The 57,671-nt window shown below is 36.9% G+C and carries 50 protein-coding genes, 1 tRNA gene and 1 riboswitch (1 of these 52 cut by a window edge); of the genes, 37 read left to right on the top strand and 14 right to left on the bottom strand.

The genetic code is table 11. From position 1 onward, the window contains the following. Together RK02_RS11630 and RK02_RS11625 are read right to left on the bottom strand one after the other, a co-directional pair. A protein-coding gene (locus RK02_RS11630) for a LacI family DNA-binding transcriptional regulator (RefSeq protein ID WP_016184429.1) crosses the window boundary here: on the bottom strand, nt 1-883 show its 5' portion. 131 nt of this gene lie to the left of the window's left edge; the window shows 883 of its 1,014 coding nt (coding positions 1-883); the start codon lies at nt 881-883; the stop codon falls past the left edge of the window. 131 nt (nt 884-1,014) lie between these two features. Then, nucleotides 1,015-3,279, bottom strand: coding sequence for a glycoside hydrolase family 65 protein (locus tag RK02_RS11625; protein ID WP_016184428.1), 2,265 nt, complete (start codon nt 3,277-3,279; stop codon nt 1,015-1,017). Between the two features lie 899 nt (nt 3,280-4,178). Between RK02_RS11625 and RK02_RS11620 the strand changes: the two genes are divergently transcribed. The 14 genes from RK02_RS11620 (at nt 4,179) to RK02_RS11555 (ending at nt 16,409) form a co-directional block, all read left to right on the top strand. Beyond that, the gene (locus RK02_RS11620; protein ID WP_016184427.1) at nt 4,179-4,979 is read left to right on the top strand and encodes an SDR family oxidoreductase; all 801 of its coding nucleotides are present in this window, start codon (nt 4,179-4,181) and stop codon (nt 4,977-4,979) included. 18 nt (nt 4,980-4,997) lie between these two features. Then, a complete protein-coding gene (locus RK02_RS11615) occupies nt 4,998-6,848 on the top strand; it encodes a BglG family transcription antiterminator (RefSeq protein WP_016184426.1) in 1,851 nt (616 codons plus the stop codon). Then, nucleotides 6,848-7,330 (top strand): transcriptional regulator GutM, encoded by a 483-nt coding sequence (locus RK02_RS11610; RefSeq protein WP_016184425.1) that lies wholly within the window; start codon nt 6,848-6,850, stop codon nt 7,328-7,330. The genes RK02_RS11615 and RK02_RS11610 overlap by 1 nt, the downstream gene beginning before the upstream one ends. Nucleotides 7,331-7,333: 3 nt before the next feature. Further along, on the top strand, nt 7,334-7,885 hold the full coding sequence (srlA, locus tag RK02_RS11605) for a PTS glucitol/sorbitol transporter subunit IIC (protein ID WP_016184424.1): 552 nt from the start codon (nt 7,334-7,336) through the stop codon (nt 7,883-7,885). A 15-nt stretch (nt 7,886-7,900) separates the two neighbouring features. Continuing rightward, entirely contained in the window at nt 7,901-8,896 is a 996-nt protein-coding gene (gene srlE / locus RK02_RS11600; protein WP_016184423.1) for a PTS glucitol/sorbitol transporter subunit IIB, read from the top strand. 38 nt (nt 8,897-8,934) lie between these two features. Beyond that, nucleotides 8,935-9,291 carry a PTS glucitol/sorbitol transporter subunit IIA gene (locus RK02_RS11595; protein WP_016184422.1) on the top strand — a complete coding sequence of 119 codons (357 nt, stop codon included), beginning with the start codon at nt 8,935-8,937 and terminating at the stop codon, nt 9,289-9,291. Between the two features lie 97 nt (nt 9,292-9,388). Further along, on the top strand, nt 9,389-10,066 hold the full coding sequence (locus RK02_RS12285; protein ID WP_016184421.1) for a fructose-6-phosphate aldolase: 678 nt from the start codon (nt 9,389-9,391) through the stop codon (nt 10,064-10,066). After that, nucleotides 10,067-10,714 carry an HAD family hydrolase gene (locus RK02_RS12280; protein WP_016184420.1) on the top strand — a complete coding sequence of 216 codons (648 nt, stop codon included), beginning with the start codon at nt 10,067-10,069 and terminating at the stop codon, nt 10,712-10,714. 253 nt (nt 10,715-10,967) lie between these two features. After that, nucleotides 10,968-11,342 carry an ArsR/SmtB family transcription factor gene (locus RK02_RS11580; RefSeq protein ID WP_016184419.1) on the top strand — a complete coding sequence of 125 codons (375 nt, stop codon included), beginning with the start codon at nt 10,968-10,970 and terminating at the stop codon, nt 11,340-11,342. Nucleotides 11,343-11,355: 13 nt separating this feature from the next. Further along, nucleotides 11,356-13,482 (top strand): heavy metal translocating P-type ATPase, encoded by a 2,127-nt coding sequence (locus RK02_RS11575; RefSeq protein WP_016184418.1) that lies wholly within the window; start codon nt 11,356-11,358, stop codon nt 13,480-13,482. Nucleotides 13,483-13,787: 305 nt separating this feature from the next. Beyond that, entirely contained in the window at nt 13,788-14,675 is an 888-nt protein-coding gene (locus tag RK02_RS11570) for an ABC transporter ATP-binding protein (protein WP_016184417.1), read from the top strand. Beyond that, nucleotides 14,659-15,513 (top strand): ABC transporter permease, encoded by an 855-nt coding sequence (locus RK02_RS11565; protein ID WP_016184416.1) that lies wholly within the window; start codon nt 14,659-14,661, stop codon nt 15,511-15,513. Before RK02_RS11570 ends, RK02_RS11565 begins: the two co-directional genes overlap by 17 nt. Before the next feature lie 37 nt (nt 15,514-15,550). After that, on the top strand, nt 15,551-16,003 hold the full coding sequence (locus RK02_RS11560) for a LytTR family DNA-binding domain-containing protein (RefSeq protein ID WP_016184415.1): 453 nt from the start codon (nt 15,551-15,553) through the stop codon (nt 16,001-16,003). Continuing rightward, the gene (locus RK02_RS11555) at nt 15,996-16,409 is read left to right on the top strand and encodes a DUF3021 domain-containing protein (protein WP_016184414.1); all 414 of its coding nucleotides are present in this window, start codon (nt 15,996-15,998) and stop codon (nt 16,407-16,409) included. The genes RK02_RS11560 and RK02_RS11555 overlap by 8 nt, the downstream gene beginning before the upstream one ends. A 168-nt stretch (nt 16,410-16,577) precedes the next feature. On the opposite strand, the gene RK02_RS11550 is transcribed toward RK02_RS11555, so the two are convergent. From RK02_RS11550 to RK02_RS12480, 4 genes are all read right to left on the bottom strand, one after another. Then, a complete protein-coding gene (locus tag RK02_RS11550; RefSeq protein WP_016184413.1) occupies nt 16,578-17,252 on the bottom strand; it encodes a type 1 glutamine amidotransferase in 675 nt (224 codons plus the stop codon). Beyond that, complete coding sequence (locus RK02_RS11545; RefSeq protein WP_016184412.1) at nt 17,245-18,597, bottom strand: Mur ligase family protein; 1,353 nt, start codon at nt 18,595-18,597, stop codon at nt 17,245-17,247. Before RK02_RS11545 ends, RK02_RS11550 begins: the two co-directional genes overlap by 8 nt. Nucleotides 18,598-18,884: 287 nt before the next feature. Then, the gene (locus RK02_RS11540) at nt 18,885-19,067 is read right to left on the bottom strand and encodes a hypothetical protein (RefSeq protein WP_016184411.1); all 183 of its coding nucleotides are present in this window, start codon (nt 19,065-19,067) and stop codon (nt 18,885-18,887) included. 120 nt (nt 19,068-19,187) lie between these two features. Continuing rightward, on the bottom strand, nt 19,188-19,322 hold the full coding sequence (locus tag RK02_RS12480; protein WP_016184410.1) for a putative holin-like toxin: 135 nt from the start codon (nt 19,320-19,322) through the stop codon (nt 19,188-19,190). Between the two features lie 315 nt (nt 19,323-19,637). Between RK02_RS12480 and lepB the strand changes: the two genes are divergently transcribed. The 8 genes from lepB to RK02_RS11500 all read left to right on the top strand — a co-directional run bounded on the left by lepB (nt 19,638) and on the right by RK02_RS11500 (nt 27,013). Then, on the top strand, nt 19,638-20,210 hold the full coding sequence (gene lepB / locus RK02_RS11535; RefSeq protein WP_016184409.1) for a signal peptidase I: 573 nt from the start codon (nt 19,638-19,640) through the stop codon (nt 20,208-20,210). Between the two features lie 202 nt (nt 20,211-20,412). Then, the gene (locus RK02_RS11530) at nt 20,413-20,985 is read left to right on the top strand and encodes a thymidine kinase (RefSeq protein ID WP_016184408.1); all 573 of its coding nucleotides are present in this window, start codon (nt 20,413-20,415) and stop codon (nt 20,983-20,985) included. 42 nt (nt 20,986-21,027) lie between these two features. After that, nucleotides 21,028-22,101 carry a peptide chain release factor 1 gene (prfA, locus tag RK02_RS11525; RefSeq protein ID WP_016184407.1) on the top strand — a complete coding sequence of 358 codons (1,074 nt, stop codon included), beginning with the start codon at nt 21,028-21,030 and terminating at the stop codon, nt 22,099-22,101. Further along, nucleotides 22,094-22,927 carry a peptide chain release factor N(5)-glutamine methyltransferase gene (prmC, locus tag RK02_RS11520; RefSeq protein ID WP_016184406.1) on the top strand — a complete coding sequence of 278 codons (834 nt, stop codon included), beginning with the start codon at nt 22,094-22,096 and terminating at the stop codon, nt 22,925-22,927. Before prfA ends, prmC begins: the two co-directional genes overlap by 8 nt. A gap of 96 nt (nt 22,928-23,023) precedes the next feature. Further along, a complete protein-coding gene (locus tag RK02_RS11515) occupies nt 23,024-24,040 on the top strand; it encodes an L-threonylcarbamoyladenylate synthase (RefSeq protein WP_016184405.1) in 1,017 nt (338 codons plus the stop codon). A gap of 175 nt (nt 24,041-24,215) precedes the next feature. Further along, on the top strand, nt 24,216-24,671 hold the full coding sequence (locus RK02_RS11510; protein WP_016184404.1) for a MarR family winged helix-turn-helix transcriptional regulator: 456 nt from the start codon (nt 24,216-24,218) through the stop codon (nt 24,669-24,671). Between the two features lie 127 nt (nt 24,672-24,798). After that, a complete protein-coding gene (locus tag RK02_RS11505) occupies nt 24,799-25,530 on the top strand; it encodes an ATP-binding cassette domain-containing protein (RefSeq protein WP_016184403.1) in 732 nt (243 codons plus the stop codon). Continuing rightward, the gene (locus RK02_RS11500; RefSeq protein WP_016184402.1) at nt 25,523-27,013 is read left to right on the top strand and encodes an ABC transporter permease/substrate-binding protein; all 1,491 of its coding nucleotides are present in this window, start codon (nt 25,523-25,525) and stop codon (nt 27,011-27,013) included. Before RK02_RS11505 ends, RK02_RS11500 begins: the two co-directional genes overlap by 8 nt. Nucleotides 27,014-27,235: 222 nt before the next feature. On the opposite strand, the gene RK02_RS11495 is transcribed toward RK02_RS11500, so the two are convergent. Next, complete coding sequence (locus RK02_RS11495; RefSeq protein ID WP_016184401.1) at nt 27,236-28,102, bottom strand: hypothetical protein; 867 nt, start codon at nt 28,100-28,102, stop codon at nt 27,236-27,238. Between the two features lie 276 nt (nt 28,103-28,378). Between RK02_RS11495 and glyA the strand changes: the two genes are divergently transcribed. The 3 genes from glyA to RK02_RS11480 all read left to right on the top strand — a co-directional run bounded on the left by glyA (nt 28,379) and on the right by RK02_RS11480 (nt 30,628). Then, complete coding sequence (gene glyA / locus RK02_RS11490) at nt 28,379-29,620, top strand: serine hydroxymethyltransferase (RefSeq protein ID WP_016184400.1); 1,242 nt, start codon at nt 28,379-28,381, stop codon at nt 29,618-29,620. Between the two features lie 179 nt (nt 29,621-29,799). Further along, entirely contained in the window at nt 29,800-30,429 is a 630-nt protein-coding gene (upp, locus tag RK02_RS11485) for a uracil phosphoribosyltransferase (protein WP_016184399.1), read from the top strand. Between the two features lie 126 nt (nt 30,430-30,555). Beyond that, nucleotides 30,556-30,628, top strand: a tRNA-Thr gene (locus RK02_RS11480). A 61-nt stretch (nt 30,629-30,689) separates the two neighbouring features. Here RK02_RS11480 and RK02_RS11475 read toward each other — a convergent pair. Beyond that, complete coding sequence (locus RK02_RS11475) at nt 30,690-30,962, bottom strand: lysozyme inhibitor LprI family protein (RefSeq protein WP_245555722.1); 273 nt, start codon at nt 30,960-30,962, stop codon at nt 30,690-30,692. A gap of 358 nt (nt 30,963-31,320) precedes the next feature. Continuing rightward, entirely contained in the window at nt 31,321-31,803 is a 483-nt protein-coding gene (locus RK02_RS11465) for a GNAT family N-acetyltransferase (RefSeq protein ID WP_016184397.1), read from the bottom strand. A 211-nt stretch (nt 31,804-32,014) separates the two neighbouring features. Between RK02_RS11465 and ruvA the strand changes: the two genes are divergently transcribed. The 5 genes from ruvA to RK02_RS11440 are packed head-to-tail and all read left to right on the top strand — an operon-like array spanning nt 32,015 to nt 35,831. Beyond that, nucleotides 32,015-32,623 carry a Holliday junction branch migration protein RuvA gene (gene ruvA / locus RK02_RS11460; RefSeq protein ID WP_016184396.1) on the top strand — a complete coding sequence of 203 codons (609 nt, stop codon included), beginning with the start codon at nt 32,015-32,017 and terminating at the stop codon, nt 32,621-32,623. A 9-nt stretch (nt 32,624-32,632) separates the two neighbouring features. Further along, nucleotides 32,633-33,640: a Holliday junction branch migration DNA helicase RuvB gene (gene ruvB, locus RK02_RS11455; protein ID WP_016184395.1), complete on the top strand. Its 1,008-nt coding sequence runs from the start codon at nt 32,633-32,635 to the stop codon at nt 33,638-33,640. Nucleotides 33,641-33,655: 15 nt separating this feature from the next. Then, nucleotides 33,656-34,222 carry a TetR/AcrR family transcriptional regulator gene (locus tag RK02_RS11450; protein ID WP_016184394.1) on the top strand — a complete coding sequence of 189 codons (567 nt, stop codon included), beginning with the start codon at nt 33,656-33,658 and terminating at the stop codon, nt 34,220-34,222. Between the two features lie 9 nt (nt 34,223-34,231). After that, nucleotides 34,232-34,699: a low molecular weight protein-tyrosine-phosphatase gene (locus tag RK02_RS11445; protein WP_016184393.1), complete on the top strand. Its 468-nt coding sequence runs from the start codon at nt 34,232-34,234 to the stop codon at nt 34,697-34,699. Further along, on the top strand, nt 34,689-35,831 hold the full coding sequence (locus RK02_RS11440) for a CAP domain-containing protein (RefSeq protein ID WP_016184392.1): 1,143 nt from the start codon (nt 34,689-34,691) through the stop codon (nt 35,829-35,831). The genes RK02_RS11445 and RK02_RS11440 overlap by 11 nt, the downstream gene beginning before the upstream one ends. Nucleotides 35,832-36,707: 876 nt before the next feature. Here RK02_RS11440 and brnQ (RK02_RS11435) read toward each other — a convergent pair. From brnQ (RK02_RS11435) to RK02_RS11425, 3 genes are all read right to left on the bottom strand, one after another. Beyond that, nucleotides 36,708-38,057 carry a branched-chain amino acid transport system II carrier protein gene (gene brnQ, locus RK02_RS11435; protein WP_016184391.1) on the bottom strand — a complete coding sequence of 450 codons (1,350 nt, stop codon included), beginning with the start codon at nt 38,055-38,057 and terminating at the stop codon, nt 36,708-36,710. A 325-nt stretch (nt 38,058-38,382) separates the two neighbouring features. Continuing rightward, complete coding sequence (locus RK02_RS11430; protein WP_016184390.1) at nt 38,383-39,120, bottom strand: amino acid ABC transporter ATP-binding protein; 738 nt, start codon at nt 39,118-39,120, stop codon at nt 38,383-38,385. 12 nt (nt 39,121-39,132) lie between these two features. Beyond that, complete coding sequence (locus tag RK02_RS11425) at nt 39,133-40,716, bottom strand: ABC transporter permease subunit (RefSeq protein ID WP_016184389.1); 1,584 nt, start codon at nt 40,714-40,716, stop codon at nt 39,133-39,135. A 117-nt stretch (nt 40,717-40,833) separates the two neighbouring features. Then, nucleotides 40,834-41,004, bottom strand: a riboswitch (Lysine riboswitch). A 266-nt stretch (nt 41,005-41,270) separates the two neighbouring features. Between RK02_RS11425 and RK02_RS11420 the strand changes: the two genes are divergently transcribed. From RK02_RS11420 to RK02_RS11410, 3 genes are read left to right on the top strand one after another with little or no spacing between them, the layout of a single operon-like run. Continuing rightward, nucleotides 41,271-41,984, top strand: a complete 714-nt coding sequence (locus RK02_RS11420) for an NAD-dependent protein deacylase (protein ID WP_016184388.1) — start codon at nt 41,271-41,273, stop codon at nt 41,982-41,984. Nucleotides 41,985-41,996: 12 nt separating this feature from the next. Next, a complete protein-coding gene (locus tag RK02_RS11415; protein WP_016184387.1) occupies nt 41,997-42,833 on the top strand; it encodes a chorismate mutase in 837 nt (278 codons plus the stop codon). 31 nt (nt 42,834-42,864) lie between these two features. Continuing rightward, nucleotides 42,865-43,380, top strand: a complete 516-nt coding sequence (locus RK02_RS11410; protein WP_016184386.1) for a transcription repressor NadR — start codon at nt 42,865-42,867, stop codon at nt 43,378-43,380. 110 nt (nt 43,381-43,490) lie between these two features. Here RK02_RS11410 and def read toward each other — a convergent pair whose 3' ends face one another. Then, complete coding sequence (gene def / locus RK02_RS11405; protein WP_016184385.1) at nt 43,491-44,054, bottom strand: peptide deformylase; 564 nt, start codon at nt 44,052-44,054, stop codon at nt 43,491-43,493. 970 nt (nt 44,055-45,024) lie between these two features. Between def and RK02_RS11400 the strand changes: the two genes are divergently transcribed. Further along, a complete protein-coding gene (locus RK02_RS11400) occupies nt 45,025-46,440 on the top strand; it encodes an RsmF rRNA methyltransferase first C-terminal domain-containing protein (RefSeq protein WP_211211282.1) in 1,416 nt (471 codons plus the stop codon). A gap of 236 nt (nt 46,441-46,676) precedes the next feature. Further along, entirely contained in the window at nt 46,677-48,008 is a 1,332-nt protein-coding gene (gene brnQ, locus RK02_RS11395; RefSeq protein ID WP_016184383.1) for a branched-chain amino acid transport system II carrier protein, read from the top strand. Nucleotides 48,009-48,088: 80 nt separating this feature from the next. Here the strand turns inward: brnQ (RK02_RS11395) and RK02_RS11390 are convergent, their stop codons facing one another. After that, entirely contained in the window at nt 48,089-48,865 is a 777-nt protein-coding gene (locus RK02_RS11390) for an ABC transporter ATP-binding protein (protein WP_016184382.1), read from the bottom strand. Between the two features lie 123 nt (nt 48,866-48,988). Between RK02_RS11390 and RK02_RS11385 the strand changes: the two genes are divergently transcribed. After that, nucleotides 48,989-49,303 (top strand): hypothetical protein, encoded by a 315-nt coding sequence (locus RK02_RS11385; protein WP_016184381.1) that lies wholly within the window; start codon nt 48,989-48,991, stop codon nt 49,301-49,303. 462 nt (nt 49,304-49,765) lie between these two features. Beyond that, nucleotides 49,766-57,671 (top strand): Cna B-type domain-containing protein (locus RK02_RS11380; protein WP_016184380.1); only part of this gene is annotated, 7,906 nt, incomplete at its 3' end.

Raw genomic sequence — 57,671 nt, 5'->3', positions numbered from 1 at the left:
CATCGACATCGATACTGGTTAAATATGGATGAACCAAGGTAGCGAAGATGGAATTATTAAAGCTGATAACGGATAAATCCTCAGGCACTTGATAGTGGTAAAGATTGAGTAATTGGATAATCCGCATCGCAAATAAATCATCAATCACGACCAAAGCAGTAGGTTTTTTGTCCTTTAGTAGCTGTTCGAAATTGACATAATCTTCAGGTCCTTGAAAGGTTACTGCTGGATGAACAGGTAGATTGGCTAGCATCAAGGCTTTTTGGTAACCAAAATAACGCTCAAAGTAAACATTTTCTTGAGTGGTATTGGTAACAAACAAAATGTTTTGATGTCCGTGTTGCATTAGATATTCGGTTGCTTGCTTGCCTAACAGTTGATTATCATTATCTACATAGGTAATTTTTTCTTCATGAGTATAAGGCTGACCGATTAAAGTAAAGGGCACCTGCTCTTTCATTAGATAGTTAATGATAGGGTCATGATTATCGGAATAGGTCAAGATAAAGCCGTCGACTTGCTTTTGGCGATGCATTTGTTTCACATTGCTTAATAGGGCCTCAAAATCTAAGGCAGTTGCAATCGCGACTGTCATACCAGCTTTCCGTGCTTCTTCGTTAATCGTTTCGATTGTTTCTAAATAAAAAGGGTTGCCTAGTCGTTCTTTAGAATCTAAAGGGGGTAGAATAATGCCAATTGCATTAGAAATCTGTTTACCAAGATTTCGCGCAGTGAGATTAGGAATATAGCCCATTTCCTCCATAATCGCGCGTACTTTTTTCTTCGTTTCTTCTGAAATACTAGGATGATCATTAATGACACGAGAAACGGTTGAAGTAGCCACCCCAGCTTTTTTGGCAACGTCTTTGACAGTTATGCTCATTTATTTTCCTCCTTGGGATAATCGTATTTATCATAGCAAAAAACCGGGTAATTGCCTAGTAGATAGAATAAGAAAAAGATTATAGCTAAAGAAGCGCGACACTTCTTTGGCTATAATCTAAAAGGTGTAAATTAAGCTAAGGCGATTTTGATTTCATCCGTTAATTCATATGGTTGATGATACAACTGAATCGTAATGGCTTCACCGCTTAATTTTTTCACAGTGACAAATTGTTGATCGACCTTGATAGCTAATAGACGACCACGATAATTGATATGGAAAGCATAGTCTTGCCAAGCTTTTGGTACAAATGGCGCAAAGCTTAGGGTTTCGTTTGCTGTCTTCATTTGGGCAAAGCCTTGTACAATCCCTAACCAGCTACCAGTCATTGAAGTGATATGCAAGCCGTCTTCAGTATCATTGTTGTAGTTATCAAGGTCAAGACGGGCGGTGCGTTCATACATTTCAACTGCTTTTTCTTCCATTCCTAGCTCAGCGGCCAAGATTGCATGAATACATGCGGATAGAGAAGATTCATGTACAGTCATTGGTTCATAGAAATCAAAGTTTTTCCGTTTTTCATCCAATGTAAATTGATTGCCGAAGAAGTAAATGCCTTGTAAAACATCCGCTTGTTTAATAAAGCAGGAACGTAAAATCTTATCCCATGACCAGTTTTGGTTTAATGGTAAATCTGATGGCTCTAAGCTAGCGACTGGACGTAAATCTTTGTCTAAGAAAGTATCATGTTGAACAAAGACACCTAATTCTTCATCGTAAGGGAAGTACATTTTTTCAATGATTTCTTCCCATTTTGCTTGTTCTTCAGGTGTAATTTCAATAATCGCTTGATCGGCGAATTTACGATAGCTTTCAAGCGTGTATTGTAAGACCCAACGAGCGATATAGTTGGTATACCAGTTGTTGTTGATATTATTTTCATATTCATTTGGTCCAGTTACCCCATGAATCATGTATTTATCTTTGCGTTTAGAATAATGCACACGATCAGCCCAGAAGCGTGCAATTCCTGTTAATACTTCTAAACCTTCTTTTGCCAGATAAGTCGTGTCACCAGTATAGTTGGTATAATTGTAAATCGCATAAGCAATCGCACCATTCCGATGAATTTCTTCAAAAGTGATTTCCCATTCGTTATGACATTCCACACCGGTAAAGGTTACCATTGGATATAAGGCGCCCGCTAGCCCTTGTTGGCGAGCATTGTGATAAGCTTGTGGTAATTGATTATGACGATATTTCAATAAGCTACGTGTCACGCTTGGATCAGCTAAAGATAAGTATAATGGTACGGCATAAGCTTCTGTATCCCAATAAGTTGCCCCACCATATTTTTCACCAGTAAAGCCTTTTGGACCGATGTTTAAGCGTTCATCTTCACCATAGTAAGTAGAGAATAATTGGAATAGGTTAAAACGAATTCCTTGTTGAGCAGCTTCGTCACCATTAATTACGACATCGGCTAATTCCCAACGTTTTTGCCAAGCTTTAGCATGCTCTTCTTTTAAGGCAGCATAGTCACTTCCATATTCAGCAAATAGCTTTGTGACATAATCTAATTGCTCAGCTGATTCTACATCACGACTGGTAACAATTAATACTTCTTTTTCAAAAGTCACCCCTTCGCCGGCTTTTAGATCAAAGCTAAATTGATTAGCGACCATTAAGGGCATTTCTAATAAAGCATCACTTTCAAAATTGTGTTTCATTGCCGCAGTTACTGTAAACTGAGGAACACCAAACGGATTAGCGATCGTTTGCGCAGTAACATAGCTTAAATCATCACTTTCCCCTTGTGCAACTGCTTGCCAGAAATGTTCGTCATAGTTACTGTCTTCATTCGTCACGTTATTGTCTAACATTGAGTTGATTTGAATGGTTGCCTGACCTTTTAAAACAGTAGCTTTTACTTGAATAAAGGCTAATTCCTTTTTGACAATACTCAAGAAACGTTCAAAACGAAAAGCAACGGTGCAATCAGCTAATTCGACTACAAACGAACGAGTTAACAGACCGTTTTGCATATCTAGCTCTAAAACAAAATCTTTTGGATCAATGGTTGCTAAATCTAAAACAGTTCCATTAATTAAAATTTCCATTGCCAAGAAATTCACCGCATTGATGACTTTTCCAAAATATTCAGGATAGCCATTTTTCCACCAACCCACACGAGTTTTGTCAGGGAACCAAACACCAGCTAAATAAGTTCCTTGATGATGATCAGCGCTATAGGTTTCTTCAAAGTTTCCGCGCATGCCCATGTAGCCATTTCCGATACTAGTTAATGATTCTTGTAAACGACGATGTGTACGATCTAATTGAGTTGTTCTTACTTTCCATGGATCCACATCGAATAAACGCATAATTTGTTTCATATTTTTATCCTCCAATTGAATTAAGTCATCTATATTTTAAACGCAAACGGTTGCGTTAGTCAAGTCAAAACTAGAAAAAAATAAAAAGAATGATTTTGAAATGAAAACTAGCTATAAATTAGCTGTTTGTTGTTGCGTAAACAAGGGAAACGATTGCGTAGAGCTTGTGAGAGATGAATCATTTTTCAGATGGATGGAATTTGTATCCCCTTTTTTTCAGAGTCGGAAAAAAGGCTGACTTAATTTGGTTTAGAAAACGCTTTATTATTTACTTGTAATTAATGATTAGTGCTAATCAAAAATTTCATCGCATTTTTATTTTTAAGAGGAAGAAAGATAAAGCGCAGGTCTGGTAGCCTCTGAATAAATGGCATCAATCGAGCTGCTATTCGGTAAATAAGTAACTATCCCCAAAAAGTGTTAAAAGTTGTGCACTTTTTGTGTCTAGTTAGACTTATTTACTCATAGCAACCCGCTCGCTTGATAGCCTCTGAAGTAAACGGCATGAGCCAAGCTGGTTTTCGGCAATAAGCTTGTAGTCGAAAAAGTGTTAAAACTTACGCACTTTTATCGCCTACTTCGACTTATTGCTCAAACCAGAACGCTTGTCTCATAGCCTCTAAAAACGGCATGTGATTGAGCTGATACTCGGTAAATAAGCCAAGTTGCTGAAAAAATCTTAAAATATGGAGGATTTTTCCATCCACTTGGAACTTATTTACTCGTATCAAAGCGCTCAACACATAGCCTCTGAATAAACGGCATGAGCCAAGCTGGTTTTCGGCAATAAGCTTGCAGTCGAAAAAGTGTTAAAATATATGCACTTTTGTCGCCTGCTGCGACTTATTGCTCAAACCAGAACGCTTGTCTCATAGCCTCTGAATAAGGGAGAGAGTGTAATGACAGATTGGTTAGGTATTGCAGGAAAGACAGTAATTGTAACAGGTGGTTCGTCAGGTATTGGTCAAAGTATTGTTGAGGCATTGTTAGCGCAAGGTGTGCAGGTGGCTAATTTTGATATTAAAAATAATGATTTAACGCATGAAAATCTTTTGTTTGTTTCAGTTGATGTGTCCAATCGTCAAGCTGTAGAAGAGGGTGTTGCTAAGGTAGTTGAGCGTTTTGGTACAGTTGATGGCTTAGTGAATAATGCAGGGATTAATATTCCGCGTTTATTAGTTGATCGTAAAGAAGCACATAGTCAGTATGAATTGTCTGATGAAATTTTCGATAAGATGATTGCAATTAATCAAAAAGGGTTATATTTGATGAGTCAAGCTGTCGGCCGTATTTTAGTAGAAAAACATCAAGGGGTAATTATTAATATGGCATCCGAGGCTGGCTTAGAAGGTTCTGAAGGTCAAAGTTGTTATGCAGCGACAAAGGCAGCCGTTTACAGTTTTACTCGTTCATGGGCAAAAGAATTGGGTAAATCTGGTGTTAGAGTAGTCGGTATAGCACCAGGGATTATGGAAGAAACTGGTTTACGTACACTAGCTTATGAAGAAGCATTGGCTTATACTAGAGATATCACAGTAGAAACTTTACGAGCTGGTTATGCTAAAACTAGCACGATTCCACTAGGTCGTAGCGGAAAGTTAAGCGAAGTAGCAGATTTAGTTTGTTATTATTTATCTGATCGTTCTAGTTACATCACAGGTGTAACCACTAATGTAGCTGGAGGTAAAACAAGAGGATAAGTTTAGGGGGAGTAATTGGTGACATTAGTAAATCGATGGTATGAAATTCTCCAACTATTATACTTTAATCAGCGGTTAAGCATTGATGAATTGAAGGAAAAATTAAAGCTTAGCCCGCAAACAATTAAAAGTAGTATTGATACGTTAAATCAAGAGTTGCTGCCAATTGCGCAAATAACTTTAAATGATAAGATATATAGTCTAATAATTTACCAATATGAAGAATTTCAAGAGATCCTTCATGGTAGATTAAAAAAAGAATCAGATTATAATTCTTCTAGTCGGCGTTTAGCTTATATTGTTAAACGGTTGATAGAGACGGGTGATTATCTATATATCGATGATTTAGCTGAAGAAATTGGTGTGAGTCGAGGAACCTTATCTAAGGATATCAAGCAAGCCAAAGAATTTTTAGCGGACTATCAATTAGTCATTCAAGGGACACCGAATAAAGGGATTCTTCTAAAAGGTGAGGAACTAAGCCAACGCTTATTTTATATGCAGCAAGTAGTCCCGTATTTTCCAATTACGACTTTAAAAGCTTCTGTGCAAGCTAAGGTTCAAAATATAATTGATGAATATCAATTGGATTATTTATCAGAGAATTTATTAAAATTGACGATTCATACTGCGATGATGCGATTGAAACAACGTAAACAGATTGATATGGGTGCGCCTCCTTTTATTCAAAGTGTTCAATTAACTGCTGAATTAGAGGATTTACTTTTTGAAATTGAAGAAAGTTATCAGCTTACTTTAAGTCGAACAGAACAGGAATTTATTTTATTCCCAATTATTATTTCACATCAGAAAACGATAAAAATTGTCGATTATGATTATTTACAGTCAATTTTTATGCAAATGATTAATAAAACACGTAAAGCGATTTATTGGGATGTGGATGAACAGGCTTTATTTGCTGAAATAAAAAATCATTTACTCAATTTATTATTACGTTTGTATTATCATATCGAATTAAATGACTTGTTTAGTGAACAAATTGAAAAGAAATATCCCTTTGCATATGAACTAGCTAAAGTAAGTATTACGGAGATTGCTCAAATTTTGAAACGACCTTATCGGAGTGTAGAAGTGAATTATTTGACCTTTTATTATGAGCTTTTCTTACAAAAAGATCATTCAAAAAAAGTGAAATCAATTGCTATTGTTTGTAGTACAGGTAAAGGGACAGCGGGGATGATTCGTGCGCAGATTGAACAGATTATCGGCTCAGATATTGAAATTACGCAATATTCAGAAAAAGAATATGATCATATTAATTTAAATGATTATTTCGCAGTATTTACGACGATTCCTTTAAAAAATATTGATGCGTCCACACCGGTCATTCGTATTACGCAGCTTTTCAATGATGAATGGTTAAGAAATGCCTGGCAACAAGCGACCAAATTAAGAAGTCAAAGCTATCATTATGTAGATATTCATTATCATTTAATTGATTCAAAAGCTTCTTATGAGCAAATACTTGCAAGCTTGGTCCAACCCTATGTCTTACAAGGAATTTTAGATGCTGACTTTTATGTCCATTTGCTAGAACGTGAAAAGAAAAGCAGTACCATTTATGAACAAAAAATTGCTTTTCCACATACATTAAATAGCAGCAGTCAAAGAGTTCAATTAATCGTTGGGATTCCTAAAGAGGCGATCCAAACAGCACAAGGAGAAATTGACTTGATTACTTTGTTAGCGATTCCTAAAGAGTTAACAAAAGTAGCTGAAGATGAACTGATGAAGGTTTATGGTAAAATTTTTGAATTGGTTAGTGATGCAGAAAAAATGCAACAACTTGAACAGATTCAAGATGAACAGAGTATGTGGCAGTTTATTGATAGAAAGGAGTTATTCTGATGAACTTTTTTATCATTTTAGGTTTATTCATGTTAGGAGCCTATGTATTACAGGTACTCCTTACTTTAAAACAAATTAAACATTTTACTAAGGTCTATCAAAGCATGCGTCAAAAAGGTAAAGTAGCTATTGGCCGTAGATCAGGTAAAGTCAAGGCAGGGACGATTGTGATGTTTGCGGTAGATGATCAAGGTGTCATCCTTGACTGTCAAAAAATGCAAGGGGTTACAATTTTAGCTAGATTTAAAGCTATGGATCAATTTATCGGTGAAGATATTCATTATTTAGATAAGTATCATCCTAAGTTTAGACAGTGTAATCGATTGCTCCAAGAGGCTATTTTAAATGCGCGAGAAATCTATGTTCGAGTGCAAGCGGGGAATTATCAAGAACAACCAGCTGTTAGCCCACTTACAGGTGCAGCTTTACAGCTAAATCTTTGGAAAACGAAATTACAAATGAAATTAAAGAAGGAGTGTTAACAAATGCATTATATTACAAAATTTGCTGAGGGTTTTATGGGCTTGTTTCAAACCGGTGCCCAAACATTTATTAGCTGGATGACTAGCATCGTACCAGTAGTATTGCTTTTGATGGTTGCGATGAATACGTTGATTGCTTTTCTAGGTGAAGAGCGTGTGACTAAAATCGCCAGAGTTTCAGCTAAAAATCCATTTACTCGTTATTTAGTTTTACCATTTTTATCAGCTTTTATGTTGGGAAATCCGATGTCATTTACCATGGCTCGTTTCTTGCCTGAATTTTATAAACCAAGCTATTATGCAGCACAAGCTCAATTTTGTCATACAAGTAATGGGGTATTTCCACATATTAATCCGGGTGAATTATTTGTTTGGTTAGGGATCGCGCAAGGAATTACCAAGCTGGGCCTTAATTCAATGGAGTTAGCGATTCGTTATATGTTAGTAGGGATTTTGATGAATTTCATTGGTGGTTGGGTGACTGACTTTACTACCGCTTATGTATGTAAGCAACAGGGTGTTGAACTAAGTAAAAAGGTAAACGTTCACGCATAATAGGAGGAAATAATCATGACTGAATATAAAAGCATTATTGTACACAAAGGGAATGGTGGGTTTGGTGGACCATTGACCATTACACCAACTCCAGAAAAACACAAATTCATCTATATTACAGGTGGAGGAGAAAAGCCAGCAATTGTTGATAAAATTGTAGAATTAACAGGTATGGAAGCAGTGAATGGGTTTAAAACATCTATTCCTGATGAAGAAATTGCTTTAGCGATTGTTGATTGTGGAGGAACGCTCCGCTGTGGAATTTATCCTAAAAAAGGCATTCCGACAATCAATATCGTGCCGACTGGTAAAAGTGGTCCATTGGCTCAATATATAACTGAGGAAATTTATGTATCAGCGGTTGGCATTGATCAAATTCAACCAACTGATCAAACAGCTACACCAGCGAAGGTCTCAACTGAAGCTGCTAAGGAACAACCTAAGTATGATACCAGTCGCAAATTAACCGAACAAAGAGCACAACAAAGCTTTATTGCTAAAATAGGTATGGGAGCTGGTAAAGTCGTAGCTACCTTCAACCAAGCTGCTCGTGAAGGTGTCCAAACCATGATTAACACGGTTATTCCGTTTATGGCCTTCGTTTCATTGTTAATTGGGATTATTCAAGGATCTGGGGTTGGAGAATTGTTTGCGAAAATTATGTCTCCGTTAGCAGGAAATGTTATCGGTTTAATGCTGATTGGTTTTATTTGTTCGTTGCCATTTCTTTCTCCGTTATTAGGACCTGGAGCGGTTATTAGTCAGGTGATTGGTACTTTAATTGGGGTAGAAATCGGTAAAGGGCATATTCCACCACAATTAGCTTTACCAGCACTATTTGCCATTAATACCCAAAACGCTTGTGATTTCATTCCAGTAGGTCTTGGTTTAGAAGAAGCCGAAGCGAAAACAGTTGAAGTAGGGGTACCATCTGTTTTATATTCAAGATTTTTAAATGGTGTTCCACGTGTATTCGTTGCTTGGTTAGCAAGCTTTGGTTTATATAGTTAACAATACAAAAAGTCAAAAGAAGTAGGAGTGTATGTAAAATGGTTATTTTTAAGACAAACGTCATCGGCATCGGAAATGAAGCTGAATTATTCAAAGAAGAAAAAATGATGATTCTATTTGGTAAGGAGGCACCAGAAGCATTAGCTGAATATTGCTATAACATTGAAGTGAATACGACACAAGCTGCTATTCAAAAAGACATGCATGTCGTCTTTGATGGTCAAGCGTATAAGATTACGGCAGTGGGTGATGTTGTTCGTAAAAATTTAGATCAGCTTGGTCATATTACGATTAAATTTGATGGTGCAACACAAGCTGAGCTACCAGGTACACTATATGTAGAAGATAAACCGATGCCTAATTTGCAAGTAGGAACACAAGTTACGATTGAATAATAAAAAAGATGGCAGGGTTCAACTTTGCCATCTTTTTTAAATGAAGGAGACTCTAATTCTTCATTGATTAACTATTAGATAAAGGAGTCGAAATTTGATGGAAATCATGTTAGATACAGCTAAAATTGAAACAATTCAGCTTTTACAACGGGCATTAAATATTGCAGGAGTTACAACGAATCCAACGATTTTAAAAAAAGAAGGAGACGACCATCCTTTTGAACAATTAAAGACAATCGCTCAGCTATTACCAGATGCCAGTCTACACGTTCAAGTGGTAGGAACAACTGCAACCGAAATGATTGAAGATGCGCAGGTTATCGCTAATAATCTGTCTAAATCAGTTTACATTAAAGTGCCGACTACACTAGAGGGCTTAGGTGCCATGAAGATTTTGAAGCAACAAGACTTTAAGGTTACTGCTACTGCCATCTATAGTGAAATGCAAGGCTATTTGGCGCTGAATGTAGGAGCGGATTACCTTGCTCCTTATTATAATCGAATGGAAAATCAAGGCATTCAAGCGACTAAGGTTATTGAGCATTTAGCTAATAAAATCAGTAATGAACACTTTAATAGTAAGCTTTTAGCAGCTAGCTTCAAAAATAGTTTACAAGTTAATGAAGCCCTGCAAGCAGGTAGTCATGCTGTAACAGTAGCGCCAGACATCTTGTTGACTAGCCTTAATTCACCATTAATTTTGCAAGCAGTAGAACAATTTCAGCTAGATTGGTATAATAAGTATAAGTCTGAAAATTTGAAGGGTTTGAATTAGATGCAAACAGTAATTTTTGATATGGATGGTGTATTGGTGGATTCTGAATATACCTTTTTTAAAAGTAAGTCAGATATGCTAAAAGAAGCAGGACATCCGGTAGCAACGAGCTATCATTATCAATTTATGGGCACCACTTTTACTTATATGTGGGAGCAGATGAAAGCAGAATTTGATTTACCTAAATCGGTTGATGAATATATTCTAGAGATGAATCAACGCCGAAAAGCAATTTTCCAAGAAACAGGGGTTCGAGCAATCAAAGGTGCAGTAGAGCTGGTTCGAGCGTTACACCAAGCTAATTTTAAATTAGCGGTAGCCTCGGCTTCTCCTAAAAATGAGATTGAGCAATATTTGACAGAGCTAGGGATTATTGATTGCTTTAGTGCCTATGTCAGTGCTGATGAAGTCGAACATGGCAAGCCGGCTCCAGACGTGTTTTTAGAGGCCGCTAAGCGAATTCATCGCAAGCCAAGCGAATGTATCGTTTTTGAGGATACGAAAAACGGCAGTCGTGCAGCGAAAAATGCGGGGATGTATACGATTGGCTTTGCTAATCCAGACTATCCTAAGCAGGATTTATCAGCAGCCGATGAAATTGTCAGTGATTATCAGCAGGTTGATATTGAACGTTTATTAGCTATGTAGGTGTAGCAAAGCTTTGATTAAGATATTTAGTGTGGTTACTCAAACAAGAGAACGATGCTAGATATCTTTTTTTATCCTTTATCTGGCGGTGTTTTAATCGTTAAACCCCTCATCAAGTATAAATAAAAAATACATTGCTCGTTCACTTGAATAACTGTTCAAGTATCTATTGACTTCTTTTTATCGCAGTAGTAAAATTAACATATGAACAACTGTTCAAGTATGTAATTGAAATAATATCAGAGGTGATAATATGGCAAGGAAAATTCAACCAACTGAAAGATGTGACTGTGATGTTATACATGAGGATACTGTTAACCAAGTTCGAGAAAAAATGCCTCAAGAAGAAACCTTATATGATCTTGCGGAGCTATTTAAGGTCTTTGGGGATTCAACAAGAATTAAGATACTCTGGGCGTTAGATGAAGCCGAGATGTGCGTTTGCGATATTGCATTCTTATTGAATATGACCCAATCAGCAATTTCTCATCAGCTAAGAGTCTTAAAGCAGGCTGAACTAGTAAAGAGCAGAAGAGAAGGAAAGATTGTATTCTACTCCCTTGAAGATGAACATGTAAAGCAAATATTTGACCAAGGATTAATTCATATTTCAGAAGAAAGTAAGTAAAGGTGGGATAGTGATGTTAAAGAAGGAAATAATTTTAGAAGGATTAGATTGTGCAAATTGTGCAGCTAAAATGGAAAAAGAAATAAGCGGTTTAGAAGGAGTGGAGTTTGCTGCAGTAGATTTTGTTTCAAAGAAACTAACAATGGAAATAAGTCCGAAAGTCAACCGTACTGAATTAAATGAGAAGATTGAAGGCATTGTAAAAAAAATCGAACCGGATGTAAAGATTGTTTTTGAGAAAGATACATCTAAGGCCAACATAAAAGAAAATAATGAAGAGGAAGAAGAAGGTGTCAACAAAAAAGAAATCATAAGACTTGTGGTCGGTGGAGCAATATTTGCCGTGGGAATCATCTTTAATTTCCAAAATTGGCTTGAGCTTACCTTATTTATTATTAGTTATATTATAGTTGGTGGAGAGGTTGTCTTAAGAGCAATAAAAGGTATTGCCCGTGGACAGGTATTCAGTGAGCATTTTCTAATGAGTATTGCTACCATTGGTGCTTTCTTCGTTGGAGAGTATCCAGAAGGTGTAGCAGTTATGCTGTTCTATCTGGTAGGTGAATTGTTTCAGGATATAGCTGTAGGTCACTCCAGAAAATCAATAAGTGCTTTGATGGATATACGTCCTGACCATGCAAATCTTAAAGTTGGCGATGAGATCAGGAAAGTATCTCCTGAAGAGGTAAACATAGGTGACATCATTATTGTTAAGCCAGGAGAAAAAGTTCCCCTCGATGGCAAGGTTATAGAAGGAAACTCAATGGTTGACACTGCAGCGTTAACAGGGGAATCTGTTCCTCGTGAACTCGAGCCAGGAAACGATGCATTGAGCGGATTCATTAATAAAAATGGCGTTTTGACAATAGAGGTAACAAAGGATTTTGGTGATTCAACTGTATCTAAAATTTTGGATCTGGTTCAGAATGCCAACAGTAAGAAAGCTCCTACAGAAAAATTTATAACAAAATTTGCGCGTTCCTATACTCCGATTGTAGTTTTTGGAGCATTAGCCTTAGCAATCATACCTCCATTGGTGATCCCGGGTGCAACTTTCTCTACATGGATATATCGAGCCTTAGTGTTCTTAGTTATATCTTGTCCATGTGCGTTAGTAATTTCAATACCATTGAGCTTCTTCGGAGGGATTGGTGGAGCATCGAAGAGAGGTATATTAGTAAAAGGCAGTAACTATCTTGAAGCGTTGAACAATGTGGAAACAGTTGTTTTCGATAAGACGGGAACGCTAACAAAGGGTGTATTTGAAGTTGTGAATATCAACTCTCAAATTGATTTTACAAATGAGGAATTGATTGAATATGCAGCATTTGCTGAAAGTCACTCAAGTCATCCAATTGCACTATCCATTTTGAAAGTCTATAACAAAGATGTCGATATCGCTAAAATTGAAGACTATGAGGAAATTGCAGGTCATGGGATTTTAGCTAAAGTTGGTGGTAAAGAGATTCTTGCCGGAAATAGCAAACTGATGAATAAAGAAAACATTAAATATCAGGAAGTTGAGACTCTGGGTACAATAGTACATGTTGCAGTAGACAAGAAATATGCAGGCAATATTGTAATCTCTGACGCAGTGAAGGAAGATTCAGCTGATGCGATTAAAGGATTGAAGGCATTAGGTGTTAGAAATACGGTTATGCTTACTGGTGATTCGAAGGCAGCTGGGGAAAAAACAGCAACCCAACTTGGAATTGACAAGGTGTATACTGAATTGTTACCGGCCGACAAGGTAGAAAAAATTGAGGATCTGGATGCTAAGAAATCTCATAAGGGGAAAATTGTATTTGTTGGAGATGGTATCAATGATGCACCAGTACTTGCGAGAGCTGATATTGGCATGGCAATGGGCGGCTTGGGGTCTGATGCTGCAATTGAAGCAGCTGATATAGTTATCATGACGGATGAACCATCAAAAATTGTCACTGCAATTAAAGTAGCAAAAAGGACTAGGAAAATTGTGATGCAAAACATTGTGTTTGCATTAGGGGTTAAAGCCATATTCCTTGCACTTGGTGCGGTGGGAGTTGCAACTATGTGGGAAGCTGTATTCGCTGACATGGGTGTGGCATTAATCGCAATATTAAATGCAATGAGGGTAATGAATACAAAAAGTATATAAGCCTACATGATTTATTAACCCCTTGATTTATTTCCTCAAAGATAAAAATTTTTAAGGAAATGGGACTTGTATTTCTTGCGCACAATTTTAGAAAATTAGTAACTAGAGTAAGGAAATATGAGGGAAAAATAATCATACAAAACCAAATATAGGGGGAAAATCCTCTATATTTCATCCAAAAAAACCAAAAATCGAAGGCATCTTTTTCATTTACCATACCACTTAACGCATTATATTCACCACTTGTCGTAAAAGGTTATTTTGCTGTCCTTTTTTTGTTATTATTTTAGCGAGGTGAGTGTGCAATGTACTTAATCGAAACAAAAAATCTATCAAAAAAATACGGACAACAGCTAGCTGTCAATCGACTAAATATTAAAATTGCAGCAGGTAAATTAACTGGTTATTTAGGGACAAATGGTGCTGGAAAATCAACAACGATTCAAATGCTTACTAAAACCTTAATGCCTAGCTCTGGAAAAATTCTATATGCCAATCAAAATAAGACGATAGCGATGGGCGTGGTATTCCAAAATAGCGTTTTAGATGATGAATTGACCGTCTTTGATAATTTGTTTTTAAGAGGACAAATGTATCAAAAAACTGAAAAACAGGCAATTATTTCACTGATGAAAAAAACAGGAGTCTATTTGTTTGCTAAAAAGAAATATAGTGAACTTTCAGGTGGTATGCGAAGAAAGGTTGATATTACCAGGGCGTTAATTAATCAACCTGCTATCTTATTTTTGGATGAACCGACAACTGGTTTAGATCCACAATCAAGAAAAGAAATCTGGGCACTATTAAACGAACTTAAACGAAATGGTTTAGCTATTTTTTTAACAACACATTATTTGGAAGAAGCGGAATTTGCTGATTATATCTATATTTTAGAAAAAGGAAGCATTGTAGAAGAGGGCTCTCTTGATGAGTTAAAGAAAAAATATGCCCAACCCTTTGTTCGATTAGAAAGTAAGCAAATGACCTTGCTAGAAACGAGTTTAGCCTCTTATCAAACAAAGAAAATTTCAGCAAATAGTATAGAGGTTTATCTAAAAAACAAAGATGAAGTCATTCTGTTATTACAACGAGTAAAGGATTTCATTGATAACTTTTCTTATCAACCGCTAGGCATGAATGAAGTGTTTTTAAAAATTACGGGCAAGGTGATGCATCATGATAGCCTTATGTAAAAGAAACTTAAAAATCTACTTTTCAAATAGTGCAACGGTCTTTTTTTCATTATTGGGTGCTTTAATTGTATTTGGTTTATATTTTTTATTTTTACGAAAAAATATGGTTACTCAGTTTGCTAGCTTAACAGATGGCCCTAGGATTGCTGATTATTGGGTGTTAGGCGGAATTTTAGCTACTACCAGTCTGACTACATCATTTACTGCTTTAAGTCAATTGGTTAAAGATAAAGCCGAAAATAAATTGATGGATTTCCTTATTACCGATACCAACGCTTCTCAGTTAATGATGGGTTACTTTCTTAGTGGGTTGATTATTTCATGCTGTATGCAGCTAACGGTATTTATTTTTTGTTTGGGTTATTTTTACTTTCAGGCAAATAGCCCTATTTCCTTGCTAAGCTGTTTGCAGACGCTAGGACTTATAGTGTTAAGTGGATTGAATGCCACTGCTTTTAACCTAATTGTTTGTTTATTTATCAAGACAGAAAGCACGCTGCGTACAATTGGTAATATTTTAGGTGCGATAGCAGGTTTTATGTGTACTGCCTATTTACCAATTGGCTCATTTAGTGGTGCTACACAAACGATGATTAAAATTTTGCCTATTTCTTATGTCTCATCTAGCTTTCGTCGCCTCTTTATTTCTTCTAGTATTCATTGGCTTCCTCATGAAAAAACGCAAGAATTAAAAGCGTATTTGGGGATTGGTTATCTTTTTAAAGGACAGCTTACTACGGCGACGATGGACATTAGTGTGCTGTTGATAACGACGATTTTTTGTTTGCTAGCCATAGCTTTATGTAATAAAAAAATAGCCCAAGTCACGATGTCTTAGCTATAATGTATGGTATAGCTATAATGGAGGTGGTTGTTTGCGTATTGTCTTTAAAAAAAATACTCAGATTAAGGAACTTTCTATTACGGTAGAAAAGGCTTCTAAGGATGAAGAGGTTGATCAATTGCTCTGCTATCTAAATGACTATGCCCAAAATGAAAAGATTTTAACTATCGAAAAAGAAGGAGAAATTTATAAGCTACCTTTTGTAGAAATACTGTGGATTGAAGTGATGGGAGATTACACCAGTATTTATACTGATACGACTAGCTTGCGCGTGAGAAAAACATTACAATCAATTGAAGCAAAATTGCCGACTAACCAATTTGTAAGAACGAGTCGTCATACTTTAGTAAATATTAACAAAATAAAAAAGATAGAAAGTAGTTTTTCTGGGACAATGTCAGCAATATTATTAAATAATCAAATGATTCATGTCAGTCGTAAATACTGGCAAAATATGAAGCAAAGGATTTTGGCTAATGACTAAATTAAATATAATCATCAAACATTTTCTGATTGGTATGGGGTTTGGCAGCTTTTTTCTATTGGGAGTTCAACTAAGCTTTAGAGAAATGGTAGAGATTTCAAGAAGCGAATTTGTAGTTGTTATGTTGGCTAGTGGGCTCATTGGCTTATATTCCTGTTTATTTCGTAGTGAGAGATTAAATTTTTTAATTGCTGAGCTGTTTCATTTTGGTTTGACCTTAGGAACAGTTTTATTCATCGCCTACTGGTTTTATCAGGTGACTGATTGGCGACAATATTTGATTGTGTTTATCGTTTTTATCATTATTTACGTATTAATCTGGTTAGTTTTGCTGTTATTTACGAATCGTGAAGTAAAAAAAGTGAATGAAAAATTATCTCAAAATAGAGAAAATCATCTAAACTAACTCATCCTTACGTAGAATGAGCGCTCATAACTATCTTTATCCGATACTGTTTGAGGTTTTAGGCTTGAATTTATCAGCATTCAGTTGTAAAAGAAGATTTCTTATTTCTTACACTAAATAATCCTTACTACCAGCAGATAAGACTTGTTGGTAGTAAGGATTGTTTATTTATTCAAAGGTTTCATTTGGATATTTATTCTTTAAGGCGGTAAGGATTAAGCGCTTGGCTAAGATTTCATTTCTAGCTAGGATTGGCCCGTGGAAGTAACTGCCAAAGACGTTTCGATAGATGACGCCTTCTGTTTGATCCTGCCCATTATTCCCATTTCCTAATAGCACTTTTCCTAAAGGACGTTCGTTTTCACCTAAAAAGGTCATTCCATTATGATTTTCAAAGCCGTAATAGGTTTCGTCAAATTCTTCGTTATAAATCTTAGTATCACCGATGAAGCGATGATTATCTTGACTAAGCGTATAGTGGTCTAAAGCACTAATTCCTTTAATCTGTTCGCCATGTGCACCGATATAGTAATGGCCTAACAATTGATAGCCCCCACAAATAGCTAACATGACTCCATCATTTTCGATATATTTGATTAATTCGTGCTTTTTGCTAGGTAAATCTTCAGCGACAATCACTTGTTCAAAATCTTGACCCCCACCAAAGAAAATCAAATCAAATTTGTCCGCTTTAAATTCTTGATGAATACTAACAATTTCAGTAGTCAGCGTGATACCCATTTTTTTAGCGACATATTTTAACATTAATAGATTGCCATTATCGCCGTAAGTATTAAGCAGGTTTCCGTATAAATGACAAAGATGTAATTCATAATTAGCCACGATCCATGCCCCCTTTGATATAGCCTTTTTCAGCAAGTTTTTTGCGCAATTGTAAAACAGCTGTATAGGTTGCCAAGATATAGACATTTTCGGTTGGTAGGCTAGCAATCTTAGTAATTACTTCATCTAAGTCCTTGACCTCCGTTAGTTTTTCCTCTGCAATACCCGCTACCTTTAAGCGCAGCGCCATATCCTGATGTCTTTCGCCACCAGCAATCACTTGAGGAATCTCCATCGTTGCAAAGGCTTCATGATTTCCATCCCAAATCCAGCTGACATCAATACCATCTGCATAATTCGCATTCAAAAGACAGACAAGTGAAAAAGGCTCAGGAGTTAGCCCAATCATATCGATTACCTGATTGAGACCAACTGGATTTTTTACTAGAACAAGTGTGCAACGTTTATCTTTGATTTGGATGACTTCTTGGCGACCAAAGACCTTTTCATCATAGGCTAAACCGGCACGGATTTTTTCTGGACTCACCTGATAATACTCAGCTACAGCACTGGCGGCTAAGGCATTGTAGATATTATACATTCCACCGACTTCGATTTCATACTTTTGCCCATCAATGACAAATTGTGCCGAAGTATTCGTCACATTGGTTAGCTCAGTCAGCTGATAATCAAGTGCTGGCCGTTTAAAATCACAATTTGGACAATAGTACTTACCTAAATTCGCATAAGTAATCATCTTATAGTGTAGAATATGATGACAATGTGGACATAATACCCCATCTGTATTGTAATGCGCCATTTGCTCTTGATCTGCCTGATGATTGAATCCGTAATATTTTCGAGGATTGACCGTTTCAAGTGAATTGAAAATAGGTGAATCCCCATTGGCTAAAATTGTTGCTTGCGGAGCTTTAGCTGCCCCTTCGACAATCAGGCGATAGGTAGTATAGATTTCACCATAGCGGTCCATTTGATCACGAAAAATATTAGTAAAGACGAATAATTCAGGTTTGATATATTCAGTGACCTTGCTTAATGAAGCCTCATCGATTTCTAAAACTGCAAATTTCTTTTGTCCTTTTTTAGGCTTAGCTGAAAGAAAGGTTGAAACAATCCCTTGCACCATATTGGCACCAGTTGGATTGGTTAATACTTCATCAAATTCTTGGCGTAAAATATTGACAGTCAGCGCTGTTGTTAGGGTTTTACCATTTGTTCCCGTTACGACAACTACTTGATAATCCTTCGCTAGATAATCTAAAATATTCGGATCGATTTTTAACGCTAATTTTCCCGGTAAGCTTGATCCACCTTTTAAAAAGGTCTTTAAAAACCATTGTGAGCTTTTACCGACAAAGGTTGCGAAAAGACTCTTTATACGCATCTATTTCCCTCCAAACAAATATCTATCATGCATAGTTTATATCATACCATAATTGCTTTAGAATGGATAACGCAATTTGGGATATTTAGAATAGAATAGTTTAAATGAATTAGCTAGAGTCGTTAAGTATCCTTAAAAGCAGGTGCTTGCTAAAGATATTGAATGGGAGGTCATCTTGTACGGCATGATTGGTAGGGATTGTTGGGGATAAAACAGAAGCAAGCCGAATGCATAACGTAAATGTAACTAATTGATTGTTGAGCATTTGGCTGATTATGGATTTTTGATTAGCTATTGAGTTGTTCACGTCTTTCTTTGATGTAGCTTTCAAATAGTTGTAAATCTTCTTCAGTCGCATAATTTAAAATGAATAGCTTACCTGAACGCTTATACGCTTGTTGATTAGTCTTTTCTCTGTTCTTTTCTCTATACTTACGGTTGGCGATGGTTTGTTTATTTTCTGATTGCATCGCTTGCACCTCTTTTCTAAACATGATATATTGTAAATAGAAGAAGGTTAGCACCGTTTGAAGACGGTTAGCGATATAACTATATTGAATAGCCGTTAACTCGCCAAAGTTATTAGACGGCTATTTTTTATTGTCTTTATTATTGTTCACTAGCACGATTAACGTTGCAAAAGCAATCATTAAGCTTAGTGCCTCATAAACAGACATTTTGCAATATCCTTTCTTAGAAATGCGTTGCCAAGTTTTTACACTCATAGGCACCATCTCCAAAATAAGAGATTGCTAACCGCCTTAAACTTTACTAACCTTATGCGTATATTGTACTGTATACGGTAAATATGTGCAATAGTCTTTGAAAAGATTCTTTTCGCCTAGTTGGTGTGAGCCAACTAGGATTTTTTGTGCCCAAGAGATAAGTAAGGTGACTAGCATATTTTGAGTATTTTAGAAAACAGTTTTTTATCCGTTTACGAAGAGTTAATGAATTTTTAAAAAGAAGTAATTAAGATTGTCGAATGTTGCTTTTTTTGATACAGTTAAGGTAAATAAATAAGGAAGATGTGAGCAGATTTGAAAGACTTTTTACGCGAGTGGGGGACAGTAATCGTTGCCTTATTGCTTGTCGCTGTGATTCGTTTATTTGTTTTTGAACCAGTTATTGTTAATGGGCACTCGATGGATCCAACCTTAGCAGACGGTCAGCGCTTAATTATTACCAAAGTCTTTAATCCTGAACGTTTTGATATTATTACGGTTGCCGAGCCGGACGATCCAAGTACTACGGCGGTCAAGCGCCTGATTGGCTTGCCTGGTGATACAGTGAAATATCAGGATGATCAATTATATATCAATGGTAAAAAATACAGTGAAGAGTATTTAGCTAGCTTTAAGCAAAAATTAGCGGATAACCAATTGACGAAAGAATACGCTTATGATAAGTACTTTAGTCAACGTGCTGAGACAGCCACAACATTCACGAATAATTTTGAAACAACCGTCCCTAAAGGCAAGTATTTTGTTTTAGGGGATAATCGTTTGGTTTCCAAGGATAGTCGTATTTTTGGCTTTGTTTCTGAGGACCAAATCAAAGGAGAGGTTGTTTTACGATATTTCCCACTAGATAAAATGGGTGGGGTCCACTAAAATCAATGAAGGAATGGATGAACAAGCTTTGTTTGGCTCATTCATTTCTTTTTTTCTGAGCAATAGCTAAGGATTTGTGACAACTATTTTTTGTGGATGCTTTATTAGAAAATAAAGAGAACATTGGTTTTCAGAAAATATGACTATAAAAATCCTAAAATTTCAAGTATAATAGCAAGGGAATAATTTGAGGAGTGAAAGAATGGCCCAACTATTTTTTAAATATGGAGCAATGAATAGTGGTAAATCAATTGAGATTTTAAAAGTTGCCCACAATTATGAAGAACAAGATAAGCCGGTTGTTTTGATGACTAGTGGATTAGATACCCGTTCTGGTATAGGTAATGTTGCCAGTCGCATTGGTTTAGAAAGAAGTGCAATTCCGATTTTTGAAGAAACCGATGTTTTTGAGATTGTTCGCAATTTAGATTTCAAGCCTTACTGTGTGTTGGTGGATGAAGCCCAATTTTTAAAGAAACACCACGTCCTAGCTTTTACCAAAATTGTGGATGAATTAGGTATTCCAGTAATGGCGTTTGGCTTAAAAAATGATTTCCGCAATGAGTTATTTGAAGGCTCGCAGTATTTATTGATTTATGCCGATAAGATTGAAGAAATGAAGACCATTTGTTGGTTCTGTCATAAAAAAGCGACGATGAATCTCCATTATGTTGATGGCAAACCAGTCTATGAGGGTGATCAAGTCCAAATTGGTGGTAATGAAGCCTATTATCCAGTTTGTCGCCATCACTATTTTCATCCTGAAATGAAATAAGGCTAAATTGATTCATCAAATATCAAAGAAAGGAAGTAAGCAATGTACGATCAGTTACAAGCAATTGAAGACCGTTACGAAGAATTAGGAGAACTACTAAGTGACCCTGAAGTAATTGCCGATACGAAGCGCTTCATGGCCTTATCAAAGGAAGAAGCCAATACAAGAGAAACCGTTGAAACCTACCGCCGCTATAAAGAAGTCGTTCAAGGAATTAAAGATGCTGAAGAAATGCTCGCTGAAAATCTAGATCCTGAAATGACGGAGTTGGCTAAAGAAGAGTTATCTGACTTGAAAAAGGAAAAAGAAGTCCTAGAAGGCCAAATTAAAATTTTATTATTACCAAAAGATCCAAATGATGATAAAAACATTATCATGGAAATTCGTGGAGCTGCTGGTGGGGATGAAGCTGCCTTGTTTGCCGGTGATTTATTCAATATGTATCAACGCTATGCCGAATCACAAGGCTGGAAGGTTGAAGTAATGGACGCTAACATTACTGGAATTGGTGGCTACAAAGAAGTCATCATGATGATTACTGGAGATAATGTCTTTTCTAAATTAAAATATGAATCTGGTGCGCATCGTGTGCAACGTGTCCCATCAACTGAATCACAAGGTCGGATTCATACCTCAACAGCGACAGTGGTCGTTATGCCAGAAGCTGAAGAAGTCGAAGTAGAAATTGATGAAAAAGATATTCGTACCGATATCTACCATGCCTCAGGTGCTGGTGGTCAGCACGTCAACAAGACTGCTTCTGCCGTTCGTTTGACGCACTTACCGACTGGAATTGTGGTTGCTATGCAAGATGAGCGTTCACAGTTGAAAAACCGCGAAAAAGCGATGAAGGTCTTACGCGCAAGAGTGTACGATCAAATTCAACAAGAAGCTCGTAGCGAATATGATGCCAACCGTAAATCAGCAGTTGGTACTGGAGATCGTTCAGAACGGATTCGTACGTATAACTTCCCACAAAATCGTGTAACAGACCATCGAATTGGTTTAACCATCCAAAAATTAGACCAAATTTTATCTGGAAAATTAGATGAAGTGATCGATGCTTTAATCGTTTATGATCAAACTTCAAAACTAGAAGAGTTACAAAATGGCTAAAACTTATCGAGAAGTCCTACAGTGGGCTTCTTCTTTTTTAGAAGAAAAACAGGTAGAAGGTAAAGCGATTGAATACGTCTTTTTAGCACGGATGGGCTGGAATAAGACGCAATGGCTCTTACATATGAATGAGCCGATTTCAAACCAAGCTTATGAGCAAATTCAAGCTGATCTTGCCAAATTAGCAACGCATTATCCTCCACAATATTTATTGGGATTTGCCGAATTTTATGGTTATCAGTTCAAAGTGACGGAAGATACCTTAATTCCTCGCCCAGAAACCGAGGAACTGGTCGAAAAATGTTTACAGCTTATCCCCAATGACCGAGCAATAAAGCTAGTTGATATTGGGACAGGAACCGGAGCAATTGCCCTGACGTTAAAAAAAGAACGACCTAATTGGCAAATCAGTGCGGTTGATCTATCTTTAAAAGCCTTAGCTGTTGCCAAGGAGAATGCTGAAAAGCTCCAAACCACGATTCAGTTTTATCATAGTGATTGTCTAAGTGAAGTGGGGGAACAGTTTGAGGTGATTGTCTCTAATCCACCTTATATTAGTGTCGATGAATGGCAATTCATGGATCAAAGTGTCCGTGAATTTGAACCCAAAATGGCTTTATTTGCTGAAAAACAAGGCTTGGCTATTTATGAAAAAATCGCTGAGCAAGCTAAAGAAAAATTAACTACTAATGGAAAAATCTTTTTAGAGATTGGGTTTCAACAAGGTCAAGCAGTACAAAAAATCTTCCAAGAAGCTTTTCCTACCAAACAAGTAGGCATTTATCAAGACTTATCTGGACAAGATCGCATGATTATCGTGCAATAATGGGGAAAAAGTGGAAAACTTATCCACAAATTGTGGAAAAAAACAAAAAAATGTGTATAAATCAAAATAAAATGAATTAAAGGATGTGGATAACCTGTGGAAACAATAATATTTGACCAACAATTAGAGCAAGCAGTTGAAGCTTTAAAACAAGGAGAAGTGGTGTCTTTTCCGACTGAAACTGTTTATGGCTTAGGGGCAAATGCATTAGATGAAAGTGCAGTCAAGAAAGTATTTGCAGTTAAAGGACGACCAAGTGATAATCCACTAATCGTCCATGTTTATGATTTTGATCAGGTGAAGCCTTTTATTCAAACCAAACATCCACTAGCTGAAAAAATTGTTGAGCAATTTTGGCCAGGGCCACTCACTTTAATTTTTGAAATTAAACCAGAAAGTTTGCCTAAAGTCGTTACAGGCGGCTTATCAACGGCGGCTTTTCGGATGCCTAATCATCCCGTTACTTTAGAGTTATTACGGCAAGCCCAACTACCTTTAGTCGGTCCAAGTGCCAATACTTCAGGCAAGCCTAGTCCGACAAGTAGTGCGCATGTCTATCATGATTTAAAAGGGAAAATTAAAGGCATTGTAGAAGGTGGCCAAAGCCAAATAGGTGTGGAATCCACCGTCTTAGATTTAAGTAATCCTAATTTACCGCCAATGATTTTACGTCCTGGTGCAATTACCAAAGAAATGTTAGAAGCAACTTTAGGGCTAGAAGTGTTAATTGATCAACATCTAGTAAAAGAAAGCGAAACGCCGAAAGCTCCGGGAATGAAATATAAGCACTATTCACCGGATACCCCAGTGATGATGGTTGCTCCTAAAGATTTACTTCATGCAGTAAGACACTTTGGTAAAGAAAATTACCGTCTTGGCGTGATGGCGACCCCAAGTCAAATCGCTTTAATCAAAGATCAAGTGCAAACTTGTTTTGCTTATGAGGATGAAAAAGTTCAATCCGCAGCTAAGGGCTTGTTTTCAGGCTTACGTCAATTAGATGAACAAAGTCCTAAGTTAGATTTAATTTTAGTAGTCACTTTTGAAAATAAAGGGTTAGGAATGGCCTATATGAATCGTCTAAAAAAAGCCGCTGCCCAAAAAATATATTAAGCGTAAATGGATTGATTTATCATTTTATATCATTTTTCCTGACGTAATTGAATGAATAGCTATAAAAAGCGTTCATTTAATTACGTTTTTTTGTATGCAGCATAATAGTTGAAAAAAAGTTTTATATAGTACTAAAATGGTTTTATATAAAACAATTTTGCGAGGTGGAAGAGAATTGAAATCAAAGTATGGGGGTCATTTAAACCATTTGATTAAGCTGTACAATGGTAGATTATTCAATCGCTTATTATCTGAGCGAAAAGATATCATATACAATGCCGAACAAGGAAAAATTTTATCGTGTTTAAGGGATGTTCAACCTTTATCAGCGGTCGAATTAACTAAAGTAACCGGTTTGTCCAAAACAACTTTAAGTGCGATGTTGAAACGCCTGGAAGCACAAGGCTTAATCAGTAGTCATCAAGATGTAATTGATTCACGAAAAAAACAATATACACTTACTCAACTAGGTGTTAATCAATGCAATCTTGGTGAAGAAGTTAGTCAGATATTGGCGAATATTTTTTATCAAGGATTTAATGACCATGAAATTCAAGAATTTGAGCATTATCTTGAACGAATAAAAGATAATTTACAAGCTGCATTAGAAAATAAGTCGATTCATCAATAAAAAATAGTCAATGAATAAATAAAATAAAGCGAGTGAAAGTGTAAATATTTTATTTACATAGGATTAACTCGTATACTGTAAGCTATATCGATAATTAGCAAATTAAAGTAGATAAAGGAGCATAATAATGATTGAATTTCAGCAGGTGAATAAATTATATGAATCAAGAATGATCCTTCAAGATATATCGTTAAAAATAAATACAGGTGAATTCATTTGTTTGGTAGGACCTAGTGGCAGTGGCAAAACAACCTTACTAAAAATGGTCAATCGGTTAATCACACCAGATCAAGGCTTGATTTTACTAGATGGTCAAGATATAACAATGCAAGCTATCCGCACGTTGCGTTTACAAATGGGTTATGTGATTCAACAAATTGCTTTATTTCCGCATATGACAGTTTATGAAAATATCATGCTTATTCCTGAATTAAAAAAAATCCCTAAAGAAAATTGGCCACAACTAGCTGATGAATGGCTTAAAAAAGTGGGTCTTAATCCTAAGGAAGTTCTCCATCGCTACCCTAAAGAATTATCTGGCGGGCAACAGCAACGAATTGGCATTGTTCGGGCGTTAATCACCCAACCAAAAATCTTATTAATGGATGAGCCTTTTAGTGCATTAGATCCTTTGAGCCGTCAACAATTACAAGAGTTGCTTAAACAATTACAAAAAGAACTCAATTTAACGATTTTGTTTGTAACTCATGATATGGATGAAGCCTTAAAGTTAGCAGATCGAATCGCTGTCTTGCAACAAGGTCGCATTGTGCAATTTGCTAGTCCACAAGTGATTCAAAGTAATCCTCAAACTGAGTTTATTTCACAATTTTTGAAAGGAAGTGAGGCACATGCCTAATATTTTTCAGGCAATTTTTCAGCATCTTCAACTTTCGCTGAGTGCTTTGCTTATCGCAAGCATTTTAGCAATAGGCTTAGCTTTACTTTTACAACCTTTCAAAAAAATCGTGAATGTAATTTTACAAATTACCGGAATTATGCAGACCATTCCTTCTTTAGCTTTACTTGGCTTATTTATTCCGTTTATGGGAATCGGCTTCACTCCGGCATTAGTTGCCTTAATTATTTACGGTTTATTTCCCATTTTACAAAATACTTTAGTTGGTTTAGCTAGTGTTGATCCCGCCTTAGAAGAAGCGGCACAAGCTTTTGGGATGAATCGCTGGGAACGACTAAAAAAACTATCATTACCCCTAGCTTTACCGATGATTTTATCAGGCGTGCGTACTTCGGCAATCATGATTATTGGAACAGCTACACTTGCGGCTTTAATAGGAGCCGGTGGTTTAGGAACGTATATTTTATTAGGGATTGATCGACAAGATAATCAACTTATCTTTATTGGGGCGATAGCTTCGGCTGGTTTAGCAATTTTATTTAGTTTTTTACTTCAGTGGTTACAACGTTTAAAACTAAAGCAAATTCTAATCGTTTTTACAAGTATCATTGTCATTACCGGCCTGACTTTTGTCCCTTTTACAAGTAACGCTAAGAAAGAGCCAACGATTGTGATTGCGGGAAAATTAGGAGCAGAACCCAATATTTTAATCCATATGTATAAACTCTTAATTGAAGAGCAATCAGATATTCATGTTGAATTAAAAGAAAATTTAGGGAAAACAAGTTTTTTATATCAAGCGTTGAAAAAAGGCTCGATTGATCTTTATCCGGAATTTACCGGTACGATTACTAGTACTTTATTAAAACAAGTGCCCTCAGCCTCAACGGATCCCAAAGTTGTTTTTAATCAAGCGAAAAAAGGGATTTACCAACAAGATCATTTGATTTATTTAGAACCAATGGCTTATCAAAATACCTATGCCTTGGCAGTACCTAAAGCTTATGCTGAAAAGTATCATTTGCAAAAGATTAGTGACTTGCAAAAAGTCGCCAATCAAGCAGTGGCAGGTTTTACTTTGGAATTTAATCAGCGCAAAGATGGAAATCTTGGTCTTAAGGAAAAATATCAGTTATCCTTACAAGTCAAAACGATGGAACCAGCTTTACGTTATCAAGCCTTAAATCAAGGAAGTATCCAGATTGCCGATGTTTATTCAACTGACAGTGGTATCAAACGCTATGATTTAGTGGTATTAAAAGATGATCGTCAGCTATTTCCACCTTATCAAGGAGCACCATTGATTCGTGAAGCGACGCTGAAAAAATATCCGGAATTAAAAGCCATTTTGAATCAACTAGCTGGCAAGATTACCGAAGAAGAAATGCAGCAGATGAATTATCAAGTAGATGTGTTGAAAAAATCACCAGCAACTGTGGCCAAAGCCTTTTTGGTTCAGCAAAAATTATTAAAAAAATATTAGGGAATTTAATAAAACCTGTGTTGTTGAAAGTTAATATGAGAGAACGAATATATATCAATCGCTAATAAAATTTGGTTGATATATATTCGTTTCAATTAGAGCTATTTCATTTTAGTGTAGTATCTAAATTTGAATAAATTAATAATACTACGTCAGATTTGGATCTTAAATCTATAAATTCCATCCTATTTTTTCAAGTATATTTATTATGACGTAATATAGCTAATTACATCCGTAAAATGCGATACCTTCATCTTTCCACCCTTGTGTTATTAAGTAATCGCGTTCAGAAGATGATGTTGTGAAATGATGTGAGCCAACATTTTTGGCATAAGGATTATATAATCTATATATTGGTTGTGCATCTTGATGTTCTTTATTTAGTGAATAAAATGCAACACCTTCTTGTTTCCATCCTATTTTTCCTAAGTGAGAATATTCATCTTTACTTATTGTGTAGAAATGCTCTCCAGAATAAGGGTTATATAATCTGTACACGCTATTTCCTTCGATAGGTGGATACCAACCAATATTTTCATCATTCCATCCTACTGAAATCAGATGATCTTTTTCAGAAGAATCTAATGTATAAAAATGTTCTCCTGTATATTTATTATATAATCGAAACAGAAAAGTTCTCATTACAGATGAATTTGGTGTATCCTCAGTGTTATCAGGAAGAGTATAAGAGGGATTTGTACTTGGGACCACGTAATATACATTGATTATCTGATTAGTATAGATAACTCCTTTAAATAGTTTTTCAATGTCATTAGGGCCACCATGTAGAGATTCTATTTGTTTATTGTTATCTTCATCAAATACTCCTTTGCTAATTGATTCAATAGGTGTTTCTATATTTTCAAAAATACTAAGGGCTGTTGGATAAGCAAATTCGGTTAAATCATAATATTGACCTCGATCAAAAGAAAATTGTTTATGTTCTCTTACCTGAATGTTTCCTTCTCCATAGTATTGAATAGTAATAGTTGGTCTGTCAGTACTTTGTGCGTGAACATTCGTTGAAAAAATAAAAGGAATAAAAATGGTAAATATAAAAATACAAAGTTTTTTTGTTAAATTCTTCATTAAATTCACTCCAAGAATAATAGATTTGAATAGGATAGAATAAAAAGATCCATCTATAGATATCGGCGTTTATAAAATAATATATATACCAAAATGTGAAAAAATTATATATTTAACGTTATAGTTATTGTATGCTGTGGAAATATTTTCGAAAGTCATTTATATTGATATAGTGTGGCTGATTTTAGTTTTTTCCATACAATAAACTAAATCTAATGATTTTCATTCGGAAATATGCTAAAATACAAACAACTGAAAAATAAGGGGTGTTCATTCTTGGATTTTAAAGCATTTGATAAAGAATTATGGGAAGCAATTGATCAAGAAGCAACGAGACAACAAAACAATTTAGAGTTAATCGCTTCTGAAAACATCGTCTCAAAAGCGGTAATGGCTGCCCAAGGAAGTATTTTAACAAATAAATATGCTGAAGGTTACCCTGCAAAACGTTATTATGGTGGCTGTGAGTTCGTGGATGTCGTAGAGAGTTTAGCGATTGAACGTGCCAAAGAATTATTTGGCGCTAAATTTGTCAATGTTCAACCACATTCTGGTTCACAAGCCAATACGGCAGCTTATCTAGCTTTAATCGAACCAGGAGATACTGTTTTAGGGATGGACTTATCGGCAGGGGGCCATTTAACTCATGGTTCTCCAGTTAACTTTAGTGGGAAAACTTACAATTTTGTAGCTTATGGCGTAGATCCAACCACAGAAGTGATCGATTATGAAGTGATTCGTATTTTAGCGCGTAAACATCAACCTAAATTAATCGTAGCAGGTGCTTCGGCTTATTCTAGAACGCTTGATTTTGGTAAATTTAGAGAAATCGCCGATGAAGTAGGCGCTAAATTGATGGTAGATATGGCACATATTGCTGGGTTAGTAGCGGCTGGCTTACATCCAAATCCAGTGCCATTTGCTGACATTACAACCACGACTACACACAAAACTTTACGTGGCCCACGTGGCGGTATGATTTTGACAAATGATGAAGAATTAGCGAAAAAGATTAATTCGGCTATCTTCCCAGGAATCCAAGGTGGTCCATTAGAACACGTGATTGCCGGTAAAGCAGTGGCCTTTAAAGAAGCTTTAGATCCAAGCTTTAAAACCTATGCCATGCAAGTATTAAACAATGCTAAGGCGATGGTGGAAATCTTTAATCGTGAGCCTAAAGCTCGTTTGGTTTCAGGGGATACGGATAACCATTTGCTATTGGTTGATGTCACTGGTTTTGAATTAAACGGTAAGGAAGCTGAAAAATTATTAGATAGTGTCAATATTACTGTAAATAAAAATTCCATTCCGTTTGAAACGTTAAGTCCGTTCAAAACAAGTGGTATTCGCATCGGTACCCCAGCAATTACTAGCCGTGGCTTTAAAGAAGAAGACGCAGCTAAAGTGGCAGAATTAATTATTCAAGTATTATCGAATAAAGATGATGAAGCTGTCTTGGAAGCTGTTCGTCAAGAAGTGAAAAAACTAACTGAAAAATATCCGTTATATGCTGAATAATATCAAAAGGTAGGTTAATCCCTGCCTTTTTATATGAGATGAGATATTTAACAGATAGAAAATGCTTCGAGTGCAAGCGAATTTCATCAAGTAAAATTCTTTTACTAAACTTAGTTGCAACGAGCATTACTTTGCATTACAATAAAATAGAAAAAATTTGACCAGATGAGGTGGAGAAAATGGGTAAGTTTAAAGTAATTGATCATCCGTTAATTCAACACAAATTAACCATGATCCGTGATAAAAATTGTGGAACAAAAGTCTTCCGCGAAGTCGTTAACGAAATTGCTATGTTGATGGCTTATGAAGTATCTCGTGATATGCCATTAGAGGAAACGGTAATTGAAACACCGATTTGCAAAACTACACAAAAAACACTATCTGGTAAGAAAGTAGCGATTGTGCCAATCTTACGTGCCGGTATCGGAATGGTGGATGGTATTTTAGAATTAATTCCAGCAGCGAAAGTGGGACATGTGGGCTTATATCGTGACGAAGAAACTCTAGAACCACATGAATATTTTATGAAGCTACCTGAAGATATTGATAGCCGTCAATTGTTTGTAGTTGATCCAATGTTAGCGACAGGTGGTTCAGCAATTATGGCAATTGATTCATTGAAAAAACGTGGGGCTTCAAACATTCGCTTTGTATGCTTGGTAGCTGCCCCAGAAGGTGTTAAGGCATTACAAGAAGCACACCCAGATATTGATATTTACACAGCTTCACTAGATGAAAAATTAAACGAAAACGGCTATATTGTTCCAGGTTTAGGAGATGCCGGCGATCGTTTATTCGGAACGAAGTAATTCAAATAAGGGACTTCAAGGGATTAAATGATTCTTTGGAGTCTTTTTTAGTCTCTTAAATAACGTTTGTTTAGTTAAATGCCTTTACAAATTGATTATTTTTCTATATAATAGCAATTGTCTTAAGCCAGCTTAGCTCAGTTGGTAGAGCAACGCACTCGTAACGCGTAGGTCACAGGTTCGAGCCCTGCAGCTGGCATCATGATTAAAAAGTGCAGTAGACGATAGAGAATCTTTCTATCGTTTGCTGCACTTTTGTTTTACATATATTGCTGAATCAAGGCATAGCATCGCTCTTTTGTACTGCTAATTCGACTGTTCATCGCTTCTAATCGATTAAGGGAGCCATTATTTTGTTGATTGTAAATAGCGTTTGCCTTGTTTTCTTTTTCGTTAATCCAGTTGATTTCCTCTTGCTTTAATTGTTGCGCTTTATCTGTGGGGAGTAGCTGCATGAGACTAGTATAAATTTGATTTAATAATTGGTCCCATTGTTGATACTCTGCATCAGCTGCTTGTAGTAAGTCCATCATGCTATCACTACTATATCGTTGTTGATGAGTGGTATCTAGTTGTTACGCCAACTGATTGGCTTGATTCAGATATTGTTGCTTTAATTGGGCTAATTGTTCTGCATGATTTGGTTGAGTCGTTGCTTGCTGCGTGCTAGCTTGCGTTTGACTGGTTGTTACTTGGGTAGTTGCGTACTGGTACTTGCTTGGCTATTAGTCTTAGTTGATGTATCGCTTTTTGTTTTCTTTTTGCTAGTTTGTGTGGTTTGCGAGCTTGAGCTTGAGGTCGTTGTTTTTGGACTGCAGCCACTAAGGAATAGACCAGCAGTCAAGCCTAGCACTAGCACTACGCTTAATTTTTTTATGTTAATCAGCCCTTCTAGCATTGTTTTTCATAGATAAAGTCATTCATTACATAGCCTTCACCAATATCAACATAGCGTTCATCGACACGTTTAAAGCCACGATGTTCATAGACAGCAATCGCTTGATTATTCCCTTGATTGACATTTAAATGGAGCTTGCGGCCCTTAGCTAATTGTTCATACCAGTCAAAAACTTGACTAGATAAACCTTGACCTCGGGTAGATTGGTGTAGATACAGCTTACTTAAATAAATGTATTCTGGAGTATCCTCATAAGCAGTATAGCCGATGGGTTTATTTTGATAATAAATGAGTAAGTATTTGGCACCATTTGCTTGCTCTTGTTGAATATTGGCTTGTGATTGATAGTTATTTAGCATATAGGTGACTTGCTTTTCACCAATAATGGGGGTGAATACTTCTGTCCAAATTTCTTGAACAAGTGGCATTAAGAGGGCCAAGTCCTGCGAAGTTGTTACTGTTTTTAGTTCAAGCATTGTGTCACATCCTTCAATTTTTTTTATGTGTTTCTATTATAACACGATTTATCTGACTGCGTGTAGGCTTACTTATTGATAAAAAGGGCCAATACTTTTTTTCGCTGAGTAGTTATGCTAGAATGAAGGGGAACATATGTCCGATTTTTTGATATGCTTTGCAGTGAGGCAAAGAAGTATCAATGATTAAGACAGCTTGAAAGGATTTTTTATGTACGAGTATTTAATTGGAAAAATTACCGCGATTTATCCGGCCTATGTAGTATTAGAAGTAAATGGGATTGGTTATCAAATTGTTACCATGAATCCTTATCGTTATCATGTGGATGAGCAATTGGTCAAGATCTATGTGCAGCAGGTGATTCGAGAAGATAGTCATCAGTTGTTTGGCTTTCAGCAATTAACTGAAAAAAATCTATTTTTACAATTGATTAAGGTTTCGGGAATTGGGCCCAAGAGTGCTTTAGCGATTATGGCTGGGGAAGATCATCAAGGCTTGATTCAAGCAGTCGAGGCAAGTGATGTGACCTATCTAACGAAATTCCCTGGAGTGGGCAAAAAGACTGCGCAACAAATGATTTTAGATTTGAAAGGCAAGTTAGATGCGTTGAATCCAGAGATTACCTTATTTACTACTGAGGTTGTTGAAGGGACTACGATTGATGAAAATCAAGCGCTAGTCGATGCCTTAGCTGCTTTACAGGCATTGGGCTATGCGAATAAGGAAATTCAAAAGGTGGACAAAGCTTTACGTGAGCTGCCGACTACCACTACCGATGATTACTTACGCCAAGCTTTAAAATTACTGATGAAAAAATAAGGAGAAACGATGGAAGAACGAATGATTTCGCCGGAACAACTGGCTGAAGAACATTTTTTAGAAAAGTCTTTACGTCCCCAATATTTAGCGCAATATATTGGGCAAGAAAAAGTGAAGTCACAGCTAAAAATTTATATAGAAGCAGCTAAGCAACGCCAAGAAGCACTAGATCATTGTCTGTTATACGGTCCACCTGGCTTAGGAAAGACCACAATGGCGATGGTCATAGCCAATGAGATGCAGGTGAATATTAAGACTACGAGTGGACCAACGATTGAAAAACCGGGTGATCTAGTGGCTGTCTTAAATGAATTAGCGCCTGGCGATGTCTTGTTTATTGATGAAATTCATCGCTTACCGCGAGTTGCTGAAGAATTGCTGTATTCGGCAATGGAGGATTTTTATATCGATATTATGGTCGGTCAAGGCACGACGGCGCATCCCGTGCATTTTCCTTTGCCACCATTCACTTTAATTGGTGCAACCACACGCGCAGGGATGCTGTCTGCTCCATTGCGTGATCGTTTTGGTATTATTTCACATATGGAATATTATCAAACGGAAGAATTAAAGGAGATTGTGATTCGCTCAGCCGATATTTTTCAAGCGGATATTACGACAGAAGGTGCCTTAGAGATTGCTAGACGTTCAAGGGGTACCCCTCGGATTGCCAATCGTCTGTTAAAACGGGTGCGTGATTTTGCACAGGTGCAAGCAGAAGGTAAAATTGATCAGCCGATTGCTGATCAAGCGCTAACGCTTTTACAAGTCGATCAGGCGGGCCTTGATTATATCGACCAAAAATTATTGAGAACCCTAATAGAGGTTTATCATGGTGGCCCAGTTGGTCTAAACACATTAGCTGTCAATATCGGCGAGGAGCCTGAAACGGTCGAAGATATGTATGAGCCTTATTTAATTCAGTGTGGGTTGATGAAACGGACAGCTAGAGGGCGAATGGCTACCCATTTTGCTTATGAGCATTTCGGTTATCCCAAAATAAAAAAAGAACTATAAGCTGAGGTGAAGCTGGTGAGTGAGGCAGAAAATACCAAGACGAAATTAGCGCAGGCTTTAAAACGTGCTTGTCAAAAAAAGCCCTTTGCCCAAATTAAAATACAAACTTTAACAGAAATGGCAGGGATTAATCGGCAAACCTTCTATTATCATTTTAAAAATAGTGAAGAGCTGTTTAATTGGATTTATCTCAATGAGGCCTTAGTGCATCTGCGCATAGAATCCTTGTCTTTAGATAATTGGGAAGAACAAGCGTTAAAAATGCTGAAGGTGATTCAAAAAGATGGCCTTTTTTATCAAAATGTTTTGCGAACGGATCATCAACTATTTTCAAAAGGTTTTATTCAAACGGTGCAGCCGGCCTTTGTTCGTTTGTTTGAGCAGATGGATCGCAACCGCGAGCTTTCGTCAGAGGATATGCAGTTTTATAGTTTGTTTTTTTCCTATGGCTGTACAGGTATGCTAGAAACGTGGGTACGTGAAGGTTTTCCTCAAAGTGCCTTTGAAATGGCTGTTCAGCTATACCGCCTAGCCACGGATATTGAATTTTTTTCTTATAATCGTTATCGTGAAAAAGAATAGGAGAGTTTTATGGTTAAAGTATTATTTGTTTGCTTAGGAAATATTTGTCGATCGCCAATGGCAGAAGGCTTGATGCGTCAGTATTTAGCACAAAATCAACTTGTAAATGTTCATGTTGCTTCAGCGGCAACAAGTACCTGGGAACATGGCAATCCCGTTCATCCTGGGACGAAAGCAATTTTAGAGCGTGAAAAAATCGATACCACACAGATGTTTTCAACCCCCATTCAAGCAAGTGATTTTCAAGAATATGATTTAATCATCGGGATGGACCGTCAAAATGTACGGGATTTAAAGGCACGTGCGCCTAAACAATTTCAAGATAAAATCTATCTTTACTTAGATGTCGTTGATCAGCTTAAAGGAAAGGATGTTCCTGATCCTTGGTATACTGGTGATTTTGAAGAGACCTATCAATTGTTGCATCAAGGACTAGCACCGTGGTTAACGAAAATCAAGCAACTAAATGAACAGTAGCAAATCAGCAATTGTAATTTTTGAACGTGAAAATGCGATGAGAATTACGGTTGCTTTTTTTGTTATTTATTTTTTAAGTTATATTGTGGAAAGTTTCGTGAATTCAGTTAGAAATATTGCTATAATAAAAGTGAGAAAATCGATGGGAGGATTAGAAATGAAAGAGTTAAAAATATTTTTGTTGTTTATTGTATGTGGCCTTTTGGTTTATTTCCTTCCTAATGAGCAAGTGAAAGCAGACACAGCAGCTGCTCAGCCGATGTATCGTTTATATAATCCCAATTCAAGTGAGCATTTTTATACTGCTTCGACTTATGAACGAGATAGCTTGGTAAAGGTTGGTTGGTCTGATGAGCGCTTAGGTTGGATTGCGCCGACGACAACTGGAGCCAATGTTTATCGTCTATATAATCCCAATTCGGGTGATCATCATTATACAACGAGTTTAAACGAAAAGAATCAGCTAGTGAAAATCGGTTGGCGCTATGAAGGGGTTGGTTGGCGTTCGGATGAACAAAAGAAGATCCCATTATATCGTTTATATAATCCTAATGTAAAGGTAGGAACGCATCATTACACGACGAGTTTAGCTGAAAAAAATAGTTTAGTGCAGCTTGGCTGGCGTGATGAAGGCATTGCTTGGTATGGAGTGAATCTAACAAGACAAGAACAGTATCAAATCATTCCAGCTAGCGCACCTACTTCTTTAGTGACCAGTACGATTAATAGTCAAAAGGCATTTGCTCAAGCTTTTGGCGAGATATTAAATCGCTATCGTGTCAGCTTAAATTTATCGCCGTTAACGGTTGATGTGTATTTATTTGATGCTGCACAGGTACGCTCGTATGATTTACACAAATTCTTTGAACATTTACGACCAGACGGTACACAGTTTTGGACGGCTTTAGGAAATGATCGGGTACATTTTAATACGGTTGGTGAGAATATCGAATATGCATGGGGCTCTTATTACAATCGGAGTATCCAACAAACTGCCCAAGATATGTTTGATGGCTGGAAGAATAGTCCCAACCATCATCAAAATATGATCAATAATTGGCATTCTTTTGGTATCGGCTTAGTTGTAGATACGAAAAATAAAGCGCTGGCTTCTTCTTTATTATTAGCCTAATAAAAAAGGCTGTCCAAAAATACAAGATAAAAATAAACAATAAAATAAGCCGAATGTTCAATCCTAATTTTTAAAATTTAACTACAATGAATTTTTTTAGTGAAGAGGGTATACTCCTGAGTTTATCACTTGTAAAATGCAAAAGGATAGCTGAATCCTTGGCGCTCAAGGGATTTGGCTATCTTTTTTAATTGTTTTAGTGTTGTATATGAATTTTTCGCGTAGTTTTTAAGCTTTTCAAATTTTTATGGCTTGTTGCCAGTTAGCCCTAAGAAGATTGTTTACTTTCCTTATGATCATTGCTTTGCTACTTAATAATAGGGAATTTAAAATATAGTAAAGGTTGTCTAATATAAAAGCCCGTGTAGACCAATGAGATCTACACGGGCTTTTAAGTTAGAAAGGAGTAAAAATGAAAAAGTGTTATATAGGGTTGTTTATTGGGATACTTATAATATAGAGCATAAATGTGAAGAATATTTGAATGAATCATTGACTTTTTGCAAAAAAAAGTTAAAGATGCGTTAAATTTAGTCGTCTCAAAACCAAAACAAAAAACAAACGTACAAGTCGCTAACCTTGGAATGGGGGGGAGCTAGCAGACTCATACGCTTGTTTTTTGTTAGTAAGTGTAGAAGATCATTGTATCCTAAACACTTACTTATTAAGGAGTTAAAAATGAAAAAGTGTTTATATAGGGTTGTTTATTGGGATACTTATAATATAAAGCATAAATGTGAAGAATATATGACCAGTATGTAAGAAATTTTCTAAGACTAGTTTAAGTAAATGTTAAGCGATTCGTTTGTTCATTCGATTTCCTACTTAATAAAAAAAGTCCAATCCATCGACTAGACAGATTGGACTAAAGCGCATCTAAGCTACTTGCTTTTTATTTCTTTTAATGGCAAATAGGATTAAGCCTAGGATAAAGCCGATCAAAGCCGGTACTACCCAGCCCATGCCTAAGTTAAAGAAAGGCAGATAGTTTTTCCCGAAGCTGATGATGCCTTTAGCAAAATCAGTTTCTTTTAATGGACTATTATTAATCCCATCAATTAAAGCGGGAATAAAGGTGAAAATCGTTACCACTTGATAGACGATGGAATGATTTTTAAATAATGGCCCACAAACACCTAAAAAGACTAAAATCATCGCTAATGGATATAAAAACATTAAAACGGGAATAGAATAAGCAATGATACTTGTTAAGCCGACGTTAGCAAAAATACATGGTAAGATAGCGACTACAGCAATTAGCTTGCGATAGCTTAATTGTGGAAACAGTTCAGCGAAAGTTTCTGAAAAGGCAGTGATTAAGCCAATCGACGTTTTTAGACAGGCAACGATTACGATTAAGGCCAAAATAATGCTACCAGCCGTGCCTAAATAATAATGTGCAATTTGAGCTAGGGCAATTCCACCGTTTGCACTAATCGCAAATTGACCAACACTCATCGTTCCCATTAAAGATAAGAAAGAATAGATAATGCCCATTAATAGAATACTGACCGCACCTGATTTAAACATATCGGTAGTGATGGTACTTTTTTTCGTCACACCACGCGTTTTTAAGGTGTTGACGACGATGATTCCAAAGGCTAGTGAGGCCAAAACATCCAAAGTATTGTAGCCATTTTGAAAACCAACAAAAAAGGCATTGCCTTGATAAGCCTTTTGAACAGCAATTTCTTGAATGCCTGCCATAGGTTTAACAAAGGCCATAATAATCAAAATAGCTAGTAGTAGTAAGAATAAAGGATTTAAAAATTTACCGACATAATCTAATAATTTGCTCGGATTACGTGAAAACCACCAAGCTAAAAAGAAGAAAGCAATACTAAAAATAGCGAGTGCTAAGGTTGTTTGGCTGTCTGGAATAAATGGAGTTAAGCCAATTTCAAAAGAAGTGGCTGCCAAACGTGGTAAGGCAAAGAAAGGTCCAATCACTAAGTATAATAAGACCGTAAAGAAATAGCCATAGCCTCTATTGACCCGTGAGGCCAAATCAAAAAGTCCATTTTCACCGGAAATCCCAATAGCAATAATTCCTAAAAAAGGTAATCCAATACCTGTAATTAAAAAACCAATAATGGCTGGCCATACATTTGCTCCGGCTTCTTGTCCCATATGAACAGGGAAAATTAAATTACCGGCTCCAAAAAATAGACCGAATAACATCGAACCGATATATAGGTAGTCTTTACCTGTTAATTTCTTTTCCATTTCAAACCTCTTTTCATTATGAATTGTCTAAACTGTACCAAAATTCATGAAAAATGGCAATTAAATTTATTTTCTAAGTGAGTATTTCTCATTTGAATTTAATGGTTTAGTCATTTTTGTGGTTATTAATCAAGTGAAACAAGTTGTTTTCTCATTTAATGGTGAATTTTTTTGTTTGAATGTTGATTTAAAATACGTTATTTATTAAATGGAAAGTAAAAAAAAGTTACCATGGAAAATGGGTGGTTGACCATGGTAACTTTTTAGGTTATATAAAAGCATTTTTTAAGGTAAGGAGTAAATGCCTCATATACGTGGTGATGCATTAATCATTTAATACGCGATGTAAGAAAGCTTTTGTTCGCTCGCCTTTTGGCATATTAAAGATTTGTTCTGGAGTACCCTCTTCAGCGATAACGCCTTTATCCATGAAGATCACTCGATCGGAAACTTCTTTGGCAAAGCCCATTTCATGCGTAACGATAATCATGGTTAAGCCAGTTTTGGTTAAATCTTTCATGGTTTTTAATACTTCGCCGACCATTTCAGGGTCTAAGGCAGAAGTCGGTTCATCAAAAAGCATGACATCTGGATTCATTGAGACTGCTCTGGCGATGGCTACCCGTTGTTTTTGTCCCCCAGATAATTGGGCTGGCTTGGCATTTAGAAATCGTGACATACCGACTTTTTCTAAGTTTTCAATTGCAATTTTTTTGGCTTCTTCACGATTGCGTTTTAACACAGTAACCTGCCCTGTGATACAGTTTTCTAAAACATCCATATTGTTAAATAAATTAAAGGATTGGAAAACCATTCCTAAATGGGTTCGATATTTAGGCAAATTGTAACCTGGAGTTAAGACATTCTCACCATTATAAATAATTTCACCGGCAGTGGGTTTTTCTAATAAGTTGATACATCTTAATAAAGTCGATTTACCTGAACCAGAAGAACCGATAATTGTAACGATTTCTCCTTTTTTTACAGTTAAGCTGACATCTTTTAATACTTCATTATTGCCAAAGCTTTTTTTCAAATGATTGATTTGGATGATGCTAGACATGATTATATCCTCCTATTTTTCTTGAGAGTCTGCTTGGTCAACTGGCACATAAGCGCTAGGGCCGTCAATTTTCTTTTCTAATAAACGTAAAAGTGTTGTTGACGTTAAAGTCATGACTAGATAAATTGCGGCAACAATCGTGAAGGTTTGGAAGAACATATAGTTTGTTCCGGCACTTGTTGAACCAGCAAAGAATAAATCTGGTACACTGATCACACTTAATACAGCGGTATCTTTAATATTGATGACTGTTTCATTACCAATCGCTGGTAAGATATTCCGTAATACTTGAGGTAAAACGACTTTTAACATGGTTTGGCGATGGTTCATCCCGATTGCTTGAGCAGCCTCAAATTGTCCCTTATCGACGGCAAAGATTCCTCCACGAACGATTTCAGTCATATAAGCGCCCGTGTTAATTGAAACGATGAGTAAACCAGCGATAATCCGATTTAAATCAATTTGAAAGGCTAAAGCGAGTCCGTAGAAGATAACCATCGCTTGAACCATCATTGGCGTACCACGAAAGACTTCTACGTAAATAGTAATAATCGCATTACCAATTTTTTGGAAGAAACGTGCTAAAGGATTTTCAGCAGTTGGTAAAGTGCGGAAAACGCCAATCAATAAACCGATAATCGTACCGACAAAAGTAGAGAAAATAGCGATAAATAAAGTAATACCAGCACCTTTTAGGAATAATGGCCCATATTGGCTAAGGATTTGCTTAAAGGTAGCAACTAAACCAGTCTCTTCGCTATCCTCACTAGAAGAAGGTTGATTTTCAATGGCGGCATCCATTAATTTGGTGCGTTCTTCACTTGAAATTCCGGCTAGAATTTGATTGACTTTTTGTACATCTTCATCATTTTTACGCATCCCAACAGCTACTTGGACATCTTCAGGGTTGGTTTTAAAGCCCTTATCATCGGCAAATTCAACCATTTTGAAATCTTTATTCACATTAGAAGCAGTCACTCCTTCAGGGCGTTCACTGACGTAACCATCAATGATTCCAGAAGCTAAAGCCACACGCATCGCTGAGAAGTCTTTAGAGGCTTGTTGTTTTTTGACCTCAGGAATTTGATCAATTACTGAATAATGGAAAGTATTTAATTGGGCAGTAAGTTTGGCACCTTTAAAATCTTCAATGGATTTTGCATTGGCATATTTTCCATTTTTCTTAGTAACAATAACTAGGTGTGATTCATAGTAAGGCTTAGTAAAATCAATTTGTTTGGCTCTTTCGGCAGTGGGGCTCATCCCAGCGATAATGGCATCTAATTTCCCTGATTGTAAGGCTGGAATCAACCCATCCCAAGCGGTAGGGACAATGACTAATTTTTTATTTAAGCCTTTCGCAATTTTCTTAGCGATTTCGACATCATAACCACCAGCATAGGCATTTTTTTGTCCTTCGATAGCGACTGCATCATGGGCATCAGTAGTTTGTGTCCAGTTAAACGGCGCATAGCCAGCTTCCATCCCTACACGAAAGCTATCAGCAGGTGTTTTTTCATCGGCAAAAACCGGTAGACTTGCAACAAAGAAGGTCACTAGTGCAAGTAGAAAGGTTAGACCAACTCTTTTTTTCATTATTAATTCCTCATTTCTGTTTTCTTTTGGCTAATCAAAGTTGAATAATAAGCAAAAAAGCAATCATTTTCCAAAGGTGCCTGGAAAACGACTGCTTTTAATCACACAATCCTTTTCACTAAACATAGCTCACCTTAGTTTAACTAAGACAGTGTGCAAACTATTCGCTTGCACCCCAACGCTTCTTTTTAAGCAACAAAAGAAGGTTTCGGCGATTTTTCCTAGACCTGTTTCACCGTCTTGCTTGACTCCACAGGGGTAATAAAAACCGCGACCTCTACTTCAAAGTGAAGGAGTATTATTCAATTAATCTTCTATAGGGTAGTAAAATTTTTCAGATTTGTCAATAGCTTTCATTTATTTTCTGCAAATATTTTTGCTAGAAAAATGTGGATAAAAAAGGAGCAAGCTCCCTGAACAATCATTTATTTACAGTGAAAAAGCCACCTTTTCTGAAATTTTTTCTTTATCCAAGGTTAAAAATGCTATAATATAGTAAGAAAATTCAAAATAATATTTGGCTTATTTTCTAAGAAGATTTGAGGTGAAATTGGATGGAAATTGCTTTAGAAGAAGCACTTCATTTGCTAGAAAAATATGAGAATATTACCTTTTTAACAGGAGCCGGGGTGTCTACCCCGTCGAATATTCCTGATTATCGCTCTTTAAAAGGAGTGTATCATGGCTTAGAACAACCTGAGTATTTATTGAGTCATACTTGCATGGATGAAGAACCTGCAAAATTTTATGATTTTGTAAAGAAACTCTATCATCCAAAGGCTAAACCCAATATCATTCACCAGCAAATGGCTGCCTTAGCTAAGAAAAAGTCTGTTTGGGTTGTTTCGCAAAATATTGATGGCTTGCATAAAAAAGCTGGTAGCTGGCAATGTGTGGACTTTCATGGCACGCTGTATCAATGTCATTGTCGTCGCTGTAAACAAGCAGTAGCAGTGGAAGACTATTTGGTATCAGATCGTCATCAACATTGTGGCGGACAAATTCGACCAAATATTGTTTTATATGAAGAGGGCTTTAGTGAGGATGTTTTATCATCGGCCACTCAAGCAGTGGCACAAGCGGATTTAGTGGTGATTGTGGGTACGAGCTTCCAGGTCCATCCGTTTTGTGATTTAATCCATTATAAAAAGGCTGGTGCCGAGGTGTTAGTGATTAATCAAACACCAATTGTCGTTCCTTGTGCAAATCACTTCTTGTGCATGGATGCGGCTGAATTTTTTCAAAAATTTGCAAAGAGTAATGAGTAATGAGGTGAATGAATGAAAAGTGAAAAAGAAAAGATGATTGCTGGTGAGAGCTATTATTCTGGAGATAGTGAGTTAGTGGCTGATCGTAAAAAAGCCCGTCAATGGATGGCACAAATTAATCAAGAAATGGACAATAAAAAACGTAGTGCGCTTATTAAGCAAGCCTTTGGTCAAACCAAAGAACATCTTTATATGGAGCCGGTTGTCCATTTTGATTATGGCTATAATATTTCGGTGGGGGAAAATTTTTATGCGAATTTTAATGCCGTTTTATTAGATATTTGTCCGATTACCATTGGCGATAATTGCATGCTTGCACCAAATGTTCAATTATATACGGCTTATCATCCGTTAGATCCAGTTGAACGGAATAGTGGCTATGAAAATGGTGCACCAATAACAATTGGCAATAATGTTTGGATAGGTGGGGGCAGTGTCATTTTACCCGGTGTAACCCTAGGTGATAACGTAGTAGTAGGAGCAGGGAGTGTGGTGACAAAGAGCTTTCCTGATAATGTAGTAATCGCTGGTAATCCTGCACGTATCATTAAGCAGCTAGCTAGTGATGATGAGCAAGCAAGTCCAGATTTGACCACTTTTCGACAATCAATTAATCGAATTGATCAAAAGATTGTTCAATTATTAGAACAACGGATGGATCAGGTTAGTCAAATTGCGGCTTATAAAAAAGCCCATAATTTACCAGTATTAGATGCGAATCGTGAACAGGCTTTGCTTGACACATTAGCTAAACAGGTGAAAAATGAGGATTATAAAGAAACGATATTAGCTACATTTAATGATATTATGAAGCACTCCAGAAGCTATCAAGCTGAAAAGAATAGCTAAACTTAATTTATATTCAGAAAGAAGGGATAGAATGGATGGTGCAACTCGTCGTTTAGAGATATTAAAGGAATTATCACAGGCGGAAAAGACAATTAGTGCAACCAAATTAGCTAATAAATTTGCAGTAAGTCGTCAAATTATTGTTGGGGATATTGCCTTACTGCGAGCAAGTGGCGAGGAAATTATCGCTACTTCTAGGGGCTATCGTTTACAAACAAAAAAAAGTGATGACTTAGAAGTGAAAATTGCGGTTTGTCACGGACCGAATCAAGTCAAAGAAGAATTACAGACGATTTTAGATCATAATGGTGAAATTTTAGACGTGATTGTTGAACACGAGCTTTATGGTGAAATTACGGGGCGTTTATGTATCAAAACGCAAGAAGATTTAGAAGTTTTCATGAATAATTACCAACAATCACAAGCTAGCCTATTATCTAATTTGACAGATGGCATTCATCTACATACGATTCGCTGTCAAGATCAAAACGCTTTGGAAAATATCAAAGCAGCTTTAAAAGAAAAAGGCATTTTGTTAGCAGAATAAATAAAAAAGCACGGATTCTTTGAGTGATTCCGTGCTTTTTAACGTAATGAGGCAGAAGTTACCAATCCGTTTTTATTGGGTTTAACTAAATGGTGAGTCGTTCACCAAGGTTATTCTAATACTAACACATCTTCAGCTAGGGCAAATGGATTAGGTGAAGCGATATGATCATAGAACATGATACCATTTAAGTGATCAATTTCATGTTGAACAACAATCGCTGGATAGTTTTTCAAACGAATCTTTTGTTTTTGGCCGTTTGCATCAACATATTCAACCGTTACTCTAGCATGACGTACGACATAACCTGGCACCTCACGATCTACAGATAAACAACCCTCGCCATCTGCCAAACAAGCAGATTGTACAGAGTGACTAACAATTTTAGGATTATACATGACGGTATTTAACAAAGGCTCTGGTTTTTCAGGATTATTACTAGGAACCAATAAAGCGATAATTCGCTTACTAATTGCTAGCTGAGGTGCAGCCAAACCTACACCACCTCGTAATTCGTATTTTTCAGCCATTTCTTTATCCTGACTATTCTTTAAAAAAATCATCATTTCCTCACCAAGTGCTAAATCCTCTGCTGACAAAGGCAATTCAACCTCCTTTGCCACCTCACGCAAAACAGGATGCCCCTCACGAACAATATCTTTCATCAACAACATAAAAAAACCCCTCTCAAAACAAAGACTATCAGTTGAGCGCTTAGCTTCGAGCAATAAGCTAGCTGGTGAGAAAAGTGCAAGGATTTCGACACTTTTTCAGCAGAAAGCATATTGCCGAGAAGCTGCTCAAACTGATGTTGATTAAAACAAAGACTATGTGTTCGTTGGTAAGTCGCGAGCAAATATGGTTGCTCGCTGAGAAGAAATTAGAAAAGATATGAATTTCTCCTCAGCGAGACATATTTGTTGAGCGAGTAACGAACACAAGTTGATTAAACAAAGACTATCAGTTGAGCGCTTAGCTTCGAGTAATAAGCTAGCTGGTGAGAAAAGTGCAAGGATTTCGACACTTTTTCAGCAGACAGCTTATTATCGAGAAGTTGCTCAAACTGATGTTGATTAAAACAAAGACTATGTGTTCGTTGGTAAGTCGCGAGCAAATATGGTTGCTCGCTGAGAAGAAATTAGAAAAGATATGAATTTCTCCTCAGCGAGACATATTTGTTGAGCGAGTAACGAACACAAGTTGATTAAACAAAGACTATCAGTTGAGCGTTTAGCTTCGAGTAATAAGCTAGCTGCTCAAACTGATTCTTTAAAAATGATGAATGACAAAAAAACAAAGTGGATTATCCTGAACACAGAGAACCCAGCTTTGTGGTAAATTAGCGAATCAACGAATCTTATTTAATATATGCTAAAGGAATACTAGATTTTCTCGTGCTTTAAGCCAAAAAAAGAAAATCCTTTACCACGGTTATTGTAGCATACAAAATATGGTTGCTTCAACCAAAAGGCAGATAGCTCATATAGGACTAAAGTTAAAGTTGAATAATTGTTTTAAATTGTCGAAAAATTTATTTTTTTCAAAAAAAAGATTCAATATCAGTTGACCAATGATTTTTATGCTTGGTATAATATTTTTTGTGAGATTTTTAGAAAGGAAAGCTGGATTGTTCCAGTTGTAAGAATGAGTATACAGTTACCTCAAGCATTTATCGATAAATATCAGCAATTACTCGGTGTAGAAGCTGAGGATTTCTTCGCAGCAATTACAACGGCTTCGACCAATAAAGGATTTCGCTTGAATCCATTAAAGACGCAGGCACAATCGATGTTAACGAAATATTATCCAGATTCGTTGCAAAAAGCGCCTTATGCTGCGGAAGGCTACTTGGGTGAAGTAAGTGGTCGTTCATTATTGCATCAAGCAGGTTATGTGTATTCGCAAGAACCTAGTGCGATGATTGTAGCTAGTGTTGCACAGGCTAAACCTGGTGAGAAGGTCTTAGATTTGTGTGCGGCGCCAGGTGGGAAATCTACCCAATTAGCGGGACAATTGCAACAACAAGGACTTTTGGTTGCTAATGAAATCATGCCCAAGCGAGCTAAAATCCTTTCAGAAAACTTGGAGCGTTGGGGTGCACGAAATGTCGTCGTGACGAACCATGCACCAGAACAATTGGTTGCTTTTTTTCCGCAGTTTTTTGATAAAATTGTGGTGGATGCCCCTTGTTCTGGGGAAGGGATGTTTCGTAAGGATGAAGAAGCGATTAGACAATGGCAAGCAGATACCCCAGAGAATTGCGCCAAACGCCAAAAACTGATTTTAGCTGAAGCGGTTAAAATGTTAAAACCAGGCGGAGAGTTGATTTATTCAACTTGTACTTTTGCACCAGAAGAAAATGAGGAAATAATCAGTTGGTTAGTGGAAACTTATGATTTTACGATTGCGCCAATTGATTTAGGCAATCAGAATGTTTCCTGTGGTCGAAGTGAGTGGGGAAGTGTAGCTGGTCTTGAGCGAACACTTCGACTTTGGCCGCATCTTAATGCTGGCGAAGGACATTTTGTGGCTCGATTACGTTTGTCAGCTGATAATATCAAGCAATTAACAGAAGTGCCTGCTGCTACTTTAGATAAGGAAAAAACACGTAAGTCTAAGAAAAAAGCTAAAGTTTCTAGTGACAAGGGACAATTGACTAAAGAACAGCTTAGATTGTGGCAGGAATTTTCTACTCAGTTTCCAATTCCTTTCACTGGGCAGCTAAAGGCTTTTGGTGAGCATTTATGGCTAGTTCCAGAACAATTACCGACATTGCAACAATTAAAAGTATTGCGCGCAGGACTTCATCTGGGCGAATTTAAGAAAAATCGCTTTGAGCCGTCCTTTGCTTTGGCGATGGCATTAGAACAGCCAAAGAATTATCCTCATTGCTTATTGACTATCAGTGAATGGAAAAAGTATGTTCGTGGTGAAACGATTACTTCTGATGGCAATCAAGGCTGGGTTGTTTTAATTGTTGATGAAATAGCGGTTGGCTTTGGGAAAGAAGTTCAAGGTCAAATCAAAAACTTCTATCCAAAAGGGTTGCGTTTTAACTAAAAGATTAGAACGATAGTTAAATAAATAGAAAAAGTCCGAAAGTGCGAGTGGCTTATTTTTAGCTAAGTCACTCGCTCTTTTATTTTAAAATACAAGGATGTTTTGTAAGTCGAACAGCTACGAGCAAATAAGTATTAGTCTGGGAAAATTAACAGGTTAAAAAATTTTTCCCCAGACTTGCTGATTTGATGAAGTAGCTACTTACCAAATATTAATTATTGAAAGCGAGGAAAATCATGCAAAAAAATCAACTAAGTTTTAAGGAAACCTTTTTTATCGGCTTAATGATCTTCTCTTTATTCTTTGGCGCAGGGAATCTGATTTTTCCAGCCGAATTAGGGCAAGAAGCAGGTCAAAATGTTTGGCAGGCGATGGCTGGCTTTTTAATCACTGGCATTGGTTTGCCAACATTAGGATTGGTGTCAATAGCCTTTGTTAGTAAAAAGGGGCAAACCGAAGATATTGCCACTGCTGTACATCCAGTATTTGCAAGTATTTTAACTTGTATGACCTACCTAGCGATTGGTCCGTTTTTTGCAGGTCCAAGAACTGGTTTGGTTTCCTATGAAATCGCAGTTGTTCCTTTTTTACCGGCAGAAAATCAACGGTTATTTCTCTTTTTATTTACATTAGTTTTTTTTGGAGTTGTATACTATTTGGCTTTGTATCCGAATCAATTCGTCAATCGTTTTGGTAAGTTGATTACGCCTTTTTTACTAACGATTTTAGGTGTTTTTATCATCACCAATTTATTATTTCCGATTGATCATTTACAAGCACCTCAAGCAAAATATGCACACTTACCCTTTGCTACTGGGGTAAAAGCTGGTTATTTGACGATGGATACAATCGTTTCGATTATCTTTGCTACGATTATTATTAATGCAACCAAAAATATGGGGATTCATAGTCAAAAAGAAACACGTAAAATCATTTTAAAATCAGGGTTAGTAGCGGCCACTTGCTTAGGCTTGATTTATTTAGGAATTGCTTATATCGGAGCAAGTAGTGCAAGTCTTGGACAAACAGGTGGTGCTGCGATTCTTTCAGGTATTGCCCATCATTATTTTGGACCATTTGGCAATGTTTTGTTTGGCGTAGTGGTCTTGTTAGCTTGTTTGCCAACTGGTGCAGGCTTATTATCCTCTTGTTCGTGGTATTTCAATCGTATGTTCCCTAATATTTCTTATCAACGCTTTTTACTTATCTTTACGATTTTTAGTGCGGCAGTAGCTAACGTTGGTTTGGATCAATTAATTAAAATTTCGATTCCAGTGTTAAATTTTGTTTATCCGATTATTATTGTTTTAATTTTGTTTGGCTTTTTAAACCATCTTGTTCCTTTAAAGCAGGGCAATTATGTCGGAGCGGTCATTTTTACTGCGTTTATCAGTTTAAATGATGCCTTGCAAGCCGTTAATGCAAATTGGCAATATTTCGATGGTTCTTCTCTGCCTTTAGCTTCTCTTGGCTTTGGTTGGCTAGTACCTGCAATCATCGGTACCTTGTTAGGCGGCGGTGCAGGCTTTGTCTTACAAAAAATTGTCAGAAAATTGAAGCTAGTATAACTTTTCAAGCAAAAGTAAAAAAAAGCAATAAAAAATCCAGCAAGTCTTAGCCATTAGACAAGATTTGCTGGATTTTTGCATTATTTTGGTAAAACAGCGATTCGATGATCCGCTAAGGGAAGTAATTGAATCTCACGTTGATAAAAATTTTGTAGCTTTTCATAAGTTAATAATTGTTGCGTAGCTCCTTTAGCAAAAATCTGACCATTCTTTAGCATCAGTAGGTGGTTGAGCGCTTGAGGTAACTCTTCTGTATGATGAGTGACATAAAGTAAGGTTGGTCCACCTTGGGCTAAGAGTAGCTGATTGATTTGTTTTAATAAATCTTCTCTAGCAAATAAATCCAGGCCATTGCATGGTTCATCCAAGATTAATAATTCAGGATTAGCCATTAACGCTCGAGCAATTAAGACCAATTGCTTTTGTCCTTGCGATAAAATACCAAAGGGCTGACCAATCACATGGGCGACCTGAAGCTGTTCTAATTGTGCTTTGGCTTGAGCTAAATCACTTGCTTGGTAGTCTTGATAGATCCCAAAGCTAGCAAACTTACCAGACAACACAATTTTTTCAGCCACTTCATGCTGAGGAATACGCTGTTGTAATAAACTAGTTACCCAGCCGATACGCTGATTTAATTCAGGAATTGAAGTTTGACCAAAGACTTCTCCAAGTACAGTTAGTTTGCCGCTTGAGGGCCATAAATTTCCAGTAATCAGCTGTAATAGCAAGGATTTTCCAGCACCATTCAAACCTAAAATTCCCCAGTGCTCTCCACTTTTCACCTGCCAATTAATCTGCGTGAGTAGCTTTTGCTGATTCCGGATAAAATCAACATTTTGAAAATCAATAACCATTTTTCATCCTCCTCGTTTCCAGGCACTTTTTCGATTTAGTATAGCGCATTTATTCCAGATTGCAATGGTCTTGGCTACCTATCTTGGTTATAATAAAAGAAAAGGTCAAAAGGAGTGATTTAGATGAACGAGTTATGGCAAGAGGTGTTAACGAATTGGCAAAATCAAAGTCAAACGATTCAAGGAAAAATTTATCGTCTGCAAGCGTTGAGTGCTACTGAATTTGAGCTTAGTAAGTCGGTGTTAGGTCCGTGTGGTGAAAAGAATTATCATCCCCGAATTATTGTAACGCTAAAAGACGGTCAGCCAATCGCAGAAAGTTTACTGGACTTGGAGGTAACTCCGATTTTACGTTATGATCGCACCCATCATGCCGAAACCTTGGACCAAGCTTTCCAGCAATTATTGCTAGAGTTTCAAGCTGTTGTGCATGATTAGTGCAGAAGCGATATGTTAAACTACTAATAGAGAAAATCAAGACTGCTAAATCTTTTAATGGGAAAAAGCTATTGAAAGATTCGGCAGTCTTTTTACAGTTTTTTAATCATTTTTTAAAAAGTACGAATGAAGATGATGCATCAATCATCTAAATTATCAGAAAGGTTTACAAAGTTTCAACCTAAATTGGGAGTAAATGGAGAAACTAATAATTTTAGTTTATTTAATTAAAAAGAGAAATTATTTTATACTCTAAAACATAATAGCAGGCTGTTAAAAATCAGTTTTCATTTTTACTTGATAATATTTTTTGTTATTATTATACGACTATCTCCTATTTTAAAAAAACAGATTTTAGTTATGTATGTAAACGTATGGATTTGCTATTAAAAGCTGTTAGATTTATCATTAAGGGTGAGAGAAGGCAATCTCATATTGAAAAAATAGAGAGGAGTAGTAAGGATGAAAAAGATGAATAAAATCTTATTCGTTATTTTTTCGGTGTTGGTCTTGCTATTCGTTTTGCAAAAGGGCTGGTCGATGAATGTCAGTGATTTATCTACTACACATTCAGCTAATAAAAATACAGCCAGCTTATTATCGGTTCATACGATAAAAAATAAGCAAAATCAATCATCGAATTCTCAATTAATTGAGAAGAAAATGAACGAAGACGAGAAAATCAATGTGTTGGGATCACAGGATGCTTTTCCGGATGATGTCGATTTGGCGGTAACGGATGTACCCAAAAATCAAGTGTTAGATAGTATTCGCAAGTTAGACAATAAGGTAGCTGCTAAACAAGTGGTTGCTTACGATTTTAATTTTCATACGAATGAAGCAAATCATCTTGAGCCTAAGGAAAATGTGTTAGTCACTATTACGAATCCTGCTTTTAAGCAAGCAACTCGATTAACTGCTTATCACTTATCTAATCGTAACGGAAAAGCCGAGACCGCTCAAATTATCAGTCACAATTCAAAAACAGGACAAGTAACCATTCAGGCAAATGAATTTTCAATCTACGCTATTGTAACCGAGCTTGACGCTCAAACTGATGGCAAGATTTGGTTGAATACAAATGAAGATACACTTTATCAAACACTAAATGCCGCAGTGACAGCAGCGGTAGCCGGTGATGTTATTCATATTCAAGGAAATTTCAAAAATGATGCGTTGGCAGAAGGAGTGGTTATCGCTAAAGCGATTACTTTAGATATTGCTGGCGATACTACCATTACTGGTTCGTTAACTGATACAAATTATAATACATCAGCAACGAATGTTTTTGATGGTATTCTATTGAAAAGTACGGCTAAGCTTCAAACCTCTAATCAGGCAACCTTAACGATGAAATACTTTAATCGTGCGTTAGCATTTAGAGATAACGCCCAAATATCAGATGGCCACTATACGTTGAGTAAAAATCGGATGGGGTTGGATTATGGTAGTGCTAAGACGTTAGAAGGTTCAACTGATGATCGTCAGTCACTAGTGATTGAATCAACTGACTCAGCTTCACCTTTTAATTATAATAGTAAGCTGATTAAAAATGCCACGGTCAATATTGAAGCAGTTAATGATGCTAACGGTTATGGTAGAACTGGATCAGGCACCTGGAATCTTGAAAATGTTAAGTATACTACCAAGAATATGTGGTACTCCGTTGGTGCCTATCAGATTAAGCAATCTGATTTTCTCTATGTTAGTCCGGCTAAATTTTCTACAAATCAGGGGGTTACCTTTAACGGACCGTTTACTATTGAAGATTCCAATGTCACCTTTGATGGTAATGGACGATATATGTTTTCTGCATTAATTAGTCATTCAAGTTCAGCTGCGCAAATTGGTACACCTTCAAGGATTATTCGTTCTACGTTTAATTTACAAAATGCTAAAGGCCGTGGTGGTTATAATTTAGCTAAAGCCAGTGTAGATGTAATTGATTCAACTATTAACGTGAACAATGCAGGTAGTGCTGCGATGGGTGCCAATTACATGAGCTATGATACCACCAATACCATTCGTTTTAAATTTTCCGGCGATAGTGTATATAATACAGCAATGAGCTCGCCTGGGGATAGTATTGGTGCCAATCCAGGAACGACGAATCCGACGATTGTTGTAGGTGGCGCGTATAAATGGGTATGGAATGTCAATAATCCAAGTGTAGGGAATACACCAACTAACGGTAGTGAAAATGGAAATGAACGTCTTACCTTATTCACCCTAAAGGATGCAAGCATCAATCAATTAACGTTACCAAATGCAGAGAATACAGCAACTTATACTTATAATGTAGCAAAAGCAACAAATGATGGTAAAAAACGTGTCTGGACACCAGCGGCTAAGGTGAAGGTGACCTTAAATAATAGTGACGCGACCTTTGCTGATGGTTCGACTGCTGATAAAACGCTGCGAACGATTCGTAATTATCATCTATCCGACGTTGAGGGAAATACAACGCTTGGTACGCCTGTGGATGCTAATGGTGTAGCCTTTTTAGGTTGGTTTTACAAAGATAGTCAAGGCGTAGAGCACGCCTTTAATGAAGCTGATGCGATTACTCAAGATTTGAATGTTTATGCCAAATGGGATTCAAAAATGGTGGTTTATCACAACAATGCGACGGATGACCAAACTTATCTATCGGCTATTGATCAAACGGCAACAAATGCAAGTGTTGTAGACTATCACACCATTGTTGAACAAAAGGCTGGCTTTAAGGTTCCAGGAAAAATCTTTAAATATTGGACCACCGATCCAGCCGGCCAGACTGCACCGATTCAACCGGCAGAGACAGTCAACTTTACTGAGGGGCAGTCACAAATTGACCTATATGCACAGTATGACCTTGAATATTATACGGTGAAGTTCTCAGCAAATGGAGGGGTATTTAGTACCGATTCTATCTTTAGAACCAATCCAACCATCTTTGATATCCAAGTGGATAGTAATAAGGGCGAGGTAGCTGTTCTTAAGCAAAAAGCAACTTATAATCAAGCGTTTAGAGAGTTATTAGGTGGACTTGATCACAATCAATTAACGCCAACGAATGCTAAGGCAACAAAATTTGTCCAAAAATTGTATGGCGTAGAAAATTATTGGACGGGAGTCATTAATTATTATTGGTACAAACAACCTAATCGGACGGATTCGATTCGTTTTGATGATTATACAGATATTTTTGGGCAAGTGGAAGGCGAAAATCCAGCGATTACGGCTGATACAACCTACTATCTTGGTTGGCAAGCAGATTCAGCTATTCCGACAGAAACAACTACTACCCAATTACCAGCTGATTTATATGGAAAAGAGATCCAAGCAAGTAGTCAGGTTGAAATGGTTAATCATGAAGATGATGCGCAACTAAATGCTAAGCTTGATTTAACCAATCTGGTAAATGAACTATTAGCTCTGAAAGATAAGTATCCAGATAAAGCAGATCAAGATATTTTGATTCAAGCAAGTAATTTTAAATATACGGTCAAATTAACAATTCCATCTAAGTTTCAAGCGCCTAGTAGCGATAAAATCAAAGTCAGTGGTTTGAACGCAGCTTTCGAATCTACAACAACGATGAATGGTAATGAGGTTTTAGTCAATATTACGATGAATCCAGCGATTACAAACTATGCTGAATTGAAGGAACGCATACAACCATCTACTACCACTGAAGCTACAGCATCAGTTAATCCATTGACGGCGCTTACCCGTCTATTTCAACCATCAACAGTTCATGCTGTAGATAATCAGTCAAATGAACTAGCAATCAGTGTAGATGGCTTAATGCTTGTTGATGGAAAAACGAATGGTGAAAATATTAGTGCTACATTAGATATTACAGGTACACCAAGTTTAATCGTAGGGACTAACAGTGCAGCGACAAATTATCGCTTCAGCTTAACGCCAACGCAGGATCCATCAGGAGCAGATGCGAGTTCTACTGCTACAGCATCAGTTAGCTACACATATAATACACCGATATCTGTTTCATTACTTGGGGATATGTCTGTAGGACAAGTGAAAGAGGATAATTCAGTTGACTACGAAACCAACAAGATTCAATCCGTTTATCTAGATGAGACAGAAGGAGCCTTGATTAACTACCAAGGTACACTAAATGTTGAATGGATTAAGACGGAAATCAATGATTTGAAAGAAGGCTATGTTCATGATCATGGTGACAATGAAGCGGCCGTAAATAATCTTTACACGAGTCAAGTAGATAGCAGCTTTATCACTACCTTTAAACTAGCTGATGGGTTGATTTTACCTGCTGAAAGCGAACTAAAAACGATTCAATTACAAGGAGCCGATGATCTGTTCTATATTGCCGATGTAACGCGAGCATCTGATACTGAGGCTGTCATTACGATGAAATTAAAGAAAAATCAAAATGGTGGCTCCTATACGAAATTTGTTGATTTACATCGTGATGTATCGGCAGCTAATGATACCTTATCAGTAGTTATTCCAAAGGTGAAGGTACCAAGTAAGCTTGTATCAAATCGTCAATATACAACATCTGGTAAGGTGGTCGGCTATTTCATCGGACATTCTTATACCTTGAATCCAGATCAGACAGAAGAAAAATATGAAGACTTTAATTATGAATGGGATTCATTGCAAAATTCAGAAGGAAAAGATGAGGCATCTAATGATGAGTCAACTATTCAGGCAACCATTCGTCCAGTTGCTCCTGTAAAGGGTAATTTATTAGGCGATATTTTAATTGGCACGGACACTGGTTATGATAAAGTAAAATTAGTGCATCCTGATGAAAGTCTAACCTATACTGGTCGCCTTGCTTCTCAAACGATTAAGGATCAAATTACTAGATTGGCTGAGAAGTATCCAGGTGATTTATCAACGATTGCATTGAGCGATGTTCAGAGTACCTTTACGGCAATCTTTAATGTGCCAGATGGCTTGATTTTACCAGAGAATGTGAATGCAACGCTTGATTCTGCGATTAATAATGATGAAAGTAATCAATTGTTCAGGATTACCAATGTAGAAAAAGTCAGCGAACAATCCGTTAAAGTAACGATGAAGCTGGTTAAGAATTATACGAAATTTACTGATTTGTACTATGACGTATTACATGTTACACCAAGCTTAGAAGTTCGGATAGCGAATATTCAAGTACCAGCTAATGCAGCATACGGTCAACGTTACCAAGTGAATGGCAAAGTTGTGGGTAATTTTACTGGTAAAGCAAGTGGAGATTCTGGAACAAGTGATTTTAACTTTAACTGGCCGGCTATTCAAGATCCCGCTGGTCGCGATGTAGTCTTGAAGAATCAAACTTACACTGATCCTAAAGATGTGCCAATTCAATATACTGTAGAAGTTGCTCGGAAAATTGATGTTCAGAAGATTTGGTCGAAGGTGAATAGTCAAGCTGGCGCTCTTGCACAATTTAATTTGTATCGAGTAGGTTCTAATAATGAAAAAACCTTTATTTCTACCTTATTACTAGATGGTAAAGTAGATGAAGAAGGAACAGAAAAAACACCTTGGCAAGGTAGTTTTGAAAATCTGCCAGCTACGGATGATTTAGGCCAAAGCTATCATTATGTAGTAGAGGAAGCTGTACCAAGTGATGCTGCTTATGATATTGCCGTAAAACGCTATGCTCAAGATGGCCAGGAAGTAGCGGCAAATACCGATGCGACGAATGCAACTGTTGCTAAGTTTGTCTTTAATAATATTGACAAGATTACTTTACCAGTAACTAAAATCTGGCAAGGTGGTGTAGCTGAGGATGCTACTGTAAAAATTTATCGTACGCTTGAGACTGATGCGTCAGCTACAGCGGCTCCAACAGATGCAACATTAGCGAATCCAGTTGCTAACCGATTATTAACAGCAAATGAAGCAACGAATGAACCCGATACAAGTAAGGTATTAGTGGCAACTATCGGCAAGAATGCAACGATTAAATGGAATACCACCAATTCAACAAAATGGACAGCAAATGTTTCTAATTTACCAGTCGCGAGTGCTGATGGTAAGAAATATAGTTACAGCATTGAAGAAGAGGTAATTGATGGTTACCGCTCAGTCATCGCACCTGATACAGCATCGATTACACCGATGGAAGTAACGGCTAGTCAATTAGCAGAAGGCTTTACAGTTACCAATATTGCTAATCGTATTAAGATGACGAAGAAATGGCTAGGTACACCAGCTGATAGTGTGACCTTACAGCTTCTTGAAGGCCAAACAGTTAAAGGTACCGTTACATTAACTAGTGAAAATGCTTTGAATAACCAAGCAGATACTTGGCAAGGATATATTGATAATGTTCCTGTTGTCGATGAAAATAATCAACCGATGAATTATACGGTAAAAGAAGTAGTCGATGGGGATTATCAAACCCAAGTGACAGGTAATGCTAAAGAAGGTTATGTTGTTCAAAATACTGAGGTTTATAGACAAATCCCAGTGAAGAAGGTTTGGCATGGAACAGCGTTATCTAGTGTATCCGTTCAATTGCTGGCTAACAATCAAGCAACTGCTAAAGTCGTTACCTTAAATGAGGAAAATAATTGGCAAGCTAAATTTGAAAATGTTCCTAAAGTGGATGCAGCTGGACAAACAATTAGTTATAGCGTAAAAGAAACGTTAGCTACTCCTGATAACTATCGAAGTGAAATCACTGGATCGGCAACGGCAGGCTTTGTGATTACCAATACGGAACAAAAAGCAATTACTGTTCATAAGACATGGTTAGGTGGAGATGGTCAATTAGCCAAAGTTTACTTAAAAGATGGTGTACATGATGCTTTAACCGCAACCTTAACTGCAGCGAATAATTGGCAGCATACCTTTAAAGTAGATAAATATAATGCGCAAGATCAAGAAATTAACTATAGTGTTACCGAAGATCAAGTGAGTGGTTATGCAGAGCCAATAATTGAATCAACTACGGCCGGCTTTGAAGTAACTAATATTAAGTTGATGAATTTACCAGTTGAGAAAGTTTGGCGAGGTAAGATTGGTCCAGCCGTAACAGTGAAGTTACTAGCAAATCAAGCAGCAACGACTAAGCAACTTACTTTAAGTGCGGATAATGATTGGCAAGCTAGCTTTACTGAGCTACCAACTTATGATCGTCAAACGAAACAAGCAATTACTTATACAGTGACTGAAGTAACCCCAGCTGGTTATCAATCAACGATTACTGGCAGTCAGACAAGTGGTTATAAAGTAACGAATACACAAGTGATGACGATTCCAGTGAAGAAGGTTTGGGTAGGCGATGCAGCAAGCGAGGTTACGCTTCAATTGTATGCAAATAATCAAGCGACGAACCAACAAATCACCTTAACAGCTGAGGATAATTGGCAAGGTAATTTTGCAAACTTACCAACTGTCGATGAGCAAAATGAGCCAATTACCTATGATGTGCAGGAAGTAGCCTTAACTGGTTATCGCACAGAAAAGACTGGCTCTGCTAAAACAGGCTTTACGTTTACGAATACGCAATTGGTCGATGTAGCAGTTCACAAACAATGGTTAGATGCTGAGGGAAATACGCTTTCAACACCACCAACTAGTGCGATTACTGCACAATTGCTAAAAGATAATCAAGTCGTAGCAACCAAGGAATTGAGTGCTACTAACAATTGGCAAGCTACATTTAGCGGTGTTGTGAAAACAGATTTAGAAGCAAATAAATATACGGTACAAGAACAAACTGTACCAACGAATTACACAGCAACGACTAGTTATAGTAAGGCGAATGGATTTACCATTACGAACCAACAAACGACACAGTCCATTACTGTAGAAAAAATTTGGCAAGATGAAACTGGTAATGCCATTCCTGCGCCAATGAGTGCAACTGTTTATTTAACTGCTGATGGTGTGAAGGTATCTGGACCAATCGATTTAACCTTAAATCAAGCAAGTCATACCTTTACCAATCTACCAATCAAAAACGGTAACCAAACAATCAAGTACGGTATTGAAGAAGAAAGCTTGGATGGTTACGTGACAACGGTACAACAAACGCAAAATCATTTTGTGGTTACTAACAAACAAGCAGAAACAACGAGCGTACAGGTAACTAAGCTTTGGAAAGATGAAACAGGTACAACCTTAGCTGCAGATAAAGTAAAAGATCTAAAGGCGACGGTTTACTTGCTAAGCAGTGTGGATAACAGCACTCCAGAAGTTGTAGCTACGCAAGATATTACAGCTACGAATAATTGGCGCTACACCTTTACTGGTTTGCCACTTAAAGACGAAGCAGGTAAGGCAATTACCTACACCGTCAAGGAAGAGGCAATCACAGGTTACACTAGCGCAGTGACTGGTGATGTAACAAACGGCTTCGTGATTACGAATACTGAAA

The sequence above is a fragment of the Enterococcus columbae DSM 7374 = ATCC 51263 genome, from assembly GCF_000406925.1.
GTDB classification, from domain to species: Bacteria; Bacillota; Bacilli; order Lactobacillales; family Enterococcaceae; genus Enterococcus_E; species Enterococcus_E columbae.
Note: the sequence above shows the minus strand (reverse complement) of the source record. Positions and strands in the feature narration are given on the sequence as shown.

Excerpts from the sequence above, each read along its gene's own strand:
- RK02_RS11570 (WP_016184417.1), top strand. The coding sequence starts at position 13,788 with ATGTACTTAATCGAAACAAAAAATCTATCAAAAAAATACGGACAACAG.
- RK02_RS11505 (WP_016184403.1), top strand. The coding sequence starts at position 24,799 with ATGATTGAATTTCAGCAGGTGAATAAATTATATGAATCAAGAATGATC.
- RK02_RS12480 (WP_016184410.1), bottom strand. The coding sequence starts at position 19,322 with ATGAGTGTAAAAACTTGGCAACGCATTTCTAAGAAAGGATATTGCAAA.
- RK02_RS11500 (WP_016184402.1), top strand. The coding sequence starts at position 25,523 with ATGCCTAATATTTTTCAGGCAATTTTTCAGCATCTTCAACTTTCGCTG.
- RK02_RS11400 (WP_211211282.1), top strand. The coding sequence starts at position 45,025 with ATGAGTATACAGTTACCTCAAGCATTTATCGATAAATATCAGCAATTA.
- RK02_RS11565 (WP_016184416.1), top strand. The coding sequence starts at position 14,659 with ATGATAGCCTTATGTAAAAGAAACTTAAAAATCTACTTTTCAAATAGT.
- def (WP_016184385.1), bottom strand. The coding sequence starts at position 44,054 with ATGTTGTTGATGAAAGATATTGTTCGTGAGGGGCATCCTGTTTTGCGT.
- RK02_RS11475 (WP_245555722.1), bottom strand. The coding sequence starts at position 30,962 with ATGATGGACTTACTACAAGCAGCTGATGCAGAGTATCAACAATGGGAC.
- ruvB (WP_016184395.1), top strand. The coding sequence starts at position 32,633 with ATGGAAGAACGAATGATTTCGCCGGAACAACTGGCTGAAGAACATTTT.
- RK02_RS11575 (WP_016184418.1), top strand. The coding sequence starts at position 11,356 with ATGTTAAAGAAGGAAATAATTTTAGAAGGATTAGATTGTGCAAATTGT.
- RK02_RS11620 (WP_016184427.1), top strand. The coding sequence starts at position 4,179 with ATGACAGATTGGTTAGGTATTGCAGGAAAGACAGTAATTGTAACAGGT.
- RK02_RS11625 (WP_016184428.1), bottom strand. The coding sequence starts at position 3,279 with ATGAAACAAATTATGCGTTTATTCGATGTGGATCCATGGAAAGTAAGA.
- RK02_RS11495 (WP_016184401.1), bottom strand. The coding sequence starts at position 28,102 with ATGAAGAATTTAACAAAAAAACTTTGTATTTTTATATTTACCATTTTT.
- RK02_RS11595 (WP_016184422.1), top strand. The coding sequence starts at position 8,935 with ATGGTTATTTTTAAGACAAACGTCATCGGCATCGGAAATGAAGCTGAA.
- RK02_RS11420 (WP_016184388.1), top strand. The coding sequence starts at position 41,271 with ATGGAAATTGCTTTAGAAGAAGCACTTCATTTGCTAGAAAAATATGAG.
- upp (WP_016184399.1), top strand. The coding sequence starts at position 29,800 with ATGGGTAAGTTTAAAGTAATTGATCATCCGTTAATTCAACACAAATTA.
- RK02_RS11580 (WP_016184419.1), top strand. The coding sequence starts at position 10,968 with ATGGCAAGGAAAATTCAACCAACTGAAAGATGTGACTGTGATGTTATA.
- RK02_RS11465 (WP_016184397.1), bottom strand. The coding sequence starts at position 31,803 with ATGCTTGAACTAAAAACAGTAACAACTTCGCAGGACTTGGCCCTCTTA.
- RK02_RS11415 (WP_016184387.1), top strand. The coding sequence starts at position 41,997 with ATGAAAAGTGAAAAAGAAAAGATGATTGCTGGTGAGAGCTATTATTCT.
- RK02_RS11425 (WP_016184389.1), bottom strand. The coding sequence starts at position 40,716 with ATGAAAAAAAGAGTTGGTCTAACCTTTCTACTTGCACTAGTGACCTTC.
- prmC (WP_016184406.1), top strand. The coding sequence starts at position 22,094 with ATGGCTAAAACTTATCGAGAAGTCCTACAGTGGGCTTCTTCTTTTTTA.
- RK02_RS11385 (WP_016184381.1), top strand. The coding sequence starts at position 48,989 with ATGAACGAGTTATGGCAAGAGGTGTTAACGAATTGGCAAAATCAAAGT.
- RK02_RS12285 (WP_016184421.1), top strand. The coding sequence starts at position 9,389 with ATGGAAATCATGTTAGATACAGCTAAAATTGAAACAATTCAGCTTTTA.
- RK02_RS11390 (WP_016184382.1), bottom strand. The coding sequence starts at position 48,865 with ATGGTTATTGATTTTCAAAATGTTGATTTTATCCGGAATCAGCAAAAG.
- brnQ (WP_016184383.1), top strand. The coding sequence starts at position 46,677 with ATGCAAAAAAATCAACTAAGTTTTAAGGAAACCTTTTTTATCGGCTTA.
- brnQ (WP_016184391.1), bottom strand. The coding sequence starts at position 38,057 with ATGGAAAAGAAATTAACAGGTAAAGACTACCTATATATCGGTTCGATG.
- RK02_RS11440 (WP_016184392.1), top strand. The coding sequence starts at position 34,689 with ATGAACAGTAGCAAATCAGCAATTGTAATTTTTGAACGTGAAAATGCG.
- RK02_RS11540 (WP_016184411.1), bottom strand. The coding sequence starts at position 19,067 with ATGCAATCAGAAAATAAACAAACCATCGCCAACCGTAAGTATAGAGAA.
- RK02_RS11555 (WP_016184414.1), top strand. The coding sequence starts at position 15,996 with ATGACTAAATTAAATATAATCATCAAACATTTTCTGATTGGTATGGGG.
- RK02_RS11430 (WP_016184390.1), bottom strand. The coding sequence starts at position 39,120 with ATGTCTAGCATCATCCAAATCAATCATTTGAAAAAAAGCTTTGGCAAT.
- RK02_RS11410 (WP_016184386.1), top strand. The coding sequence starts at position 42,865 with ATGGATGGTGCAACTCGTCGTTTAGAGATATTAAAGGAATTATCACAG.
- RK02_RS11545 (WP_016184412.1), bottom strand. The coding sequence starts at position 18,597 with ATGCGTATAAAGAGTCTTTTCGCAACCTTTGTCGGTAAAAGCTCACAA.
- RK02_RS11445 (WP_016184393.1), top strand. The coding sequence starts at position 34,232 with ATGGTTAAAGTATTATTTGTTTGCTTAGGAAATATTTGTCGATCGCCA.
- ruvA (WP_016184396.1), top strand. The coding sequence starts at position 32,015 with ATGTACGAGTATTTAATTGGAAAAATTACCGCGATTTATCCGGCCTAT.
- srlA (WP_016184424.1), top strand. The coding sequence starts at position 7,334 with ATGCATTATATTACAAAATTTGCTGAGGGTTTTATGGGCTTGTTTCAA.
- prfA (WP_016184407.1), top strand. The coding sequence starts at position 21,028 with ATGTACGATCAGTTACAAGCAATTGAAGACCGTTACGAAGAATTAGGA.
- RK02_RS11610 (WP_016184425.1), top strand. The coding sequence starts at position 6,848 with ATGAACTTTTTTATCATTTTAGGTTTATTCATGTTAGGAGCCTATGTA.
- RK02_RS12280 (WP_016184420.1), top strand. The coding sequence starts at position 10,067 with ATGCAAACAGTAATTTTTGATATGGATGGTGTATTGGTGGATTCTGAA.
- RK02_RS11530 (WP_016184408.1), top strand. The coding sequence starts at position 20,413 with ATGGCCCAACTATTTTTTAAATATGGAGCAATGAATAGTGGTAAATCA.
- srlE (WP_016184423.1), top strand. The coding sequence starts at position 7,901 with ATGACTGAATATAAAAGCATTATTGTACACAAAGGGAATGGTGGGTTT.